Raw genomic sequence first — 57671 nt, 5'->3', positions numbered from 1 at the left:
GGTCGACTGGAACCCGTTCGTCGACGAGGTGCCCTACACGCGACACCTCCGTGCGCTGCTGACCGGGGCGGGTTTCTCCCCGGCGGCGGGTGTCGTTGTCGACACCTCACGCAACGGCTGGGGCGGCCCGGGCCGCCCCACCGGGCCGGCGACCGCCGGCGACGTGAACCGTTACGTCGACGGCAGCCGGATCGACCGGCGGGCCTTCGTCCAAAACTGGTGCAACCAGGCCGGCTCCGGCCTCGGCCCCCGGCCCGCCGCCGAACCGGAGCCGGGCATCGACGCCTACGTGTGGGTCAAGCCGCCCGGCGAGTCCGACGGCGCCACCGGGAGCCCGAACACGGGCCGGCCGTACGAGCCGTTGTGCGACCCGTACTACGTCCTGCCGCGCAGTTCCCCGTACGACACCGGTGCGATGCCGGCAGCCCCGCCACTCGGCGAGTGGTTCCCGGCGCACTTCCGTCAGTTGCTGACCAATGCCTGGCCGCCGGTCTGAGCCGGATCGAGGGCTGGCACCGGATTCACTAGCCTGGCCGGCGTGACGGCATTCGACTGGACCGCGCTGTCGGCGGCGAGGAACGCGAAACTGGACGCGGTCCCGGAGATGATCAACCACGCGTTGCGGTTTCTGGAGGATCTCCTGGAAGACACCAACCACGTGTGCACCTTCACGCTCACCGACGGGCCACTGACGGGCGACGTGACCACTGCCGTGAACGCGCTGCTGCCGACCGACTGCCGGGTCTCCCGGCTGGCGCCGGTCGGCTCCTGGTCCGAGCTGGTCCACGCGGCGCTACCCGGGCTGTTCCTTCCCGGGCATCCGGCCTACGTGTGGGCCGAGAAGATGCCTGCCCGGCAATTGGCCGAGGCGGTCGCCGGATGGGTCGTGGCGCTGCTGCGGCGAATCTGGCCCGGCTCGGTCGAATCCTGGGAACTCACCGTCGACACCAGCCACTGGTACGAAGCCGTCTACGTCGACCTCGTCGTTCGCGTGGACGACCGGGTGTGGCTGCTGCACCTGGGTGCCAGCGACTGACGGCTGGACGACACCACGCCGCTCATGGCGGCCACCATCGTTGCCAGGGCGGACCGTGCGGGCAGGAGAGCGTGCGCGATCACGCGCTCAGCGGGGCATCCTCCGCCGGCGCGTGCAGGGCGAGTTCCCCCCGGGCCGCCGCAACGAACCGTCGCTCCGCCGCCCACAGTTCATCGAAGCGCTCGGGGGACAGGGCATCGACGTCACACGTTGCGCGCGCGGCGGCAAGGAGCCGTGCGTGTCGCACCATCAGACGTGACGCCGCCACAACGTCCGGTCGACCCGCGATCAGCCGTAGTTCTGTCTTGGCTGCCTCCAACTGTTCCTTGTACCGGGTGCCCTGCTCGTCGAAGAACGGCATGGGGTCGTGCGGGCTCCGGGGACGGGGAACGGCGGTGATTCGGGCGGACGGCAGCAGGATGTAAGCCACGTACTCTCGGAACGCAGTCAGGAACGTGGTGTACGCGGCGAGCCGGATGTCCCGCCACTGTCGTTGATTGTCGCGGTGCCACAGCCGGTCCTGGGCCCGTATGGTGAGCCAGCCGCCGAGCATCACGGCGAGCAGGGTCGTCACAGCAGTGGCACCCGCTTGAGCGACGTTCACGGAACCTCCTCATCGACCAGCTTCGGTTTCTCCACTGTCACACGAGATTCCAAACTGGCGAGGGATCACGATCCGTGGGCGGAGTCCAGGCGATCGACGACCCATGGCGCGAACGCCTCCCGGCGAACGTGCGCGAAGCTGGGCCGCAAAAGCGCGTGCCGTTGTGCGGCCGCCTCGTAGCGCACCCGGTCGGCGAGCTTTCGCTGGAAGTCCTGTAGTCGGGGCAGCACCTCCAGGTCGTCGCCCCACAGCAGGTCGGGAGCCGGCAGCAGCATGCTCTGGAACAGTCCGGGGCAATAGGAGTCGAACTCGTCTATGCGGTAGATGTCGGTAGTCCGCAGCTGACCTGCTGCGGCCGGCACGGTCTCCGGCCTCAGTACCCAGCCGCGCCCGGCGAACGTCCGCTGATGATCATGGCGATGGGTGGGCCTGTCGCGATAGTCGCGCACCGAGCGCCGTACGCCGGCCAGGTCTCGCAGGATCCGCGGCGTCGACGAGATGAGCACGTAGTCGAGAACGGGCATCGTCATCAGGTGAAGGCTCAGTGCGTACCGCCCTGCCACTCCGCCGATCTCCAGAACCGGGTCGGCTGCGTGATCGCCCCACAGCTCGACTTTGTGGCTCAGCACTGTGCGGTGGTCGTCGAACCGGTTCGTGAAGACGTCGGCGCGATCGGCTAGACGGTGTACGTCGGTCGGCGAGGCGAACGGAATCCGCTGGAGCCGCGCGGCCACCTCGCTGAGGGCGGTGGCGTCACGCAGGACGATGATGAGGTCCAGATCGGAAGCCGGCACCACTGGCCGACGCCCACGGACGTTGTAGAACCGGCCATAACTGGCGGATCCGACAAGCAGCCCGGTGGTCCCGGTCCCCGCCAGAGCCAAACGGAGCGATCGCGCATCGCGGATCCTCCGACACGTCTCGACCATCGCCTCGTACGGCGTCGGGACCGGACGACCGGCGGGCGCGGCTTCGGTCAGATCTGCGAACCGGTCGTCACGGTAGTACCGCTGCCAGAGCGCGCCGTCGATCTCCTCGTGTCCCTCGTTGTTCGCCAGGACCGCCAGCCCATGAGCGCACATCTGCTCTTCGCGCTCCCGGTAACTCGCCGAGACGTCCTGCATCGCCTGGGCCAGCGCTTCTCGTAGGGGCCGCGGTGGCTGTCGTACCCCCCTGGGCGCGGCGAACTGGACGCACTGCCGATACAGGCCGGTCACCCGCCGCCAGTCGGCCACCAGATCGGCCTGCGGCAGAACGTCGGCGACCCTGTGCAGTGGTCCCATGGAGTCGATCACCATGGGTAGAGCGTCGGCTCCACACCAGCCGCCACCGGATGGCTTCGCTTCGGCGTGACACGAAACCGCTCACCTACGATCGAACGGTGGCCGTCAATACCGGTGTCGTACGCGATGCGCTCCGTGCCGTACGGACGTGGCGACTCGGTCGGGACTACCGTCCGGACAGTCTTCCATTTGCTGATCATGATCCGCTTGCGGTGTGGAAGGCACTTCGCAGCCTGGCTCACGCGGAGTTCGGGTGGGACGACATCGTGGGTATGGCGCTTGTCGTCTACTACGGACTGGACATCGCGCCGCCGAAGTCCGAGGCGGACACCGGCCGCGTCCTCGCCGCCCGAATGGCGGGGACCGGCGTGCTCGGCCGTCCCCTGAGCGTCGCCACCGTCCGTCGCTATCTGCGCACGGCGGAAGAAGCCCTCGCCCGGCGTGCCGGCTGGCGGGCATCCCTCGGCGTAGCCGGAGCGGCCCGGATGCGGACCGCGGTGCAGGGAGTTGAGTTCGGAGCCTTGGTGGCGACGTTGCCACCTCCGCCCTGGGGCGCTCTGGAGCGCCGGCTGGCCCACGGTCTGCTGCACCTGTACCTGCGGGCCGACACCCCGGGCGAGGTTGCCGGAGCCGCTCAGCGTGCCAGGAAATCGCGCGCCCTACGGACCGCCGAGGCCAACCTGGCCGTGGCGCGAGCGGTCCTCACCTACACCGAACCGTCATGGCCACGGACCACCGTAGCGAGCCACGCGCAAACCCGCGACGAGGCCCCGACGACGATGGACTCCGCTCTGCGAGGGCACGGCACCCTCGATGCGTACGAAGGGCTGCTCAACCTGTGTCGTCGGGCGTTGAGCTCGGACGGCTTGATGGCGCCGGTGTGGCTGGAACGGGCTGCGGCCCTGCGTGCCCGCCTGGGGGCGGCCCTCGACTCCGACCAGGGGCGCCGCCTTGTAACGATCGAGAGTTGGTATCGGGGTCAACTCGCGTACGACTATCAGGACATCGGCGCGCTGGGACGGCATCCTCGCCCCGGCTCGGCACGGCTGCGCAGGCTGACGCCACTCGGTCGAGCCGACGGGTTCCGGACCAGCAGCACGCATGCCGCGATGATCTTCGAGACCCGAGTGCTGGCCGCCCACGGATACTTCGCCGAGGCGTTGGCCGCGGTCCAGCAGCGGCGGACCGAATTGGTGCGCGGGGGGATCCGCCGGGAGGGCGATGCGGACACCACATGGCACGCGCGCCTCAAGAGCCGGTTGATGGCCAACCAGGCCGAGTTGGAGATCCTCGTGCTGCAGCTTGAGCGTCCGACCGGCCTGCCACAGACCTCGGACACCAGGGGCCTCTACCGCCACGCGGAAGGGCTGGTGGAGGCGATCATGGAAGACTCCTTGGAGCTCGCCGACGACTTCGGCTACAGCCATTTCGCGGCGGTCGCGGTCCGGTTCTACCTGGCGGTGGCCAGCCGAGCGACGACTCAACGCCGTCGACGCGCGATGCTCGCCAACGCGCACCGCGTCCTCGATCGGGAGCCGCTGTACGCGCCGTGCCCCTGCGGCTGCACGGCCTCGTCCAACGGCGCCGTGCTGCGCGTCTCCGTTGCGGAGCGTGACGATCGAGTGATCAGAGAAGAGCTGCTCGTCGCGGGACGGCGGGCGCGGCAGGTGCACTACTTCGATGGCGAGATCATGGACCTGCTGCTGTTGCATCGGCAGGCCCGGCGCATCGTCGATCTGCCCGACTTGACCCTGGACTCGAAGCTGCTCCGCCCCCGCCCAGGATCGCCGGCGCGTCACCACGCTGCCTGGCTGCACCTCGTGGGGGGCGATGCCCGGTAACCGGTCCGATCAGGCTGCCGGGGAGCACTTTCGACTGTCCGGTACGCGGACGAAAGCGGATCTCGTGAGGTCGGGGCTGGTGGCACGACCTGTGCGGCCCCGGACGTACGCAGGAAGCGGAATAGGCTTCAGCCCATGAGTGGCGTGCTGAGCGGTGCCCGAGTCTCCACGAATCCCCTTCGCCAGCTCACCATCGACCAGCTTCGGCAGCGCACCAGCCTCAAGTGGCGGGAGTACCCCGACGACGTGCTGCCGCTCTGGGTCGCGGAGATGGACGTGCCGCTTGCCGAGCCGGTCGCGCGGGCGATCACCGACGCGGTCGCGCGCGGCGACACCGGCTACCCCGCCGGGACGGCGTACCCGCAGGCGCTGGCGGAGTTCGCCCGGCGGCGGTGGGGTTGGGACGGGCTCGCGGTGGAGCGCACCGCGCTGGTGCCCGACGTGATGCACGGTGTCGTCGAGGCGCTGCGGCTGGTCACCGGGCCGGGGGACGCGGTGGTGGTCAACTGTCCGGTCTACCCGCCGTTCTACGAGTTCGTGGCGCACGCCGACCGCCGGATCGTGGAGGCGCCGCTCGGCGCGGACCTGCGGCTTGACCTCGGCGCGCTGGAGGATGCGTTCCGCCAGGCCCGGGTCGGTGGGCGACCGGCGGCGTACCTGCTGTGCAGCCCGCACAACCCGACCGGCGTCCTGCACACCGCGGACGAGTTGGCCGCCGTCGCCACGCTTGCCGAGCGGCACGGGGTGCGGGTGGTCGCCGACGAGATCCACGCGCCGGTGGTGGGTGGGGGAGCGCGCTTCGTGCCGTACCTCTCGGTGCCCGGCGCGGAGAACGGCCTGTCGCTCATGTCGGCCTCGAAGGGGTGGAACCTGGCCGGCCTGCGGGGTGCGCTGCTCATCGCCGGCCCGGCCGCGGCCGGAGACCTCGCCCACGTTCCGTTCGAGGCCAGCGTCAGCACCAGCCACCTCGGCGTGATCGCGCACACCGCCGCTTTCCGCGACGGCGGCGAGTGGCTCGACGCCCTGTTGACCGGCCTGGACGACAACCGTCGGCTCCTCGCCGCGCTGCTCGGCGAGCACCTGCCGGCCATCCGCTACCAACCCGGGCAGGCCACGTATCTCGCCTGGCTCGACTGCCGCGCCCTCGGCCTCGGCGACGACCCCGCCGCGGTGTTCCTCGACCGTGGCCGGGTGGCGCTCAACTCGGGTTCGGCCTTCGGCACCGGCGGCGACGGGCACGTCCGGCTGAATCTGGCCACCGCACCGGAGCTGATCACCGAGGCGGTACGCCGGATGGCGGCCGCCGTCGCCGGATGAGTCACGTCACCGAGAGCCGGGTGGGCGGGGACAATAGTCAGCGTGCCACCTGCCTTCGTGCTGCACCACCACCGCAAGCCGCGACCGCACTTCGACCTGCGGCTGGAGGAAGCCGGTGTGCTGCGTTCCTGGGCGGTGCCCCGCGGCCTGCCGGACAATCCCCGCGACAACCGGCTCGCGATCGCCGTGCCGGACCACCACCTTGATCACCTCACCTACGAGGACGCGGACAAGTCGATCGCCGACATCGGCACGTGGGAGGAGCACGACCGCGACGAACGCCGCCTGCTGTTCACGTTGCACGGGCGCGCCGGCCGACGACGGTACGCGCTCATCCGCACGGGCGAGGGGTGGCTGCTGCACCTGACCAAGGAGCAGCCCTCGGACGGGTGAAGGGGACAGGTGGCAGCCGCTGGGGCCGGATGTTTCGGCCTCGCGTAAGGGGTATTCAGGCGCACCGGCGCGGCCGTGGGGGGAACAGCGTCACGGAGTAAGGGAGTGCGTGTTATGTCTGATCCGCAGCCCACCATCGTTCTCGTACACGGGGCGTTCGCCGAGTCGGCGAGCTGGAACGGCGTGATCGAGCGGCTGGGCGCCGCGTACGACGTGGTGGCTGCCGCTGTCCCACTGCGGGAGGTCGCCGGCGACGCCGCGTACCTGCGGGACGTGGTACGCGGGATCGGCGGCCCGGTCATCCTCGTCGGACACTCCTACGGTGGCATGGTGATCACGCAGGCCGCTGCCGGCGAACCATTGGTGCGGGCCCTCGTGTACGTCAACGCCTTCTGCCCGGACACCGGCGAGTCGGGGCTGTCGCTGTCCGGGAAGTTCCCCGGCAGCACGCTCGCCGACACGCTTGTGCAGTACCCGCTCTCGACCGGCGGCAACGAGGTGGCGATCGGGCAGGACACCTTCCACAAGCAGTTCGTCGCGGACGTGTCGGCAGACGTCGCCGCGCTCATGGCCCGGACTCAGCGGCCGATCACCGAGAAGGCCCTGGGTGGCGGGCTCACCGGCGACCCGGCCTGGCGATCGTTGCCAAGCTGGTTCGTGTTCGGGGACGCCGACAACAACATCCCGGTCGCCGCGCACCGGTTCATGGCCGAGCGGGCCCAACCGCGGGGCCAGCGTGAGGTCGCCGGCGGTTCGCACGCCATGGTGGTGGCCCGACCCGGCGAGGTCGCCGAGACGATCATCGAGGCGGTCCGGGGCGTGGGCGGCTGACGCCCGATCTCGGTGGGCACGTCGTAGACCGCTTGTGCCGCAGCGGTTGGCCGGGGTGCCGTACGTCCGCTGCACTGCGGCCCCGCGCCACGACGCGGGGCCGCTGTCGTCCGTCCACCAGCGGTTCGCCCCGGCTGGTCTCGACGGTGTACGCCGTGCCCGACAGTCTCGTCCATCCCCAATTATGATCAATTATCGACGAGGCCGGAATCAGCGCGTCGTATTGGCGATGGCATATCCGAGTCGGATCCATGACGCAGGCGTAATCGAGGCCTTACTGGTCAACGACCCTGCGTGCTAGCCTGCCTCAACTCTCGCAGGTGAAGCCCCAATTCGGCACCGATTTTCTCGGGTGATTGTTGGAGGGCACATGGACAGACTGCAGGCTCTTGCGGTTATACGTGAGGTTGCGGTCGAGGTGCTGGTGGTCGAGCCCGAGGCGGTGACCGAGGACGCCGACTTCCGCAAGGATCTCGACGCGGAGAGCCTGGATCTGGTGGAGCTGTTGATGGCGCTCGAGGATCGGCTCGGAATCCGGTTGCCGCAGGACGGGCTGCGCGAGATCAACACCGTTGGGCAGGCGCTCGACATGGTTCTCGACGGTGGGGTCGGCGATGTCACCGAAGGCGGCGTCGTTGCCGAGGGCGCCGGGGTGGTGGGGGAGGCCGAGCGGAAGACGCCCGCCTGATGGAGGGTGACAGTCCCGTCCGGCACCGGGTTGCCGTCACCGGGGTGAGCGCCAGGACGCCAGCCGGTGACACCTCCGAGGCACTGTGGTCGGTGCTGCGGTCCGGGCGTTCGGTCATCGGCCCGATCCGCAGCTTCGACGCCTCCGGGCTCGCGACCCGCATCGCGGGGGAGATTCAGGGCTTCGACCCGACCGCCTACCTCAGTCCGAAAATGGTCCGGCAGACCGATCGCGTCAGCCAACTCGCCTTCGCGGCGGCGCTCGACGCGTTCGCCGACGCCGACGCCAGGCAGTTCGACCCGGACCGGTGCGCGGTCGTGGTCGGCACCGGCATGGGCGGATCGGACAGCTTCTACCGGCAGGTCCGCGCGTTCATCGAGAACGGTCCGGACCGGATCAGTCCGTGGGCGATCCCGATGATCATGCCGAACGCGGCGGCGTCACTCATCGCCCGGCAGTTGCGGTGGCGCGGGCCGAACTTCTGCATCTCGACAGCCTGCACGGCCGGTGCCAACGCGATAGGCGAAGGCGTCCGACTCATCCGTGACGGCAGCGCCGACGTCGTCCTGGCCGGCGGCACGGAGGCGGCGGTCAACCCCATCGTGGTCGCCGGGTTCGCCCGGATGCACGCGCTGAGCACCCGCAATGCCGAGCCCGAGACCGCCTCGCGTCCGTTCGACGGGGCGCGGGACGGCTTCGTGCTCGCCGAGGGCGCGGCCTTCGTGCTCCTGGAGCGCCTCGACCGGGCCCTGGCCCGGGGCGCCCGCATCCACGGCGAGGTGGTCGGCTACGGGTTCAACAGCGACGCGTACCACTCGACCATGCCGCATCCGGAGGGGCGCGGTGCCGTGCACTGCATGCGCCTGGCGCTACGTGACGCCCGCGTCGACCCGGCCGACGTCGGCCACATCAATGCGCACGGCACCTCGACGACGCTCAACGACGCCGCCGAGGCGCAGGCCATCCACGCCGTGTTCGGCGGCGCCGCACCGCCGACCACCTCGACGAAGGGCGCGCTGGGACACCTGATCGGGGCCGCCGGCGCGGTCGAGGTCGTCGCGTCGCTGCTCGCTCTGTGCCATGGCGAGATCCCACCAACGGCCAACCTGCGCACCCGCGGGTCGGACATTCCCATCGACGTCGTCGCCGACGCCCCGCGTACCGGCCGGCCCGGCCCGATCCTGACGAACTCGTTCGGGTTCGGCGGGCACAACGCCGCACTGGTGCTCGCCTCGGTCGACGACTCCGGCGCCACCGTCAGCTCCAACTGAACATCCGCACCGTCCAACTGAGACAAGGTGGTCGAGGGTGAACATCCAGGCCGCCCCGGCGGGGCCCGGCAGCGTCATCGACAGCATCGGCGTCGCACTGCCCGACCGGGTCATGACGACCCGCGAGGTGCTCGACGGCTGTTCCAGCCGGCTGGCACTTCCGTTGGAACAGACCACCGGCATCGTCTCGCGGCGCGTCGCAGGCGACGCCGAGTACGCCCTCGACCTGGCCACCCGCGCCGCCGAGGACTGCGTCTCCCGCTCGTCGATCGGGCTTGCCGAGGTCGACCTGCTCATCAGTGCCAGCATCTCGCGGGTGGACAGCCCGGACCGGTCGACCTACGAGCCGTCGGCGGCCACCCAGCTGCGCCACCGCCTCGGCTGCGAACGAGCGTGGGCGTTCGACGTGACGAACGCGTGCGCCGGCCAGTTCACCGGTATCTACTTCGCCGACGCGCTCATCCGGGCCGGCGAGATCGGTTCGGCGCTGATCGTCAGCGGGGAGTACATCTCCCATCTGATGCGCACCGCCCAGTTGGAGATCACCGACGAGCTCGATGCCCGCATCGCCTGCCTGACGCTCGGTGACGCCGGCGCGGCGGTCCTGCTGACCCGGGCCGACGACCGGCCGGGGGGCTTCGAGCACATCGGCATCCGCACCGTCGGGCGGTACCACAACCTGTGCGTGGCCGGGCCGACCGACCGCCCGCACGGCGGCGTGATCATGAAGACCGACATGATGGGTCTGGCGGCCGCCGGCATCCGGGAGATGGTGGCGCACACCCAGCAGGCCCTCGACGCGATGGGTCTGTCGCCGACGGACTTCGACCGGTTCATCCCGCACCAGACGTCGACGCTGGCGATCCAGGCCGCCGTCCGCCGCACGAACAAGGTCTTCGGCGGCGTGGTCCTGGACGAACGGGACGTCATCAACAACCTGCCGAGGCGCGGCAACACCGCGACCACGACACACCCGGTCGCGCTCCGCGACGCGAGCCTCGACGGGCGGATCCGCACCGGCGACCGGGTGCTGTTCGAGGTCGCCGCGTCCGGGGTCAACGTCGGCACCGCCGCGTACCGGCTGGACGGGCTGCCCGACCGGCTCGCCCGGGGGACCCGGTCACCGCGGACCGCGCCGCCGCGCCCCCGCCCGGCACCCTGGCCGCACCCGGTGCGCGCCGCCGCGATCGGCCTCGCCGACCCCGAACCCGACGCGACGACGCTTGAGCTCATCCGCGCCGCCACCGACGACTGCCTGCGCCGGGCGGGCGTCCGCGCCTCCGACGTCGACCTGCTCATCCACGTCGGGGTGTACCGCACCGGCATGATCGCCGAGCCGGCCATCGCGGCGATCGCCGCTGGCGAGCTGGGCTTCGACGGCAGCACCGCCGCCAGCGGCGACGTACTCGCCTTCGACGTCACCAACGGCGCGCTCGGCACGCTCGACGGCTGCCGCATCGCCGCCGAACTCATCCGGGCCGGCAAGGCCGACACCGCCCTCGTGGTCGCGTCCGAGGTCGAGCAGCGCGAGCCCGGTGCCTCCGGGCCCGCGGTGGCCAGGTGCGGCTCGGCGGTGCTGCTGCGCCTCGAACCCGACAGGGCCAGCGGCTTCCTGGGCTTCCACAGCCGCTCCGTCGCGATGCCCGCCCCGGACCGGGGCGCGTGGGCGATGCAGGACGGCGGGCACAACTTCATCCGCGCCACCGACCGCGCCGAGCCCGCCGCGGCGTACGCCGAGCACGTGCCCGCGGTCGTCGCCGAGCTGCTGGACCGGATGCGGGTGCGGCCGGAGGCGATTCGCGCGGTCGTGCCGCCCTGGCTGCCACCGTCGGTCGAGCGCCGGCTGCGCGACACCTGGCCGGTGCTCGGTCCGCGGCTGGCCACGCCGCCGCCCGCGGCGGACGGCAGCGACCTGTTCACCTCGGCCTTGCCCGTCGGTCTGCGCGCCGTGTCCGTCGGCGGCGGCGTTTCGCCAGGCGAACTCGTGGTGGTCGTCGGCGCGAGCACCGGCATGGAGATCGGCGCCGCGCTGTACCGCATCTGAAGGGAGCGCGCATGTGTGGTGTCGCCGGCATCCTCGATCTCGACGCCGCTGTCGAGCCGCACCGGTTGGCCCGGATGGCGCATGCGCTTGCGCACCGCGGCCCCGACGGCGAGGGCTACTTCGTCGCGCCGGGCATCGGGCTGGCGTACCGGCGGCTCGCGATCGTCGACGTGGCCGGTGGGCAGCAACCGTTGAGCGACGAGCGCGGTGACATCCAGGTCATCTTCAACGGCGAGATCTACAACCACCGAGCACTGCGGGCCCGGCTCGTCGAGCGCGGCCACACCCTCACCAGCGGCAGCGACGGTGCCGTGATCGCCCACCTCTACGAGGAGCACGGCCTCGGTTTCGTCGACCACCTCGACGGGGACTTCGCCATCGCGTTGTGGGACGGTCGCCTCCGTCGGCTCACGCTCGCCCGGGACCCGGTCGGTGTCAAACCGTTGTACTACCACGTCGCCGGGGGCCGGCTTCAGTTCGCCAGCGAGGTGAAGGCCCTGTTCGCGTCCGGGCTGTGCGCGGCCCGCGTCGACCCGCAGGGGCTCCGCGACGTCTTCGGCTACGGCCAGCCGACCGCGCCGGGCACCTTCTGGGCCGGCGTCCACGACCTGCCGGCCGGGCACCTGCTGGTGGCCGACGGGCAGGCGGTGGTCCTGCGCCGGTACTTCACCCCGCTGGGCGGGGACCCGGACGACCTGCTGAGCGGGCGGCCGGCCGTCGAACAGTTCCGCTCGGCGTTTGTCGAGGCGGTCCGCAAACGGCTGCCGGACGAGGTCGGCTTCGGCGCGACACTGAGCGGCGGACTGGACAGCACCGCCGTCGTCGCGACGATCTCGGCGATCCTCGGCACACCGGTACAGACCGCGAGCATCCGGTTGCCCGGATCGGACCTCGACGAGGGCCGCTACTCCCGGCTCGCCGCGAAGGCACTGGGAGTCGACAACGTCGAGATCGAGTTCGACGGCGCCGAGGCGTGCGCGCACCTGGCGAAGACGCTGTGGCACCTGGAGGCGCCGCAGTGGTTCGGCGTCGCCACCCCGTTTCTGAAGGTGACCCGGCTCGCCGCCGAGCGGGGTGCCAAGGTCGCGCTGACCGGTGACGGCGCCGACGAGCTGCTCGGCGGCTACTCCTGGTACGTCCTCCAGCGGCTGGAGCAGCGGCTCGGCCGGCTGACCCGGGCGGGCCTGGACCCGCTGCGCCGGCTGATCCTGGGCCGGGTGCTGGCCCACAACGCGGCCCCTGCCGGCGCGGCCGCCCACATGGCCGCCGTGCCGGGGCGGCTCGCGGACGCCGCCGATCGCTTCGGCGGTGGCGCACCCGCCTGGTTCTACCTGTGGTCCGCGATGGACGCTGTCGCGCCCGCGCTGCTGCGCCCGTCCAGCGGCGCCCTCGCCCCGTCGCCGTTGCCGGCCCCGCCGGCGCACACGGCGCTGCACCGCTCGCTGCACTACGAGTACCAGACCCGGCTGCCCACCTGGGTCCTCATGCTCAGCGACCGGCTGTCCATGGCCAACGGCGTGGAGGTCCGCGTGCCGTTCATGGACCGGGCGCTGCTGGACCTGTCGGCACGGCTGGATCCTCGGATGCTCATGCGCGGGACCAGCGAGAAACACATCCTCAAGGAGGCCCTTCGCGACGTGGTCCCGGCACCGATCCGACGCCGCCGCAAGAAACCGTTCTTCACCCCCATCACGCCGTGGTATCTCACCGGCCCCGGCAGGGAACTCGCCGCCACCTACCTCGGGCCGGCGGCGGTACGCGCCAACGGGCTCTTCGACCCGGCGCAGGTGACCGCGCTGCACCAGACGGCGCTGCGGGGAGCCGGACGCACCTGGGAGGGCACGGTCGCCGAGTGGGCAATCATGGCCGTCCTCACCACCCACCTGTTGCTCGAGGTGTTCCACGACGCGGCGGCCACACCCGCGCCGGCCGTGCTCCCGGCGCCGCTCGCCAGCGCCCTGCAACGCGCCGAGCGGCGATGACGAGCCCCGAGCGGCACCGCTGGCCCGGCATCGAATCGCGCACGATCCTGGTCACCGGGGCGACCGGCTTCATCGGCGCCCGGCTCGTGCGACGGCTGGCCGACCTGGGGTGCGCGGCAGTCGCGATGGTCCGCCCCACGTCCGACCGCACGGTTCTGGCCGGCATCCCCGGGCTGCGCTACGCGGTCGCCGACCTCGACACCGGCGCGGGCGTGCCGGCGGCGGTGGCCGGCGTCGACACCGTCGTGCACCTGGCCGGCCAGGTGAAGGCCCGCCGTCCGGGGGCCTTCCGGCGGGGGAACACCGAGTCCACCGGTCGGCTGGTCGCGGCAGTGGCCGCCGCCGAGCCGAACCCTCGGCTGGTGCTGTGCTCGTCCCTGGCCGCCGCCGGCCCGTCCCGCCCCGGCCGGCCACGGGACGAGTCCACGCCCGTCGCGCCGGTTTCCGAGTACGGCCGCAGCAAGCTCGCCGCCGAGGAGATCGCCCGTGCCGCCGGGGTGCCCACCGTGGTCCTCCGCCCGACAATCGTCTACGGGCCGGGCGACCACGACTTCCTGCCGTCCTTCCTGCCGATGGCCCGGTTGGGCACCCACCTGCGCCCCACCCGCCCGGAACGCGAGTACTCCTTCGTGCACGTGGACGACCTGTGCGCCGCCCTGATCGCGGCCGTCGTCCGGGGCGGGACGCTGCCCCCGAACGGGGGTGCCGAGGGCGTGTACCTCATCAGCGACGGCGCGGTGTACGGCTGGAGCGACTTCTGCCGGGAACTCGCCACCGCGGTCGGCCGCCCACGCCCGCGTTTCATTCCGGTCCCGGGTCCGCTCGTGCACGCGACCGGCTGGCTGTGCGACCTGAGCCCGGTTCGTCGGGGCCCGGCACTGACGATGAACCGGGACCGCGCGCACGAGATCCAGCAGTTGGCGTGGACGTGCGCCACCGATCGGGCCCGGGCGGACCTCGGCTTCACCCCCGCGTACCGCCTGCCGGAGGGCCTGGCCAGCGCGGTGGCCTGGTACCGCGGCCAGGGCCTGCTGCGCTGACGGCCCCGCGCGGCTACGCCTGCGGTTCGACCGCCTCGACGAGGACCTGGAGCACGTGCCGGTACGGCTTCCCGGTGGCCCGGCTCATGCCCATCTCGCAGGTGCGGTTGCAGGAGGCGTACCCGTCGTGGTCGCGTTTGTTGATCTCGGCGGCCTGGGCCGCGGTGGCGCCGGCGGTGACCTCCGGGTGCAGCATCCCCCGGTCGCCGGCGAAGGCGCAGCATCCCCAGCTCTCCGGGACGGTCACCGTGTCGGCCACCGCCCCGGCCACCGTGCGCAGGTCGTCGATGCCGCCGAGGTGCACTGTGGAGCAGGTGGGGTGCAGCGCCAACGAGCCCAGCCGCCGGGGCTCCGGCAGCGCCGGCAGGAGGTGCTCGGCGGTGAACGTGACGCTGTCGACGAAGCGCAGCTCCCGGTAACGCGCCCGGTCCTCCTCGGCGAGCGCGGCGGTCAGCTCGGTCAGCCCGTGCGTGCAGGACGACGCGTCGCACACGACGGGCAGGCGACCCTTGTCGCTGGCCTCCCACAGCGCGGCGAGGGTCCGCTCGGCCATCTCGCGGTGGCCGGCCGGGTAACCCTTCGACTGCCACGGCGTTCCGCAGCACAGGCCCGCCGTGCCGGCCGGTACGACGACCGGCACTCCCGCCAGCTCGCACAGGCGCAGGAACGCCGCAGCCGAGCCGCCGGCCGGGCCGTCCTCCGGGGCGAAGAGGCTGCCGACGCAGGCCGCGAAGAACACCGCCTGTGCGTCCGGCGCGCTACGGGGTCGGGGGCGGGGAGCGCCGGCGTGCGGCATGTCGTCGCTCCACAGTGGCATGAGTTCGGTGGCGCCGAGTCCACGGATCACCCCGGTGGCGGCGCGGGTCAGCGGTGTCGGTACGGCGTGCGCGGCGGTCAGTCCCACCCGGACGCCGGTCACGGCGGCCTGCCAGTGCCGTGCGGCGGTGCGGGCGGTGCGCTGGGCGCGAGGGCTGTGCCGCTCGGCGCGCAGCCGCTTCATGGCCGCGCCGGTGTCGATGCCGACCGGGCAGGCGGTGACGCAGAGGCTGTCCGCGGCGCAACTGTCCACCGCGGCGTACGCGTAGTCGGCGGTCAGCTCCCGGCGGCGCTCCTCGTCGCCGGCGGCGGTGGCGAGGGCGATCTGCCGTTGCAGGACGATCCGCTGCCGGGGGGTGGTGGTGACGTCGGCGGTGGGGCAGACCGGTTCGCAGTAGCCACACTCGACGCAGGCGTCCAGCTCGGGGTCGACAGTCGGGACGGCCTTGAGCTGCCGCAGGTGCACGCTCGGGTCGTCGTTGAGCAGCACACCGGGGTTGAGCAGGCCGCTCGGGTCGCACATCCGCTTGAGGTCGCGCATCACGTCGTACAGCTCGTCGCCGTACTGGCGGCGGACGAAGGGTGCCATGGCCCGGCCGGTGCCGTGCTCGGCCTTGAGGGTGCCCCCCTCGGCGAGCACGAGGTCGACCATGTCGTCGGTGAACCGGGCGTAGCGGTCGATCTCGGCCGCTGTGTCGAAGGACTGGGTCAGCATGAAGTGCAGGTTGCCGTCGCGGGCGTGCCCGAAGATCACCGCGTCCGGGTAGCCGTGCCTGTCGAACAGGCGGATCAGCCCGTCGCACGTGCCGGTCAGGCGCGGCATCGGCACCGCGATGTCCTCCAGCAGGGCCGTGGTGCCGGGAGCGCGGGCGCCGGCGACCGCCGTGTAGAGGCCCTTGCGCAGGTGCCAGAGCCTGGCCCGTTCGCGCGGGTCGTGGGTCAGGCCGGTGCCGGTGACGGCGGGCAGCCGGTCGAGCACGGGCTGGGCGTCGGCAAGCGTCGCGGCCAGCTTCTCCGCGCTGTCCTCGGCGAACTCCACGAGGAGCGCGGCATGCCCGGTGACCGTCAGCCCGCGCAGTGCCGCGCTCGCGTCGGGGTCGCGCTGGCTGACCCGCAGCGCTGCCGCGTCGAGCAGTTCGGCGGTACGCGCACCGGCGGCGAGCAGGGCGGGCAGCGCGTCGGTGGCGGCGCTGAGGCCGGGCAGGACCAGCAGCCCGGTGGCAGCGTGTTTGTGGATCTCGACGGTCCGGAAGACGGCCTCGGCCACGAAGCCGAGGGTGCCCTCGCTGCCGATCATCAGGTGGGCGAGCATCTCGACCGGGCTGTCGTGGTCGAGCAGGGAGTTCAGCCCGTACCCCATGGTGTTCTTCATCGCGAACAGCCGCTCGATCGTGGCGCGTGACCCCGGTGCCGAGCGCACCCGGTCGCGCAGGCGCAGCAGCCCGGCGTACAGCTCGGGCTCGTCGGCCCGCAGCCGGTCGTCGGCGTCGCGCGCGGCGGAGTCGACGACGGTGCCGGACGGGAGGACGAAGCGCAGCGACTCCATGGTGCGGTACGCGTTGTCGGTGGTGCCGCAGGTCATCCCGCTCGAGTTGTTGGCGACCATGCCGCCCACCGTGCAGGCGGCCTCGCTTGCCGGGTCCGGGCCGAGCCGGCGGCCGTAGCGGGCCAGCCGGGCGTTGGCCTGCCGGATCGTCAGGCCCGGCTGGAGCCGGATGCGACGGCCGTCGTCGAGCACCTCGGCGTGCCGCCAGTCGGTCCGGACGTCGACAAGCACGCCCGCGCCGCCGGCCTGCCCGGCGAGGCTGGTGCCGCCACCGCGCAGGGTCAGCGGCACGCCGGCCTCCCGAGCGCCGGCCATCAACGCTCCCACCTCGGCCGCCGATGCGGCGCGCACCACGGCCTGCGGCTCGAACAGGTACGGCGAGGCGTCGTGCGCGGCCGCCAGCCGGCGGGGCAGCTCGGTGCTGGCCCGGTTCGGATCGTCGAGGCGCGAGCGCAGCAGCTCGGCAACCTCGCGGGCGCGGACGCCGGCCGCGGTCGGCGCGGGTACGACTGTGCTCATGGGCGGGTCCTCCCGGATGGGTGGTGTCAGTCGGCGGCGATCAGCAACCGGTCGGGAGCGGTGCCGACCGGCTCCGGCAGCCGCAGCGGCCGGCGACCGGGGGTGATGCTGCCGAGCACGGAGGCGTGCCGCGCGCCGGTGCCCGAGGGCAGGGTGCCGGGCAGCCCGTGCACGGTCAGGTAGCCCAGCAGCGCGAAGGCCAGCGCCTCCTTGGCGTCCGATGCGACACCCAGGTCGTCGCTGGACGACAGGAGCACGCCCGGCAGCTCGTCGGCGATCATGCGCATCAGCGTCGGGTTGTGCGCGCCACCGCCGGAGACGACGAGCTGGGTGACGCCGTGGTCGCGGCAGGCGTCGGCCACCGTGACCGCCGTCAGCCGGGTGAGCGTGGCCAGCACGTCCTGCGGCTCCGGGGTGGGCGCGTCGGCGAGGGCGGCGAGCAGGTACGGCCTGTGGAACAGCTCCTTGCCGGTGCTCTTCGGGCCGGGCAGCCGGTAGTACGGCTCGTCGAGCAGCCGCCGGAGCAGGACGGGGTTCACCTGCCCGGCCGCCGCCCCGCGCCCGTCCCTGTCGTACTCCTCGGTGCCGCCGCTGAAGTGGCGCACGGCGGCGTCGAGGAGCGCGTTGGCCGGCCCGGTGTCGAACGCGAGCGGGTCCGCGTCCGGCGCGACGACAGTGATGTTGGCGATGCCGCCCAGGTTCAGCGCGGCGGGGACGCCCGGCAGGCCACCCAGCAGCAGGGCGTCGAAGAGGGCGACCAGGGGAGCGCCCTGGCCGCCCGCGGCGACGTCGCGGCTGCGCAGGTCGGCCACGACCGGAAGGCCGGTGGCCTCCGCGATCCAGGCCGGCTGACCGAGCTGGAGGGTGCCCCGGACCACCCCACCGTCGACCCAGTGGTGCATGGTCTGCCCGTGCGAGACGACCAGGTCGGCGTCTCCGCCGCACAGCTCGGCGAGCGCCCGTTCGGCGGCCTCGGCGAAGGCCTGGCCGATGCCGGTGTCCAGGACGCAGATCGCCTCGGTGGTGGTCGGCGCGGGCGGCAGGGCGGCGGCGATCCGGGTGCGCAGCTCGTCCGGGTACGGGTGGCTGAGTCGGCCCAGCGGCCGCATCCGCAGGGTGTCGCCGCTGAGGTCGAACTCGGCGGCGGCTGCTTCGATGCCGTCGTAGGAGGTCCCGGACATCAGGCCGATCACGCGCATCACGTTCTCCTTCACGCCCGTGCGGCGGGCTCTGCCGCCGGATCGTCGGCCTCGTCGCTGCGCCGGTGGTCGTAGGGCGCTGCCGGGGCCGCGTGGAAACGGCTCGACACCGCGCCGACCAGCAGGGTGATCAGGACTCCGATCGGCACCAGCCACTGCGCGGCGATGGCGGTGGGGACGGTGTGCCCGGCGGTCGTGACGTCGATCTTGACATACCGGACGATGTAGGTCATCACCGCCACGGTGACGAGGAACGCGATGAACGCGTCGACCTGGTTGGCCCGGCTGACCAGGCGGCCGAGCAGGAAGGCTCCGAGCAGCGCGCCGTAGGTGTAGCCGGCGATGGTCAGACCGGTCAGGTAGACGTTGCCGGTGCTGGAGCTGAACGCGCAGGCGAAGACCGCCATCAACACCGCCCAGACCAGGGTCATCACCCGGGCGAGCCGCAGCATGGCGTCGTCCGACGGGACCTTCCGGAAGAAGCTGTGGATGAAGTCGGCGACTGTGGAGTTCGACATGGAGTTGAGCGCCGACGACAGCGAACCCATCGCGGCACCGAGGATGCCGGCCACCAGCAGGCCCGAGATGCCCACCGGCAGGGCGTGCAGGATGAAGCTCGGGTAGAGGTTGTCGCTGCTGGCCAGGCCGAGTTCCTTGAAGGTCTGACCCTTGTTGTACGACCACAGCAGCGCGCCGACCAGGGAGAACGCCGCGAACTGGATGACCACGAAGATGCCCGAGGAGATCATCGCCTGCTGACCCTCGCGCAGGGTGCGGGTGGACAGGATGCGCTGGACGATCAGTTGGTCCGAGCCGTGGCTGGCCATCGCGAAGATCGCACCGCCGATGATCGCGGTCGGCAGGGCGAACGGGCTGGTGAGCACGTGCGCGAGGGCGAAGTCGGTGTCGAAGAGGTGGAACTTGCCGGCGTCCAGCGCCTGCGAGTAGCCGTCGAAGCCCACGGCGTGGCTGAGCACCGCGATGGCCAGGATCGCCCCGCCCAGGTAGAGCCCCATCTGGATGGCGTCGGTCCAGATGACCGCCTTGATGCCCCCGAGGTAGGTGTAAACCACGGTGATGAGGGTCAGGACCACGATGATGGCCTGATACCCGACATTCAGCCCGAACTCATCGAGGAGCAGCTTGATGGGGATGGCCGAGGCGAACAGCCGTACGCCCTCGGCGAGCAGGCGGGTGAAGACGAACGTGACAGACGCCAGACCCTGGAGTTTCAGGCCGAACCGCTCACCGAGGTACTGGTAGGCGCTGACGAAGCCACCGCGCTTGTAGAGCGGGATGAGCACCGCGGCCACGACGACGCGACCGATCACGTAGCCCAGGGCCAGCTCGACGTTGCCGAACCCCTGACCGCTGTAGGCGCCACCGGGAACGCTGATCACGGTCAGGACGCTGGTTTCGGTGGCGACCACGGAGAACGAGACGGTCCACCACGGCAGCCGCCCCTCGCCCACGAAGTAGTCCTTGGCGGACTTCTGTTTGCCGGACAGTCGCAGTCCGACGTAGGCGATCACCACGAGGTACAGCACGATCACGACAAGGTCGAGTTGACGCACGGCTCGCTCCCTACCAGGGGTTGTCAATAAGTGACGCTTGTCTACCGTAGCGCGAAACTTTTTGCCAGTGTCGCTCCGGGCTGGCTACGCTGTGCTCCCAGCCTGCTGATATGGGAGAGGCGAGGGCCCAGCGAAAGGTGTCCGGATTCCGGCGCCCGACGCGCCGTCAGAGTCGACACCCGGGCCCACATCCCACCCTGCCCAGGCTGGCACGGTCGGAACGACGCGTCGCGGAGCCGCGCTCGACGAGCCGCCGCCCGTCGCCCGACCGGCGACTGAACACCAGCGAGAGGAACGAGTAACCCCGTGGACCTCAGCACCCTCGGCACCGAGACCCGCAACGACAAGACAAGCGACCTCGACCTGATGTCCCCCACCGAGCTGCTCCTCGCGATGAACGACGAGGACCAGACGGTGGCCCAGGCGGTTCGCCGGGCCGTGCCCGACATCGCGGCCGCCGTCGACGTCGTCGTGGCATCGCTGCGCCAGGGCGGGCGGCTGATCTATCTCGGTGCCGGTACCAGCGGCCGGATCGGCATGCTCGACGCCGTCGAGTGCCCACCCACCTTCGGTACGTCGCCCGACCGGGTCATCGGCCTGCTCGCCGGAGGGGCGCGAGCCTTCGGTGTCGCCGTCGAGGGCGCGGAGGACGACCCGAACCGTGCCGTCGCCGACCTCGACGCGATCGGCCTGACCGCCCGCGACACGGTGGTCGGGCTCGCCGCCAGCGGTCGCACCCCGTACGTGGTGGGCGGGCTGGATCACGCCCGCACACGGGGAGCGGCGACCGTTTCCGTGGCCTGCAACTCCGACGCGGTGATCAGCCGGCACGCCGACGTCGCCATCGAGGTGCCCACCGGTCCCGAGGTGCTCACCGGCTCCACCCGACTCAAGGCCGGCACCGCCGAGAAGCTGGTCTGCAATATGCTCTCGACCGCCACGATGGCCCGGCTCGGCAAGGTCTACGGCAATCTGATGGTGGACATGAACGCCACGAACGAGAAGCTCGTCGACCGGGCGCGTCGGATCGTCGCCGAGGCCGCCGACACCGATCTCGACACCGCCGCGCGGGCGCTCGCGGCGGCGAACGGGCACGCCAAGACAGCCATCGTGCTGCTGCTCGCGAACTGCACCGCCGAGGAGGCCGCAGCGCGGCTGCGCGCCGCCGACGACGACGTCCGGGCCGCGGTCGCGGCCTGACCGAGGGCGGATCTGGTCCCGTCGAGCCGTCTGGGACACGTCCGGGGGCACGCATTTCTGTCGGGCAGCTCGCCTAGGGTTCGCCGCATGTACTTCGTGTGCCGCTGGCGAGAGGAATCGCCGTTCAGCAAGCGGGTGGTCACCCTGCCCGACACGACGGTGCTCGACTGGTTTCGCCGGGGCTGGGGCCGTGACGACCCGCAGGGCTGGATCGAGAGCGAGCTGGGCGATGACGTGTACGGCCTGGACTCGATCTTCGAGGAGGCCGGGAAGCGGCACCTGCCGCCTCCGGAGACCCTCGACCACCTACGCGAGCTGCTGACCGAGCACCTCTATGTGGAGGGCGACGACGACGGCACGTTCATCCGGCTCGGCGAGCACGCCCTGCGCGTGCGTACCGACGACGACGAGGTGGATCTGGCCTACTACTTCGTCGAGGAGGACGCCGCCGTCGCGTCGCCTGACCGGCTCGCCTTCCTGCTGCACGACACCTGGCCGCTGCCCGCCGACGCCGCCGCGTCCGGCGCGGTCTTCGAGCACGGGGTGCCGGTCCGTACCGTACGGATCGCCCCACCCGGTCCGGAGGGCGTCTTCTCGGTCCGTCTGGGTTGGGGCTCGCACGACGCCGACCGCAACCTGGACCTGGCTGGCGCCCTCGCCTTCCCCGGCCTCACCCTGCCGGACCTCGCCGCTCATCTGCGTACCGTCGACGCGCCCGGCACCCGTCGATGGCCGCACGACGCCCAGCTGTTGCGGGCCCTGGTCGCGCCCGACGAGACGGACGTCGGCGCGGCGCTGGAGCGCTACGCCCGGCTGTCCGGGTACGACCCGTCGCCCGCCAGCCTCGATCTGGCATCGGCACACCACGCGATCCACCCGGAGATGGTGCGGCTGCTGACTCCGCAGCCGTCCGTCGGGTCGCTGACCCGCTCGGATCCGCACATCGCGCAGGTCGCCCGACACATCGACGACTTCTTCGGGTTCGACCAGTGGTTCCTCTTCGACACCAGGTGGGCGGCGGCACACCCGGCCCTGGCCCGTTCGCTGCTGCGCTACGCGGCGCACTGGGACCCGTACGACGAGTAGCTCCACGCCGTCGTCGGTGACGCCCTGGGCGATCGGCCTGGGTGCCCGCGCTCGGGAGGGCAGGTCCACGAAGCGCCCCGTCCGACCGGACGGGGCGCTTCGTCGTGTCAGTCGAGCCGTGGGTAGGAAACCATTCGGTCCCCGTCGGCGTCGACGCCGGTCGCGGTGGCCAGCTCGATCCGGGGGGACCGGTCCGGCGGGAGGTGGGCATGGTCGGCGATGACGACGACGTCCACCTCACCGTCGATCATGGCCTGCTCGACGGTCTCCCACGATGCCCGCATGATTCCTGCGAATCGGTACGAGTGTCGGCGAAGGTGAGCAAGACACGTCGCGACGACGGGCTCCGACGGCTCGATGTCGGCGGGTATCCAGATGACGGCTATCTCCATGGTCCTCTCCTGATCAACGTCGTGGACGCGAGTGGGTGATCAGGAGTTGCTGTGGCGGCGGGGGACCCCGCTCCACCGGTCGGCTGGTAGCGCGCCTGTCGACGACGGTCACGGGGAGCCTTGGGCCCAGCGGCGCGCTGGGTGGCTGAGCTTCAGCTGTCGACGAGGGTGGATCGGTACCGCCGGTGCCGGCACCGGCCGGTGCCGACGCGAGTGCCAGCACGAGCGCCGGTGGCACCGACGGGGGACGGGCGGGTGGCCGGGGCGGCTCGTCGGTGACCGCGGTCGTCGCCACCCGGGCCCGATCCGGTGTCCGGCTGCCGGAGCTGCCGTGCACGACGTGGGACACCGTCGCCGGCACGGGCGTCGATGGCGCCGGGGACGACCGCGAGGCGGCGCGTGCCGCTGGGGAGGCCGAATTCGACGGTGTGCGCGTGGCCTTGGACGAGGACGACGGCGACGTACGGGCCGGCCGCGTCGGCACCACTGTGGAGGGATCGGCCGACAGCGTCGGCAGAGGGACGGCCGACGGCAGGGGCAGGGGAACGGTCGACGGCAGGGGCAGGGGGATCGCCGACGGAAGGGGCAGGGGGATCGCGGTCGGCAACGGCAGGGGAACGGACAGCCGCACCTCGACGAGGTCGGGAACCCGCACCTCTATGGTGTGTGGCGAGGTGCCGACCTCCGCCGGCTGGAGACTCGTCGGCAACGGTAGCGGCGTGTCGGCGTGGGCGGGGTTGGTGCCCAGGGCCGCGCCGAGCGCAGCGGCCCCGAACGCCGCCGCTGGAAGGCTGTGCCTCAACCGCATCAGACGGAGGCCACCGACAGCTGTGCCGCAAGCCCCGCCCGCTCCGATTCACCGGTGCGCTGCCGCTGGCCGAGCGGTTGCCCCTCGCGTCCTGCCGTTCCCTCCATGCGCGGGTTCTTGCCCCGGGGATCTACGGGCTACACCTTCTGTCGATGCCTGCGCGGCTGATCCGAGCGGGAGGCGGTGCGGCAACGAGCGTCCGCAGTAGACGGGAACGGCCGCTCGGCCGGACCGTCCGGCGGTTCACACCCGGGCCTCGACCGGTTTCGGAGCGACGTCGAGCGGCAGGTCGCGCATCCCTCGGATCGGGGTCGACAGGTAGATGATCGGGGAGAGCACGGTGAGCGCACCGAAGATCAGCAGGGTGGTGCGGGCGCCGAGCGGCCCGGCCAGGACGCCGGCGAGCAGGCTGCCGAGCGGGATGGCACCCCAGGAGACGAACTTGACCGTGGCGATCACCCGCGACAGCAGCTCCGGCGGGCTGGCGAGCATCCGGTACGTGCGGGTGGTCACGCTGAGCACCACAGTGGACCCGGCGAGGACGAGGTTCCCGACGGCGAAGGCGACGTAGCCAGCGGTGCCGGTGCCCAGCGGGATGATGAGCGCGCCGACCACGCCGACGAAGGCCGAGATGATCAGACCGCGTGCGGTGCCGAACCGGTTGGTGAAGCGGGTTGTCAGCGCGGCGCCGATGAGCGTGCCGAGGCCGTCGGTGGCGAGCAGCAGTCCGACCAGGAGCGGCGAGGCGTGCAACTCGCGCACCAGGTAGAGCGGGAAGAGAGCCAGCATGGCGCCGCTGACGAAGTTCGTCGCGGTGGCGTCCCACATGGCCGGCCCGATGATCGGGTGGCGTAGCACGTAGTGCCAGCCCTCGCGGATCATCGTGACCATCGGTGGCCGCTGGTCCGGTCGCTGCACCCGTCGGGCCGGGAGGGTGCGCAGCAGCACGGCGGAGACCAGGTAGCTGACGGCGTCCACGAGCAGCGTTGGCACCGCACCCACCAGTTGCACAGCGAGCCCGCCCAGAGACGGCCCGCCCAACTGGGTGGCGGCATGGGTGCCGGAGTTGAGACTGTTGCGCGCCTGCAACTGCGCGGCCGGCACGATCTCCGGCAGGAAGGTCTGGTTCGCCACGTCGAACAGCACGTTGGCGAAGCTCACGACCAGGGCGACCGCGACCAGTTGGGCCACCGTCAGGGTGTCGTGCCACCAGGCCAGGGGGACCGACGCGATGGCGAGGGCCCGGATCAGATCCAGGGCGACCTGCATGCCGCGCAGCGGCACGCGCTGCACGATCACCCCCGCCGGCAGGCTGATCAGGAGGTACGCGAGGTAGCCGGCCGCGGTGATCAGACCCATGTCGAACGCCGACGCGTCCAGCACGACAAGCGCGGTAAGCGGCAGTGCGACCCCGCCGACCGCCGAGCCGACGTGGCTGGTCGTGCTGGCTGTCCACCAACGCCAGAAAGCAGTCAGTTTCATAATGGAACTGACTATAGCGGTGGCGGTGTGGACCGTCGACGGGCGGTGGTGTCACGGGAGCATGAGCTTGGCTCGGACGGTGGCGGCGTCCGGGTGGTGCAGGGCCGTGAAGATGTCGAGTGCCCGCTGCCAGTCGGCCCGCGCGGCGGTGGTGTCGCCGAGCGCGGCGCGGGTGTCGCCCAGCCGGCTGAGGGTGTCCGCCTCACCCCACCGGTCACCGAGGTCCCGAGTGAGCTCAAGCGTGCGCTCGTAGCACTCCACGGCCTGGTCGTACTGGTCGAGGTGGTGGTGGGCGAAGCCCAGGCTGTCCCAGGTGGCGGCCTCGCCCGCGCGGTCGCCGAGCTGCTGGAGGAGTTCGAGCGCCTCCTCGCAGTACGCCAGGGCCGAGCGGTGCTCGCCGAGCTGGGCGTGGCACCACCCGACCGCGTTGAGCGCGTCGGCCTGGGCCCGGCCGTGGCCGGCGGCCCGGGCCAGGGCGAGGGTCCGGGTCGAGTGCTCAAGGGCCTTGCGCGGCTCGCCCTGCCGGTCCCACAGCGAGGCGAGGTTCTGGTGCGTACGCGCCTCACCCTCGGTGTTCCCGCCGAGGACGTACAGCGCCAGAGCGCGTTCGAGGTGGCTGTGCGCGTCGTCGTAGTGGCCGACCACGGTGTGGGCGCCGGCGAGAAATCGGTGTGCGACCGCCTGTGCGACCGGGTCGCCGAGACGTTCGGCGGCGAGCAGGGCCGCCCGGCAGGTCTCGACGCGGTCGTGCCAGTGCCCCTGCCGGTCCAGGAAGGTGTCGAGGGCCCGCCCCAGCCGCCACACGTGCACGTCGAAGTCGGCGGCGGCGGCCTGGCGCAGCGCGGCGAGCAGCACCGGGTGTTCGGCCGTCAGCCAGGCCATCGCCTCCGCGTGGGTGGTGGGCCGATCGGGGAGCACGCCGGCCACCGGCGCGGTCCGGAGGTGGTCCACCGGGTCGCTGTGCGGGCGCAGCAGTTCGTCGGCGGCGTGGGCGGTGTGGGTGTAGTGGTCGAGCAGCCGCGTCGTGGCGGCCCTGCGGTCCGGCTCGGGATCGGTGTCGTCGCTGAGTTCGGTGGCGTACGCCCGCAACAGGTCGTGCGCGGTGAACCGGCCGGGCCGGTACTCGGTGAGCAGGTTGGCGCGGGTCAGTTCGGTGAGCAACCGGCGGGCCGCGTCCGCCGGGATCCCGGCCAGGCTGGCCGCCGCGGGCACCGTGATGTCGGGGCCGGGGTGCAGGCCCAGCAGCCGGAACAGCCCGGCCGCCGGCCCGGTGAGCGAGGTGTACGACCAGGAGAACACCGCCCGCACCTCGCCGACCGCGTCACCCGCGTCGAGTACGCCGAACCGCTGACCGGCCGTCCCCACCTCGCTCGCCAGGGTGGCCAGCGGGAAGCCGGACTGCTGGGCCCTGGCCGCGGCGATGCTCAGCGCCAGCGGTAGGCGTGCGCAGGCGGCGATGATCGCCTCGGCGGCCTCCGGTTCGGCGGCCACCCGGTCCACGCCGAGCCGGTTGGTGAGCAGCTCGTTGGCCGCGTCGCGGGTGAGCAGGCCGAGCGGGAGCGGGTGCGCGCCGTCGAGGCTGACGAGCGAGGTGAGCTGGTTGCGGCTCGTCACGAGTACCAGCGTGGCGGGTGTGCCGGGCAGCAACGGACGGACCTGTTCCGCGTCCCGGGCGTTGTCGAGCACGATGAGGATCCGCTTGCCGGCCAGCACGCTGCGATACAGGGCGGCCTGGGCGTCGAGTTCGGCGGGCACCCGCGCGGCCGGTACCCCGAGCGCGTCGAGGAAGCCGCGCAGCGCCGTCGCCGCGTTCAGCGCCTGCCCGCCCGGGTCGAAGCCGCGCAGGTTGACGTAGAGCTGACCGTCGTCGAACCGTTCGGCGACGCGGTGGGCCCAGTGCACGGCCAGGGCGGTCTTGCCCACCCCGGCCGTGCCCGAGATCGCGGCGACCACGACGGCGGTGGGCGCGGCGACGAGCTTGTCGAGCCTGGCCAGTTCGTCGTCGCGGCCGGCGAGGCTGGCCACGTCGGCGGGCAACTGCCGGGGTACGAGCTGGTCCGGTGCGCGCGGCGCGCGGCGGCGGCTCTCCTCGATCCGGTCCCGGGCGGTGGCGAGCGCGCCCTGCTCGGGCGGCGTGGCGCCGAGCAGCCGCACCAACGCGTCGAGCCGGTCGGTGGGCGGCAGCGTCTTTCCGGTGAGGTATTCCGCGATCGCCGTGTGCGACCAGCCGGTGCGGGCGGCCAACTCCCGGTACGTCAGCTCACCGTCGCCCACCTGGCGTGCGTGCCTGCGCCGCAACGCCCGCAACAGTCCGGCCAGGTCGTCGAGCGTTTGCGCCCCGGTGGCATCCAGCGCCCGGCCCTCCACATTCGACAAATGACGTACGTCAATGTACGGCGGTGTACGGGATTCCGGCCAGAGATCAGTCGGATCGGCGATCCTGGCTCGCGTGCAGAGCGCACCGATCGCACCTCGTGGAGGTTCCGTGTCCGTACATCTCAAGCCTCTGGTCCTGGTTCTGGCCGTGCTCGCGGCAACCCTCACCGTCCCGGCGGCGGCCGCGTCGGCGGCGCCCGACGCGGCGGTCTGCAAGACGAAGGCGGCCTGCGCCGACGGTGGCCTGCGCGTGGTCCCGTCGGGCGGTTCGACCCGCACCACAGGTGACATCACGACAAACGCGATCCCGGTGCCCACCCCGCCCGCGTTCCCGCCGGGCACCCCCTGCTACCGCGAGGAGGTCTCCGAGGAGGTCTACGAGACCGCCACCTACACCACCATCTACGAGTTGTACTTCCAGGCGAGCGTCTGCCTGTTCGCCAACGAGATCGTGCTGTACGGCCTGGACACGTCCCTCTCCTTTCCCAACGACGTGCAGGACCCTCGACTGACGTCGATGCGGTTCGTCGTGCGGGACCAGATCGTCAACTACAGCCCGACCGAGAAGGACGGCTACTCCGAGCTGTGGGTGACGTTCTGCACCGACCCGGCGCAGCCGAGCACCTGCCAGCGCTACCTGCACCGGCTGGGCCTCATCTTCAACCCCGCCTGGGTCTACCCGTTCTCGGTGTTCGAGCGCCTGGCCTGACCGGGCGGCCGCCCTCCGTGCGTGACTGATCAGGGCGTCTTCAGCCCCCACGACGTGGAGCGCCCTGATCACCCGTGCCGGCACCGGTTGCCAGCGGATCTCGGCGGCGTTACGTTGAGATCTCATCGACGTACGTCTACGCCGCAAGGTACGGGGGCCGCATGTCCACGTCTGTCACTCGTCGCGCTGTCCTGGTCGGTGGGGCCGGTGCCGCCGTCGGCCTGGCCCTGCCCGGTCGCGCCGCCCAGGCCGGTGGGCACCACCCCACAAGCGTGAGCTTCACCCTCGACGCGACCACCCTCGACGGCGGTGAGCAGGTCACCTCGGTCACCCTCGACACCGGCCGGCTCGGGCCGATCGACCCGGCCGGGCTGACCCCCGGCACGTTCAGCGTGCACGCCAAGGCCACCAGCCCGATCCCGATCGCCCCGGGCGATCAGATCTTCAGCGAGTACGACCTGGACCGTACGGTGACCGCGGCCCGCCTCGACCGGCACGGCAACATCGTGCTGGAGCTGAGCCACGCCGAAGGTCAACCCGGCGGTGGCACCCTCGGCTACATCCTGAGCAAGGGCCGCAACGTCCGGTTGGACCTCGTCTACACCATCACGCAGAACACCCCGATCGCCCGGCGCCACGGCTCGCCGGTCACCATCACCCGCTTCGTGCAGGGACGGCTGTCGAACCCCGAGGTGGACGCCTTCACCTACCACGTCTCGGGCTCCGGTATGAAGTACCGGCTGTATTCCCCCGACCACTCGCCCCGGCACGGTCGGCGGCCGCTGATCGTCTGGCTGCACGGCGCCGGTGAGGGCGCCTCGTTGCCCGACGACTACTACGACAACGAGACCACGCTGCGCGCCAACCGGGGGGCGCTCGGCTTCGCCACTCCGCAGGCGCAGCGGATCTTCTCCGGCGCCTACGTCGTGGCTCCGCAGAGCACCTCCTACTGGATGGAGGACGGCCCCCGGTTCGCCCCGCTGATCCGCGAGATCGTCCGGGACCTCGTGCGCCGCAAGCGGGTCGACCCCGACCGGATCTACGTGGTCGGTTGCAGCAACGGCGGCTACATGTCCCTGGAGATGACGGTGGCCTATCCCGACCTGTTCGCCGCGTCGGTGCCGATCTGCGGTGTCGTCGAGCCGCTCGACGGGGCGGGCCCGCCGCTGATCACCGACGCCGAGCTGGCGAAGATCACAACCCCGACCTGGCTTGTCACCTCGCGCGACGACGACACCGTGCCACCCGAGACCAACACGATCCACGCCCACGACCTCATCCCGGGATCGCTGGTCAGCCTGTACGACCACGTCGTCTGGAACGGCTACCAGTTCCCCGGGCACTGGTCCTGGATCTACGTGGCCCGCAACGATCCGAGCATCGACGGCACCCACATCTGGCAGTGGATGGCCCGCCGTCGTCGGTGAGCGCGGCGGGTGCGGCCGCCCGGGACCGGGCGGCCGCACCCCGCTCGGCTCAACACCAGGTGAGTGTCGAGTTGATCCGCGTGACGTTGCTTATCGTGTTGTTCGCTCCCGCCCGTCACCGTCCCGGAAACCCCGGCGATGACGACGTTGCAGCGGTTCTCCACCAGGATCGCGTTGTTGCCGGTGTGGGCGGCTATTCCAGGTGGAAGGTGGCCGAGGCGCGCTCGGCGCTCGTGCTGACCGCCTCCACGTAGAGCAGCCCGTCGCGGTGGCGTACATACCGGCCCGCGTAGTTCTGGGACTCCAGGGAGATCCCGGCGCTGTCGGCGAGGCCGGCCTGGCGACGGAAGCTGGCGTCGCCGCCGAAGAGGGCCGACCCGTCGTTCTTCTCCACGTACAGGGCGAAGCCCCGGTGGCGCAGGTAGTACCCGGGGAAGTTCGTCGACTCCAGCGACACCGACCCGCCGCCGGCGAGGCCGGTGACGATCCGGAACTGCGAGTCGGCCAGGTTCGTCACGTTCGGCTCGATCCGGGCCCGGTAGTCGTAGTGCCGGAGGTAGCTGGTGGACAGGTCGTGGGAGCGCAGCCGGACCGGGGTGGCCCCGTCGGGCACCGGGATGCCGAAGTTCGGGGTGCCGTCGGCGTTCCAGTACACCTTCTGCAGCCGGGTGCGCCGGTTCGGATCGTTGAGCGGATCGCCGCTGATGTCGCGGTAGTTGCGGTCGTGGTAGACCAGGATGTCGCTCTGCCCGTCCTCGGAGACGGTGAACGAGTTGTGGCCGGGGCCGTACTGGCCGGTGGTCGCGTTGCTGACGAACACCGGGTTGGGGCTCTTGCTCCAGGAGGCCGCGTCGAGCAGGTTCGCGGTGGAGGAGGCGCTCAACATCCCGAGGCAGTAGTTGGCGTCGGTGGCGCTTGCCGAGTAGGTCAGGAAGATGCGGCCGTTGCGCTGGATCACCGCCGGGCCCTCGGCGACCCGGTAGCCGCGGGTCTCCCAGTCGTACGTCGGCACGACGAGCCGGGTCACGGTGCCCGTGATCTGCCACGGGTTGGCGCCCATCCGGGCGAGGTAGACGTTCGAGTTGTTGGAGATCCCCGGTTCCTGTTGGGCCCAGGTCAGATAGCGCACCCCGTTGGCGACGAAGGTGGAGGCGTCCAGGCTGAAGGTGTCCCAGGGAGTCGTGATCCGTCCGCGTTCGGTCCACGAGCCGGTGAGCGGGTTCGCGCTGGCGTTCTCCAGCGCGTACATCCGGATGCGCCACACGTCGTCGGTCCGGCCCGCGGCGAAGTAGACGTACCACCTGTTGTTGATGAAGTGGATCTCCGGTGCCCAGATGTGGGCGCCCATCTCCCCGCTGGTGTGGCGGCTCCAGATCGTCGACTCCGCCGCCGTCGCCAGCCCTTGCAGGGTGGTCGCCCGTCGCAGCACGATCCGGTCGTACTGCGGCACGGTGGCGGTCAGGTAGTAGTAGCCGTCGGTGTGCCGGAAGATGTGCGGGTCGGCCCGCTGGTTCACCAGCGGGTTGGTGTAGGTGACGGCCGGTGCGGCCTGCGCCGGCCCCGCCGCCGGCAGCCCGGCGGAGACGGCGAGCACCACAAGCGCGGCGGCCACGACCGACCGCAGTCGTCGGCGGCCACGGCCGTCGGCCCGCCCCGGGCCGACGGCTCGTCGAGTGGCTGGATCGGTGCGGGGGAGTGGCAGCGGCATCTGTCCTCCGTGCGGTTCGTGAGCGACCCGTTCGTCGGTGCGGCGGTGCCGGCCGACGCGTCGTGGCCGATCCGGTTGGTCGCCGGGCGGTGACAGCGGACCGCTCGGGGGTCGCGCCCGGTGGCGACGCCACCGCGGGCGCCCGACCTGCGGGGGACGGGAAACATGACGGCGGTGTTGCGCCCGGGTAACGGCATAATGTTGGCGCTAACATTGATGTCTGTCAAGAAATCCTGGCCGGTGACCTGCTCGGCGTCCGACCGCGGGTTGACCGGGCGGCCACGCTCAGGGAGTGACCAGGCCGGTCCGGTACGCCACGACGACGGCCTGGACCCGGTCGCGGAGGCCCAACTTGGCCAGGATCCGGGCGACATGCGTCTTCACCGTCGCCTCCGACAGGTGCAGGCGGCCGGCGAGTTCGGCGTTGCTCAGACCGTGGGCCAGCAGGCCCAGCACCTCCAACTCACGCGGGGTCAGCGCGGCCAGGTCCCGATGGATGGCCGGCGGGTCGGCGTCGCGCTTGGCGAACCGCTGCACCAGCCGCCTGGTGATCGCCGGCGCCAGCAGCGCGTCACCGGAACGGACCAGCCGGACCGCGCCCACCAGATGCTCCGGGGTGACGTCCTTGAGCAGGAAGCCGCTCGCTCCCGCGGTCAGTGCCGCGTACACGTACTGGTCCAGGTCGAAGGTCGTGAGCATGATGATGCGTGGCGCCTCGCCAGCGCCGGCGAGGATCTGGCGGGCGGCCGCGAGACCGTCCATGTCCGGCATCCGGATGTCCATCAGGACCACGTCGGGCCGGTGCCGGTGGACCGCCTCGACGGCCTCGACCCCGGTCGTCGCCTCGGCGACCACGTCGATCCCGTCGGCGGTCAGGATCATCCGGAACCCGGCCCGGACCAACGCCTGGTCGTCGGCGACCACCACCCGCACCGCTGCGGTCATGCCGTGCCCCCCAGAGGTGTGCCCGTCCGGTCGTCTCCCGCGACGTCGTCGAGGGCATTCTCCACCGGGATGAGGGCCTGGACCCGGTATCCACCGGTGAGTCGTGGACCCGCCCGCACCGTGCCACCGTAGACCGCCAGTCGCTCGCGTAGACCGATCAGCCCGCGCCCGGTGCCGGTGGCGGCGCTCGCGCCGGCTCGGCCGCCGGTGTCGGTCACCTCGACCCGCAGATGGGTCCCGGCGTAGTCGACGAGCACGCGCACGGATGCGCCGGCAGCGTGTTTGACGGCGTTCGTCAACGCCTCCTGCACCAGCCGGTACACGGTCAGCTCGATGCCGGACGGCAACGGCCCCCGCTGCCCGCGCACGACCAGCTCGACCTCGACCCCCGAGTCGCGCACCCGCCGCACCAGCGCGTCCAGCCCATCGAGGCCGGGCTGCGGAGCCAGCTCGGCCGCGCCCTCCTGCCCCAGAACGTCGCCGTCCATCGTGAGCAGCCCCATCACGTGCCGCAGCTCGGTCATCGCCGCCCGGCCGCCGGCCTCGACCGCGAGCAGCGCCGCCCGGGCGTCCTCGGGCCGGGAGTCCATCACCTTGCGCGCCGCGCCCGCCTGAATCACCATCACGCTGACGTTGTGGGTCACCACGTCGTGCAACTCCCTGGCGATCCGGGCCCGTTCGAACTCCGTGGCCCGGCGCAGCGCCTCGACCTGCTCGTGCTCCATGGCCGACATTCGCGCCCGGCCCTCGTCGGCGTGCTGCTTCCACCGGCGCAGCCCCTCGGCCGCCACCGCGATCGGCAACAGGATCAAAAACGGCACGGCGCTGTCGGACACCGAACTGGCGTCGGACTGCAACCCCGCGTGCAGCACCGCGGCCGCCGGCAGGCTGGCCAACGCCAGGATCTTGTACGGGCTGAAGACAGCGGCGCTGTAGCCGGCCACCACGCAGGCGAAGAAGGACAGCCGCAGCGCGGCCGGATTGTCGTCGACAAGCCCGGCGCTCGCCAGCACCACCCAGAGCGTCCCCAACGGGTAGCGGCGGCGAAACAGCAACGGCAGTACGACGAGCATGAGCAGCACCGCCGTCCAGCCGGTGCCGCCGTCGTCCTCGACCGGCAGGAAGGGCGGCCACACCGGGTCGGGTGGCACCGGCGGACCCTGCCAGAGCTCACCCCGCTCGAAGACGATGCGGCGCGCCGCCGGCCGGTCATCGACACCCTTGTCCGCCTGGATCGCGAGAAGACCGAGCCCGAGCGCCAAGAGCGCATCGAACAGCTGCCCCCGGCGCGACAACGGCGGCAACTGGCCGACCGGACGAGCCAGGGACCGGAGGTGAGACCACAGCCGGATCAACACCGCACGCCCCGTCATCGGTTCATTCTCGTGCCGGACCGCGCCGGTGCCTATCCGCCGGGAGAGCGGTGTCGCTACATCGCACGCCTACCTCGCAGGGATGACACCGCCACCGCTCATCCCGACGCGGTACCGAAGATGCCTCCCGTTGCCGATGTGTCCGACTCGTCCCCGCCCCTAGCGTCACCCTCGCCAGCTCACCATTACCTGAGGAGACGGGGACATGACCACACCGCTTATCGAGTTGCACGAGGTGACACGCCGGTACGACGAAGGGCCACCGGCGCTGCGTGAGGTGTCGTTGAGCGTCGCGCCCGGCGAGGCGGTGGCGATCCTCGGCCCGTCCGGCAGCGGCAAGTCGACGATGCTGAACCTGGTGGCCGGGCTGGACCGGCCGAGCACCGGCACGGTCACCGTCGACGGGGTGCGGGTCGACCAGCTCGGCGAGGCGGCCTCCGCCCGGTACCGGAGGGCCCGGATCGGTCTGGTGTTCCAGTTCTTCAACCTGCTCGACGACCTGACCGTCGCCGACAACGTCATGCTGCCGGCACAACTGGCCGGGATGGGCCGCGGCACCGCCCAGCGGCGGGCGGCCGAGCTGCTCGGCCGGCTCGGCGTCGACCGACACGCCGGCGCGTACCCCGGGAGGCTCTCCGGCGGTGAACGGCAGCGGGTCGCCGTCGCCCGCGCGCTGATGAACCGGCCACCGCTGCTGCTGGCCGACGAGCCGACCGGGGCGCTGGACACCGCCTCCGGCGAGGAGGTCATGCGCCTGCTCACCGAACTGCACGCCGACGGCCAGACCATCGTCGTGGTCACCCACGACCTGGTCCTCGCCGAGAGGTGCGCGACCCGGACCGTCCAACTCCTCGACGGGCAGGTCGCCGCCGACTCCGCGTTGGAGCGGACCCGATGAGCGCGCTGGCTCGGGTGGTCCGCGCCGGGGTCGGACGGCGACGCGTACAGACGATCGTGATCGGCCTGGTCGTGATGATCGCGGTGACGTCGGCCGTCCTCGGCGGTTCGCTGATGGTGGCCTCCCGGGGACCCTTCGACCGGGCCTTCAGCCAGCAGCAGGGCGCGCACCTCACCGCCCAGTTCGACGCGGGTGCGGTCACCGAGGCGCAGGTGGCCGCCTCCGCGAGCGCCGCCGGGGTCGCCGGGTCGGCGGGACCCTTCCCGAACGCCGAGCTGAACCTGAACAACCCGATGGGTAACCCGGTGCCGCCGCTGACCGTGGTCGGGCGCGCCGATCCGGGCGGCGCGGTCGACCGGGTCGACATCGTCGACGGCCGGTGGGCGACCGGGCCGGGGGAGATCGTGCTGGCCACGGGGGAGCACCTGCGGTTACCACCGCAGGTGCTGGGCCAGCGGTGGACGGTGTCCGACGCGCCGGGCAGCCCATCGGTGACAGTCGTCGGGTTCGCCCGTTCGGCCAGTCAGACCGCCGACGCGTGGACCACCCCGGCGCAGCTCGCGGCCTGGACCGGCCCTGACGGCCCGCGCGCCTACCAGATGCTCTACCGCTTCACCGAGGCCGGCACTGCCGCACAGGTCCAGGCCGGCCGGACGGCGGTGCAGGCGTCCGTCCCCGCCGCCGCGCTCGACAGCGCCGTGTCGTGGCTCGACGTTCGCCGGGAGGCGACCGGGGAGACCGTCCTGCTGGTGCCGTTCCTGATCGCCTTCGGCATGCTGGGTGTGGTCATGGCGGTGCTGATCATCGGCAACGTGATCGCCGGCGCGGTCTCCACAGCCACCCGCCGGATCGGCATCCTCAAGGCGCTCGGCTTCACGCCGGCCCAGGTGGTCCGGGCGTACGTGGGGCAGGCGCTCATCCCGGCCGCTGTCGGTGCGGCGCTCGGTGTGGTCGCCGGCAACCTCCTGACCGTGCCGATCCTCGCCCAGACCGATCAGCTCTACGGTACGGACGACAACGGGGTCGCGCTCTGGGTCGACGCGGTCGTGGCCGGCGGCGCGCTCACCCTCGTGGCGGTGACCGCCCTGGCCGCCGCGGCCCGGGCCGGCCGGTTGCGCAGCGTCGACGCGCTCGCCGTCGGGCGTACCCCCCGGCCCGGCCGCGGTCGGTGGGCGGCCCGCCTGACCAGCCGGCTGCCGATCTCCCGGCCGGTGACGCTCGGCCTGGCCCACCCCTTCGCCCGACCGGTACGCGCGGTGAGCGTCGTCGCCGCCATCGCGTTCGGCGCGGCTGCTGTCACCTTCGCGGTCGGTCTCGGTACGTCGCTGAACCGGATCCAGGAGGTCGAGGACATCGCCGACGTCCAGGTCGGGCAGCCGCACCGGGTGCCGCGGGGCGGGCCGCCGCCGGGCCCGGGGCAGCCTCCGGGCCCGGGGCAGCCGCGGGGTCCGGTGCAGCCGCAGCCGTTCGACGACCCGGCAGCGATCGAGCGGGTGATCGCCGACCAGGCGGGCACCGACGGGTACCTGGGCATGGCCCGCAGCGAGATCACCGCCGCGGGGATCACCGGTGAGCTGGACGCGGTCGCCGTCACCGGGCCGGACGGGGCGCGCTACTACCGGATGGTGTCAGGGACCTGGCTGACCGGCCCGGCGCAGATCGTCGTCTCGACGCCGTTCCTGACCGCTGCCGGAAAAGAGGTCGGTGACCGCATCGTGCTAACCGACAAGGGCGTCGACCTGCCCGTCACGATCGTCGGTGAGGCGTTCAACCTCGACGACGACGGCATGCAGGTCGTCACCGACGTCGCCACCCTGCGGGTGGCCGAGCCGGAGCTGGCACCGTCGATGTACTACGTCACTCTGGGGTCCGGCACCGACGCCAGGGCGTACGCGAAAGCGTTGACGGCGGCTCTGGACCCGCTCGGCGCGGTGGCCGACGGCCTCAGCCACGAGCCCGACGAGATGATCATCATCATCAACGCGCTGACCGGACTGCTCAGCCTCCTGCTGATGGTCGTCGCCGGCCTCGGCGTGCTGAACACGGTCGTCCTGGAGACCCGGGAACGCGTCCACGACCTGGGCGTGCACAAGGCGCTCGGGATGACACCCCGGCAGACCACGGCGATGGTCATCGCCTCGGTCGTGGTCACCGGCCTGGTCGGCGGCGCGGTCGGTGCGGGGGTCGGCGTGCTGCTGCAACGCACTGTCATCACCGAGATGGCGAGCAGCGTGGGCTTCCGCCTGCCCGGCTCGGTCCTCGACGTGTACGGCTCACTCGACCTGCTGCTCTTCGGTCTCGGTGGCCTGGTCATCGCCGTGGTCGGTGCCCTGCTGCCGGCCGGCTGGGCGGCGAAGACCCGGGTCGCGGTGGCACTGCGCACCGAGTGACGGCCACGGAGCCGCCGCTCACGGGTGCAGCCCCGGGAGCGGCGGTCACCCGCCTGCGCCGGGGCGGCGTGCTCCGGACCGGCCGGCCGACGAAAGCCTGAGCCAAATCCCGCTTAAGTGCGCCGCAGGATCATCGTCCCGACCCGTTCCTTCCCCGGATTGGACAGACGATGAATGTGCTTGATGTGCGACGGATCGCCACGGCGGCCGCCGTGTTGGTCGGCGCTGCCGGTGTCGCGGTGCTCGGCACGACCGGCGCGGCCTCGGCGGACGCCACCACCCGCTCCTGCGTGGTGCGCGACCCGATCTCCGAGACCGCGCACTTCACCTTCTACGACACCGGCACACCGGGTGAGGGCCCGGGGGACCGGGTCACCTTCCACAACGAGATCTTCAATGCGGCCGGAGTGCAGATCGGCACCGCCGACGGCGGCGCGCTGATCTACACCGGGTCGGACGGCGCCCTGTACGAGCGGATCGTCGCGGTGGACACGTACAGCGACGGTCGGGTGTCGTGGACCGCTCAGGTGTTGATCTCCTCGGCCAACAGCGGCGAGGATCAGACGGCGACCGCGGTGGGGCTCACCGGGCGGTACGCCGGCAAGACCGGCGCCCGCCACTTCCAGGTCGTCGGCGCCACCGAGGCGGGCGAGCCCATCTTCGCCTCAAGCCTCAGCGTCTGCGGCTGACCACCGAACACCGAGATCTCCCGGAGCGGATCCGCTCCGGGAGATCGTCGTGTGCACGCCCCCGGTGCGGTGACCGGCCACGCCCTCGGAACCGGCGGCCGGGCAGCGCCGAACAGGAACGGGGCCACCCGGACCCAGGCCGACGAACCCGTTGCGGAACAGCGGCGTCGGTCACCCGGTCGGCCAGACCAGACCGGGTGACCCCTCCGGCACGCGTCAGATCAGACCGGCGAGCCGACCGCCGCGCCGAACCAGCGGCCCAGCGCCGCGTCGAGCCCGCCGTCGACCGGCCCGGCGTACGCCACGTGCCCGTCCGGCCGCAGCAGGACCGCGTCGGCGTCCAGATCCGGGTGGCGCTCGACGGTCACCACCCGCACCCGGTCGGAACGAGCCGGGACGTCACCGGTCACCCCGTCGCTCAGCAGGAGCACCCCGCGCCCGTCGTGCAACAACCCCGCCAACGGCCGGAGCCCCTCCGCGGTGTGGACGTCCACCGGCGGCACGTGCGTACCGGTGAGCGGATGTTCGTTGCCGAGCGGGTACCTGACCTCGGTAGGCATGCGGAGCAGCCGTCGGCTCACCTCCGGGATCTCGATGAGATCGCGGAACACGTCCCGCAGCGCGCTCAGCCGGGTCAGTGGATGCAGCAGCGTCAGGGTGGCCTCGGCGTGCCGGACCATCCGCGCGCCGACCGGGCGTCGCTCGGCCTCGTACGTGTCAAGCAGTTCCTCGGACGCCCACCCGTTGACCACCGCCGCGAGCTTCCACCCCAGGTTCATCACGTCCTGGATGGCGGTGTTCAAACCCTGCGTACCGGAGATGAAGAGCTGGTGGGCGGCATCGCCGGCCAGCAGCACCCGGCCGGAGCGGTACCGGTCGGCCAGCCGGGTGGCGTGCCCGAACCGGGAGATGTAGTGCGTCTCGTCGATCTTCGGCACCCGGCCGGTGAGCCGGCCCAGACTCGCGGCCAGCTCGGCCGCCGTCGGTGCCGTGGCGTCCCGCACCGGCTCACGGTCGAACTCGATGGACATCAGCCGGATCTTCCCCGGCTCGATGGGCAGCGCACCGAACAGGCCGCCCGGCCGCGGCCCGGCGTCGAACAGCTCGTGCAGGTCGTCGGTGAGCGTGACGTCGCCGAGGATGCCGTAGTACGCCGGCAGGCTCCCGGCCAGGGTGATGCCGGCCAGAGTTCGCACCACGCTGTCCGGCCCGTCACAGCCCACCAGGTACGCGGCGCGCACCCGCCGCTCGTCCCCGGCGGAGCGCACGGTCACTGTCACGCCGTCCTCGTCCTGCGCGAAGCCGGTCACCTCGGCGCCACGACGAATCGTCGCGCCGAGTCGCTCGGCCCGCGCCGCGAGCACCGCCTCCAGGCGGACCTGCGGGAAGCCGTACGTCAGGTCCCGCTCGTTGCCGGCGTCCAGATCGAGCCAGAGCAGCGAGAACGGCGTACGCGGCCACGGGAACAGGTGGTCGCGGATCGGCGCGGCCAGCCCGCGCAGGTCGAGCGTCTCAAGGCAGCGGGCGTGCACAGCCATGCCGTCGCAGCGTTCCGGCGGCGCGCTCCGGCGTTCGATCACCTCGACGTCCACCCCGGCCAGCGCGAGCTCGCCGGCCAGCAACAGGCCGGCGGGTCCACCACCGACGATGACGACTGATCTGTTCATGGCACTCCTTTTGTCGGAAGGGCTAGAGCGGGGGGTTGCCGTGCCGGCCGGGGCGGGCCGCCGGAGCACGCGGATCCGTCCGGGCCGCGGCGACCGGAAGGACGGTCGGCGTGGTCATGCCGCCTCCTGGACGACCAACTCGGCGGCGGCGAGCTGCGCGTCGAGATAGCGGACCAGCGAGGCCACGGTGGGGTGCTCGTAGATGGCGACCGGCGGGAGGGCCAGCCCGGTCTCCGCGCAGAGCAGGTTGCGCAACTCCAACGCGGTGAACGAGGAGAAGCCCAGGGCCATGAACTCCGCGTCGTCGTCGACCTCGTCGGTGGTGGTGTGGCCGAGCACGCCAGCGGCGTGCCGGCGGACCAGGTCGAAGAGGTACGGCTCCCGGTCGCCGGCCGGGACCGACGTCAGGCGATGCCCATTCGACCCGGTCTCCTCCGGGTCGTCGGGCACCGCGACCGGGAGCTCGTCGAGCCAACCCGCCGGGGGGACGCCGGGCGCGTCGAGCCAGTAGCGGCGGCGTCGGAAGGCGTACGTCGGCAGCGGTATCGGCATCTCGACCGAGCCGGGCAGGAACGCCGCCCAGTCCACCGGGGCGCCGTGCACGTGCGCGTGGGCCACCGCGAGGCCGAAGGTGAGCGGCTCGGGCCGCCGGCCGCGCAGGACCGGCGCCAGGACCGGGGTGCTGCCCGGCAGGCAGTCGGGCACCAGTTGCGTAAGCGTCGGCTCCGGGCCCAGCTCCAGGTAGATGTTCGCGCCCTGGCCGTGCAGGCAGGTGACGGCGTCGGCGAAGCGCACGGTCTGCCGGATCTGCCGTACCCAGTAGCCCGCGGTCGCCAGCTCCTCGCGAGCCACCTGCCCGGTGACCGTGGACACGACGGTGATCTGCGGCGGCGCGTAGCTCAGCTCGCGGGCCACCGCCTCGAACTCGGCCAGCACGGCATCCATGTGCGGCGAGTGGAAGGCGTGGCTCACCCGCAGCTTGTGGGTCTTGCGGCCGCGGCCACGCCACCCCTCGGCGATCCGCAGCACGTCCGCCTCGTCTCCGGCGAGCACCGCCGAGGTGGGCGAGTTCAGCACGGCCACGGCGACCGTCTCCGGAGTGTCGATCGAGGCGAGCAGCTCCTCCTCGCTTGCCTGCACGGCGACCATGGCGCCGCCCTCACGGGCGGACTCCATCAGTCGGCCGCGCGCAGCGACGAGCCGGCACGCGTCGGCGAGGGTGAAGACTCCGGCGGCGTGCGCGGCCGCGATTTCGCCGATCGAATGGCCGGCGACCAGGTCCGGGCGCAGACCGAGGTGGTCGAGCAGCCGGAACAGCGCCGTCTCCAGGGCGAACAGCGCGGCCTGGGTGTACTGGGTGCGGTCCAGCAGGGCGCTGTCGGAGTCGGCGAACATCACCTCGCGCAACGGCCGCGGCAGGTGCGGGTCGAGGTGCGTGCAGACCTCGTCCAGGGCGGCGGCGAACACCGGGAACTCGGCCGCGAGTTGCCGTCCCATGCCGGGGCGCTGGCTGCCCTGCCCGGTGAACAGGAAAGCGGTACGTGGCGGGGTGCCGGCGAAGCCGCTCACCACGTTCGTGGCCCGCTCACCGGCGGCCAGTGCGGCCAGACCGCCAAGCAGGTCGGCGCGGCTGGCGGCGACGACCGCGGCGCGGTGGTCGAATCGGGTGCGGGTGGTGGCAAGTGCCCGCCCGGCGGCGGCGAGGCTGAGTTCCGGCCGCTCGCTGAGGTGGGCGTGCAGCCGAGCGGCCTGGTCACGCAGCGCCGCCGCGGTACGGGCCGAGACCGTCCAGGGCACGACGGCCGGTTCGGGGGCGTCGACAGTCGGTTCGGCGCCGCCCGCGTCGGGGGCCTGTTCGATGATGAGGTGGGCGTTGGTGCCGCTGATGCCGAACGAGGACACCGCGGCGCGGCGCGGGGCATCGCCGCCCGGCCACGGCGCCGGCTCGTCGAGCAGCGCCACCGTGCCGGCGCTCCAGTCCACGTGGGTGCTCGGTGCGTCGGCGTGCAGTGTGCGCGGCAGCAGCTCGTGCTGCAGCGCGAGCACCACCTTGATCACGCCGGCCACGCCGGCGGCGGCCTGGGTGTGCCCGATGTTCGACTTGATCGAGCCGAGCCGCAGCGGCCGCTCCGTGGACCGCTCCGCGCCGTAGGTGGCGATCAGCGCCTGCGCCTCGATCGGGTCGCCCAGGGTGGTGCCGGTGCCGTGTGCCTCGACGGCGTCGACGTCGGCGGCGGTCAGCCCGGCGTCGGCCAGGGCCTGGCGGATCACCCGCTGTTGGGACGGTCCGTTCGGCGCGGTCAGCCCGTTGCTGGCACCGTCCTGGTTGACCGCGCTGCCGCGGATGACCGCGAGCACCGGATGCCCGTTGCGGCGGGCATCCGACAGCTTTTCGAGCAGGAGCAGGCCGGCACCCTCACTGAACCCGGCGCCGTCGGCCGCGTCCGAGAAGGACTTGCAGCGGCCGTCCGGCGCCAGGCCACGCTGACGGCTGAACTCCACGAACAGACCCGGGGTGGCCATCACGGTGACCCCGCCGGCCAGTGCGAGGGTGCACTCCCCGCGGCGAAGCGCCTGGGCCGCCAGGTGCAGCGCCACCAGGGACGACGAGCACGCCGTGTCGACGGTGACCGCCTGCCCCTCGAGCCCGAGGGTGTACGCCACCCGGCCGGTGGCGACGCTGCCCGCGCTGCCGTTGCGCAGGAACGCCTCGTACTCCTTGGGTGCCTCGGGCAGCCGCGCGCCGTAGTCGCCGTACATCACTCCGGCGAACACTCCGGTGCGGCTACCGCGCACCGACACCGGGTCGATGCCGGCCCGCTCCAGTGCCTCCCAGGCGAGTTCGAGCAGGATCCGCTGCTGCGGGTCGGTGGCCGTCGCCTCCCGTGGGCTCATGCCGAAGAACGCCGGATCGAACTCGGCCGCGTCGTGCAGGAAGCCCCCGCGCCGGGTGTACGAGTGGCCGCTGCGGTCCGGGTCCGGGTCGTAGAGGTCGTCCACCCGCCAGCCGCGGTCGGTCGGGAACTCGCCGGTAGCGTCGCCGCCGGCGACGAGCAGGTCCCACAGCCGCTCCGGGCTGTCCACGCTGCCCGGATAGCGGCAGCTCATCGAAACGATGGCGATCGGCTCCGGCAGCGCCGCCTCGAGCTCCGCCAGGCGCTGGCGGGTCTTGCGTAGCTCCGCGGTGGTCCACCGGAGATATTCCATCGTCTTGTCGTCAGCCGTCATCGGTATCCCTCTCCGTCCGGGTCGCGGGCTCAGCCGAGCGAGCGGCCCAGCTCCTTGTCGATGAAGTCGAAGATCTCGGTGGCGTCGGCCGACCGCAGGTGCTCGGCCACCACGTCCTCGGCGGCGTCCACCGCCGGCCCGCCCGCCTCCTGCCAGTCGGCCAGCACCGCCTGCAACTTCCGGGTGATGACCAGCCGGGTCTCGAGGTCCGCACCGGCCGGAACGGTGCCGAGCGTGGTACGCAGCCGGTCGAGCTCGGCGAGCACCGGTGAGGACGCGTCGGGCGCGTCCGGCACGAGCGCCTCGCGGACGTGCTCGGCGAGCGCGGCCGGGGTGGGGTAGTCGAAGACCAGGGTCGGCGCCAGTCGCATGCCGGTGGCCGCGGTGAGCCGGTTTCGCAGCTCGACCGCGGTGAGCGAGTCGAACCCCAGGTCCTTGAACGCCTGCGCGGGGTCGACGCGGTAGTCGGGGCCGTGACCGAGCACTGCCGCGACCGTTGAGGTGATGAGCTGCAGCAGCACCGTCCGCTGCTCGGCCTCGGGCCGCCCGGACAGGTCGGCGAGCAGCGAACCGCCGGCCGGTTCGGCGTCCCGGCGTCGCGGCGTCCGGACCAGGCCGCGCAGCAGCGCCGGCAGCAGTCCGGACTCGGCGTGGCCGCGCAGCGCGACCGCGTCGATCAGGGCGGGCGCCACGACCGGCAGGTCGAGGGCCCGGGCCGCGTCGAACAGCTCCATGCCCTGCTCGGCCGGGATGGCGATCAGGCCGCTGCGGGCCATCCGGGTCACCCGGCCGGTGCCCAACTGGGCGGCCATGCCGCTGTCCTGCTCCCACAGGCCCCAGGCCATCGCGGTGGCCGGCAATCCGTGCAGCCGGCGGTGCTCGGCGAGCGCGTCCAGGAACGCGTTTGCCGCCGCATAGTTGGCCTGGCCGGCGTTACCGAGCGTGCCGGCGAACGAGGAGAACAGCACGAAGGCCCGCAGCGGCCGGTCGGCGGTGAGCTGGTGCAGATGCCAGGCCGCGTCCACCTTGGGCCGCAGCACCCGGGCCAACCGCTGCGGGGTGAGGGTGCCGAGGGTGGCGTCGTCGAGCACCCCGGCGGTGTGCAGGACCGCGGTGATCGGGTGCTCTTCAGGCACCGTGTCCAGCGCCGCGGCGAGAGCCTGCCGGTCCGCGGTGTCGCAGGCGACCACGTCGGCCGTCGCGCCGGCAGCCTCGAGTTCGGCCACCAGCTCGGCGGCGCCCGGGGCGTCCGGACCGGACCGGCTCAACAGCAACAGCCGGCGTACGCCCTGCCGGCGCACCAGGTGCCGGGCCAGCAGGCTGCCGATCCACCCGGTGCCACCGGTGATCAGCACGGTGCCGTCCGAACCCAGCTCCGGCGCCGAGTCGGCGGCCGGCGGTAGGGTCGCCAGCCGGGCCGCGTACAACACCTGGTCGCGGACGGCGAGCTGCGGCTCGTCGCCGCCGAGAGCGACGGTCAGGGCCCGGCTGAGGCCACCCGGTCCGCTCACGTCGACAAGGCCGATCCGGCCCGGGTGCTCGGTCTGAATGGCCCGGACCAGGCCCCAGACCGGGGCGTTCAGCAGGTCGGTGACGCCCGAGCCGGCGGGCACGGAGACCGCGCCACTCGTCACCACCAGCACGCGCGCGCCGGCGTACCGGTCATCGGCGAGCCACTCCTGCAGGACGGCAAGCGTCTCCGCCAACCGGTGGCCGACCTCGGCGGGCAGGTCGGCCGGCCCGGCCGCCGGCGGACACGGCAGCACCAGCACGTCGGGCGTCGGAGCCCCGGCGGTGACCGCCTCGGCCAACTCGGCCGGGGAGCCGTGCACGGTGACCGGCCCGTGCCGGCCCAACTCGTCGGCGAGGCCGAGCACGTCCGGGCCGAGCACCGCGTACCCGGCCATCGGGGTGTCAGTGACATCCGTGGCGTCGGGATAGACCGGCGCCCACTCCACAGCGTGCAGCGCGCGCCGCAGGTGACCGGCGCGCAGCCCGGCGAGCATCTCCGGCCCGACCGGCCGGACCGCGAGCGCCTCGACCACGGCCACCGGCCGGCCCGCTTCGTCCGCGGCGGTCAGCGTCACCGTGTCCGGGCCGGCCGCGGTGAGCCGCACCCGCAGCGTGGTGGCGGCTGTCCTGATCAGTCGTACGCCGCTCCACGCGAACGGCAGCCGCGCGCCGCCCTGCGCCGCGTCGCCGGTGCTCAGGTCGCCGGCCGCGTGCAGGGCCGCGTCCAGCAACGCCGGGTGCAGGCCGAAACGGGACGCGTCCGCCTGCGCCTCCTCCGGCAGCGACACCTCGGCGAAGACCTCGTCGCCGCGGCGCCACACCCCACGCAGCCCGCGGAACGTCGGCCCGTAGTCCAGGCCCGCCGCCTCGAAGGCGTCGTACCGGCCGGGCACGTCGACCGGCTGGGCGTCCGGTGGCGGCCAACTTCCGGCCGGCGTCGGCAACGACTCGGTCGGCTCGTCGACCAGCACACCGATGGCGTGCCGCGTCCACTCACCGTCCGGGTCGGCCTCCGGCCGGGACCAGACCGTCAGCGGAGCCGGACCGCCGGCGGCGGCGTCCACCACCACCTGCACCTGGGCGGCACCGGCATCCGGCAGCACCAGCGGCGCGTGCAGGGTCAGCTCGCTCACCGCCGGGCGACCGACCCGCGCGCCCACCCACAGCGCCAGGTCGACAAGGGCGGTGCCGGGCAGCACTGTGGTGCCGGCCACCACGTGATCGGCCAGCCAGGGATGATCGGCCAGGGCGAGCCGTCCGGTGAAGACGCTGCCCCGCTCGCCGGCCAGCCGCACCTCCGCGCCCAGGAACGGGTGCTCGGTCGCGGTGAGCCCGGCCGCCGAGACGTCGCCGACCTCGGCGGCGCCGGTGAGCCAGTAGCGCTGCCGCTGGAACGGATAGGTGGGCAGGCCGGTCGGGTCAACCGGACCGGGCAGCACCGTGGCCCAGTCGATCCGCAACCCCTGCGCGTGCGCGGTGGCGGCGGCCAGCAACACCTGATCCCAGCCGCCGCGGTCGCGGCGCAGCGTACCCAGCACCGCGCTGGGCGCCCCGCCGGCGTCGAGGGCCTCGACGGTGTCCTGGACGGCCCCGGTGAGTACCGGGTGGGCGCTGCACTCGATGAAGGTGCGGTAGCCGTCGGCGTGCAGCGCGGCCACCGCGTCGGCGAAGCGCACCGGCTGCCGCAGGTTGCGGTACCAGTAGTCGGCGTTCATCTCGGCGGTGTCGAGCGGTGCGCCAGTGACTGTCGAGTAGCAGGGCACCTCGGCCGGGCGGGGGTCCAGCCCGTCCAGCGTCGTGAGGATCTCGGCGCGCAGTTCCTCGACGTGCGCCGAGTGTGAGGCGTAGTCCACCTGCACCCGACGGGCCCGGATGCCCTCCTGCTCGCAGGCGGCCATCAGCTCGTCGAGGGCAGCCGGGTCGCCCGCCACCACAGTGGCGTTCGGTCCGTTCACCGCCGCCAGCGAGATCCGGCCCGGCCAGCGGGCCAGCAGCTCATCGACCTCGGCGGCCGGCCGCGGCACCGAGACCATGCCGCCGCGCCCGGCCAGCGCCACGATCGCCCGGCTGCGCAGCGCAACGATCCGGCAGGCCTCGTCCAGGGTCAGCACGCCGGCCACGTACGCCGCGGCGATCTCACCCTGGGAGTGGCCGACCACCGCGTCCGGACGCACGCCCAGCGAACGCCAGAGCGCGGCGAGCGAGACCATCATCGCGAACAGCACCGGCTGGACCACGTCGACCCGGTCCAGGGTGGGCGCGTCGGGCTCGCCGCGCAGTACGTCACGCAGCGACCAGTCGACGTGCCGGCTGAGCGCGGCGTCGCAGTCGGCGATCGCCGCCGCGAACACCGGGGCGGTGTCCAGCAGGCCCGCGGCCATGGCGGCCCACTGGCTGCCCTGGCCGGGAAAGACCAGCACGACCTTGCCGCGCTCGGTGGCTGTGCCCTGCACCGTCGTGGCGGCCGGCTCGCCGCGGGCCACCGCGGCCAGTCCGGCGAGCAGGTCGGCCCGGTCGGCGCCGACCACTGCGGCGCGCAGCGGCAGGGCGGCCCGGCCCCGGGCGAGGACGGTGGCGATGGCTGCGGCCGGAAGATCAGGCCGTCCCTCCGCGTACGCCCGGAGGAGGCCGGCCTGCGTGCGCAGACCGCCCTCGGTGCGCCCGGAGAGCAACCACGCCGTCGCCGGTGCGGGGTCCGGGTCCGGCGTCTCGCTGGGTGCGGGTGCCTCCTCGAGGACGAGGTGGGCGTTGGTGCCGCTGATGCCGAACGAGGACACCGCCGCCCGGCGCGGATGCTCACCGGCCGCCCAGGGCTGTGCCTGCGTGAGCAGCCGCACCGTGCCGTCGGACCAGTCCACGTGCGGCGACGGCTCGGCGGCGTGCAGGGTCGGCGGCAGTTGCCCGTGCCGCATCGCCATGGCCAGCTTGATCACGCCGGCCACACCGGCCGCGGCGAGAGTGTGTCCGATGTTCGACTTGATCGAGCCGAGCCACAGCGGCCGCTCCACGGACCTCTCCGCGCCGTACGTGGCGAGCAGCGCCTGCGCCTCGATCGGGTCGCCGAGCGCGGTGCCGGTGCCGTGCGCCTCGACGGCGTCGACGTCGGCGGCACTCAGCCCGGCGTCGGCCAGGGCCTGCCGGATCACCCGCTGTTGCGACGGGCCGTTCGGTGCGGTCAAACCGTTGCTGGCGCCGTCCGAGTTGATCGCCGACCCGCGCAGCACCGCGAGCACCGGGTGGCCGTTGCGGCGGGCGTCGGACAACCGCTCCAACAGGATCAGTCCGGCACCCTCGCCCCAGCCCGTGCCGTCCGCGTCGGCCGCGAACGCCTTGCACCGACCGTCCGGGGACAACGCCCGCTGGCGGCTGAACTCCACGAAGGACCGTGGCGAGGCGAGCACCGTGGCTCCGCCGGCCAGCGCCAGGTCACACTCGCCGCGGCGGAGCGCCGCGCCGGCCAGGTGGATCGCGACGAGCGACGACGAGCACGCCGTGTCGATGGTCATGGCCGGCCCCTCGAAGCCGAACTGATAGGCGACCCGACCGGACGCCACGCTCGTGGTGGTGCCGGTGGAGAGGTAGCCCTCCAGGTCCTCCGGAACACGGCCGAGGTGGCTGCCGTAGTCCGACGCGATCACGCCGGCGTAGACGCCGGTGGCGCTGCCACGCAGGGTGCCCGGGTCGATGCCGGCCCGTTCGAGGACCTCCCAGGTCAGCTCCAGCAGCAGCCGCTGCTGCGGGTCGGTGGCCAGCGCCTCGCGCGGGTTGATGCCGAAGAACCCGGCGTCGAACGCGTCCGCGTCCTCGATGAAGCCGCCGGCGCGGGTGTAGCTGGTCCCGGCGTGCTCCGGGTCCGGGTCGTAGAGCCGCTCGGTGTCCCAGCCACGATTGTCCGGGAACGGGCCGATGGCGTCGGCGCCGGTGGACACCAGTCGCCACAGATCCTCGGGCGAGCGAACCCCACCCGGGTACCGGCAGCCGGCCGCCACGATGGCGATCGGCTCGTCGGCGACCGCGGACCCGCGTACCCGCCCGGTGGACGCGGCGGCCTGCGCGGCCGCCGGCTCGAGGGCGGTCGCCAGATACCCAGCCAACGCCGCCGCGGTCGGGTAGTCGAAGACGAGCGTGGCGGGCAGCCTGAGCCCCGTCGCCGCGTCGAGCCGGTTGCGCAGTTCGACGCCGGTGAGCGAGTCGAAGCCGAGGTCGGTGAACGCCGCCGCCGGGTCGATCCGGTCGCCACCGGCATGGCCGAGGACCGCGGCGACCTGCTCGCGGACCACCGTGATCAGCAGCTCGGTTCGTTCCGCCGAGGTCCGCCCGGCGAGCCGGGCGGCCAGCGCCGAGCCTCCCGCCGCGGCGGCGCCGGACCGGGCGCGCCGGGTCGACGGCCGGACCAGGCCGCGCAGGATCGCCGGCACCTCGCCGGACGCGGCCCGCTCGCGCAGGGCCGCCGCGTCGAGCCGGGCCAGCACGGGCGCGGCCCGGCCGCCGGCCAGGGCCCGATCGAACATGGCCAGCCCCTGCGCGGCGGTCATCGGCCGAAGCCCACCGCGGGCGATCCGAGCACGGTCGGCCTCGCCAAGCCGGTCGGTCAACCCGCTGGGGTCCTCCCACAACCCCCACACCATGGCCACCGCCGGCAGCCCGAGCCGCCGCCGCTGACCAGCCAACCCTTCGAGGTACGCGTTGGCGGCCGCGTAGCCGGCCTGCCCCGGATTGCCGAGCGTGCCGGACACCGAGGAGAAGAGCACGAACGCCGCGAGGTCCGTTCCGGCGGTGAGTTCGTGCAGGTGACGTGCGCCGTCCGCCTTGGGTGCCAGCACCCCGGCCAGCCGGTCCGGGGTGAGCGCCTCCACCAGGCCGTCGTCGGTGCGGCCGGCGGCGTGGACGACAGCGGTCAGCGGCCGGTCGGCCGGCACCGAGGCGAGCAGCCGCGCGACGGCGTCCCGGTCGGACACGTCGCACGCGGCCACCACCGCCTCGGCGCCGGCCGCGGCCAGTTCGCCGACCAGTTCGGCGGCACCCGGTGTCTGCTCGCCGCGCCGGCCGGCCAGCAGCAGGCGACGTACGCCGTGCCGCTCGACCAGGTGCCGGGCCAGCAGCGCGCCGAGGGCACCGGTCCCGCCGGTGATCAGGACGGTCCCGGCCGGGTCCAACGGCCGGGGCACTGTCACCACCACCTTGCCGATCTGCCGTGCCTGGCTCAGGTACCGCAGCGCCTCGGCGGCCTGCCGGATGTCCCACACGGTGGTGGGCAGCGGTCGGAGCACACCCCGCGTGAACAGCGCCATCAGCTCGCCGAGCATCTCGCGGATCCGGTCCGGGCCGGCCTCCATGAGGTCGAACGCGCGGTACGCGACGCCCGGGTGGTCAGCGGCCACGCGCTGCGGGTCGCGGATGTCGGTCTTACCCATCTCCAGGAAACGTCCGCCGCGAGGCAGCAGGGCCAGCGACGCGTCGACGAACTCCTGGGCCAGCGAGTCGAGCACCACGTCGACGCCCTCGCCGTCGGTGGCGGCCAGGAAGGCGGTGGCGAAGTCCAGGGTCCGGGACGAGGCGACGTGTTCGTCGTCCAGCCCGACCGCCGTCCACTTGGCCGGGCTCGCGGTGCCGAACACCTCGGCCCCCAGGTGTCGGGCGAGCTGCACGGCGGCCATGCCGACGCCACCGGCCGCCGAGTGCACGAGCAGCCTTTCCCCGGCGCGCAGGTGGCCGAGGTCGGTGAGCGCGTAGTAGGCGGTGAGGAACACGATCGGCACTCCCGCCGCGGTGGCGTACGACCACTCGTCCGGGATGCGGGTGACCAGGCGGGCGTCGGTGACCGCGACCTCGGCGAGCGCGCCCGCGAACAGTCCGGCGACCCGGTCACCGGGTGCCAGCGCCGACACGCCCGCGCCGACCGCCTCGACGACCCCGCTCGCCTCACTGCCCAGGTCGGCGTCGCCCGGGTACATACCGAGCCCGATCAGCACGTCGCGGAAGTTCAGGCCGGCGGCGCGAACCCGGATGCTCACCTCGCCCGGCCCCGGCGGGCCGGCGACCCGGTCGACGACCATCAGCTCGTCGAGGCTGCCCCGCCCGGACACGTCCAGCCGCCACGGACGGTCGGCGGTGGGCAGCTCGGGCGCGGCGGCGGCCCGTTCGAGCCGGGGCGCCAACACCCGGCCCTCGCGCACCGCCAACTGCGGTTCGCCGGTGGCGAGTGCGGCCGGGACGGCGGCCTCCGAGGCCGGCGAACGGTCCACGTCGATCAGCACCACCCGGCCCGGGTGCTCACTCTGCACCGTCCGGACCAGACCCCAGACGGCAGCCCCGTTCGGGTCGTCGCCACCCGCCGCGGGCGCCGCGGGCATGGCCAGCTCGGTACGCACGACGAGCCGCCCGTCGCCGGCCAGTCCGGCGCGGATCGCGGCAAGCACGGTGCGCAGCGCGTCCCGGTCCCCGTACGGCACGGTGATCGTCTGGTCGTCCGGCGTCGCCTCCGGCTCCGGTGCGGCCACGGCCGTCCAGGCCACCGCGTACTCCTCGCTGGCGGCCCGCAACTGGTCCGCCGAGACGGCGCGGAGTTCGAGGCGTTCCACGGTGACCACCGGCGCGCCGTCCTCGTCGACAGCGATCAGCCCGACCGCGTCGCCGTCGCGGCGGAGCCGGACCCGCAGCGCGGTGGCGGCGGAGGCGTGCAGGGTCACCCCGGACCAGGCGAACGGCAACCGGGCGGGCTCGTCCTCGCCGGCCGCGGCGATCAGCGCGTGCAGGCAGGCGTCGAGCAGCGCCGGGTGGATGCCGAACCGTCCGGCGTCGGCGTGCTCGGCCTCCGGCAGGTGCACCTCGGCGAGCAGGTCCGGGCCGTCGCTCCAGGCCGCGCGCAACCCGCGGAAGGTCGGACCGTACCGGTAGCCGAGGCGGGCCAGCCGGTCGTAGGCATCGTCGACGGCCAGCGGCTCCGCGTTGTCGGTCGTCCACCGGGGGACCTCGTCCGGATCCCCGGCCCGGGACAACCGGCCGGTGGCGTGGCAGGTCCAGGCGCCGTCCTCGGCGGCGGGACGGGAGTGCACCGACACGACCCCGTGACCCTCGTCGTCCGGTGCGCCGACGGCGACCTGCACGGCAACGGCGTCGCGTTCGGGGAGCGTCAGTGGCGCGTGCAGCGTGAGGTCGTCGACCCGGCCGTAGCCGGCCTGGCGGGCGGCCAGCAGCGCCAGCTCGACGAATGCGGTGCCGGGCAGCAGCACCGCGTCAAGCACGACGTGGTCGGCCAGCCACGGGTGGGTACGCCGGGACAACGATCCGCTGAGCAGGTGCCCACCCGCGTCGGCGAGCTGGACCATGGCACCGAGGATCGGGTGACCGGCCGACCGCAGCCCCGCCGCGGCCATGTCGCCCGCCCGCTCGGGCCGCAGCCAGTACGACCCGTGCTGGAACGGGTACGTGGGCAGCCCGACCCGCCGTCCACCGCATCCGGCCAGCACCGCTGACCAGTCGACAGGTACCCCCGCCTCGAAGGCCCGGCCGAGGCCGGTGAGCAGCCCGCGCGGCTCCGGCCGGCCACGCCGCTGCGTGGCGGTGATCGACGCGCTGCCGGCCGGCAGGCACTCGGCCGCCATCGGGGCGAGGACGGCGTCCGGGCCGACCTCCACGTAGTGGGCGATGCCCCGCGCGTCGGCGGTGGCGATCCCGTCGGCGAACCGGACCGCCTCGCGCACATGCCTGACCCAGTAGTCGGCGGTGACCAGGTCGTCACCGGCGGCCAGCGTGCCGGACAGGTTGGCGATCACCGGGATCGTCGGTGGCTGGTAGTTGAGCGACTCGGCCACCCGGCGGAACTCCGCAAGCATGGGCTCCATCAGTCGCGAGTGGAACGCGTGACTGACCCGGAGCAGCCGGGTCTTGCGGCCCTGCGCGGCCCAGTGGGCGGCCACCTCGGTCACGGCCCTGGCCGCGCCGGAGACCACGACGGCCCGGGGCGCGTTCACGGCCGCGATGTCGACCCGGTCGTCGCCGCGCACCTCCGCCTCGGTCACCTGTAGCGCCGCCATCGCGCCACCGGTCGGCAGCGCCTCCATCAGCTTGCCGCGGGCCGCGACAAGCGCCGCCGCGTCGTCCAGGGACAGCACCCCGGCCACCTGCGCCGCGGCGATCTCGCCGATCGAGTGGCCGATCAGCAGGTCCGGCCGCACGCCCCAGGACAGCAGGAGCCGGTGCAGCGCCACCTCGACCGCGAACAGCGCCGGCTGCGTCCAGCCGGTGCGGTCCAGCAGGTCCGGCTCGTCGAGCACCTCGCGCAGCGGCCGGGTCAGGTGTGGCGCGAAGGCCGCGCACACCTCGTCGAGCGCCGCGCGGAACACCGGGTACGCCTCGGCCAACTCCAACCCCATGCCGGCGCGCTGGCTGCCCTGCCCGGAGAACAGGAACGCCACCGGCCCGGTCACCGCCGGCGTCGACGTGCCGTCGGCCACCGCGCCGAGGGCCTCGGCCAGCTCCTCGGTGGTCTCGCCGACCACCACGCCCCGGTGCGGCAGCACCGCCCGGGACGTGGCAAGTGACCAGGCCACGTCGGCCGGCGCGGCGCTCACCGTCGCGAGTCGGCGGGCCTGGTCGCGGAGGGCGGACGCACCGTGACCGGAGAATGCCCAGGCCACCGGCCCGCCCGGGTACGTGGTCGGTTCGGCGTCGACCGCCGGGGCCTCCTCGACGATGACGTGCGCGTTGGTGCCGCTGATTCCGAAGGACGACACACCGGCGCGCCGTGGCTGGTCGCCGGGGAGCCAGTCGGCTGGTTCGGTGAGCAGCTCGACCGAGCGGTCCGACCAGTCCACGTGGGAGGTGGGCAGGTCGGCGTGCAGGGTGCGCGGCAGCGAGTGGTTCCGCAGCGCCAGCACCATCTTCATGATCCCGGCGACGCCGGCGGCCGCCTGGGTGTGGCCGATGTTCGACTTGATCGAGCCGAGGCGCAGTGGCTCCCGCCGGTTGCGCCCGTACGCGGCGAGCACCGCCGCCGCTTCGATCGGATCGCCCAGTGCCGTACCGGTCCCGTGCGCCTCGACGGCAGCGACGTCCACCGGCGCCAGGTTCGCGTCGGCCAGTGCCTGCCCGATCACCCGTTCCTGGGCTGGCCCGCTCGGCGCGGTCAAGCCGTTGCTGGCGCCGTCCTGGTTGACCGCGGAACCGCGGATCACCGCGAGGACCGGATGGCCGAGTCGCACCGCGTCGGAGAGCCGTTCGAGGACGAGCACTCCGCAGCCCTCGGCGAAGCCGGTGCCGTCGGCGCCGTCGGCGAACGACTTGCACCGGCCGTCGGGCGCCAGCCCGCGCTGCCGGCTGAACTCGATGAACAGGGCCGGGTTGCCCATCACCGTGGCACCGCCGGCCAGCGCCAGGCCGCACTCGCGACGCCGCAGAGCCTGACTTGCCAGGTGTACGGCGACCAACGACGACGAGCAGGCGGTGTCGATGGTGACGGCCGGCCCCTCCAGCCCGAACGTGTACGCCAACCGGCCGGACGCCACGCTTGTGGTGTTGCCGGTGAGCAGGTACCCCTCCAGGTCGGCGGGGACCGACTCGGGCGGCGGCGCGTACCCGGTGGCGATGACGCCGAGGAAGACACCGGTGTCGCTGCCGCGCAGCCCGGTCGGGTCGAAGCCGGCTGATTCGAGGGCTTCCCAGCCGGTCTCGAGCAGGATCCGCTGCTGTGGGTCGATCGCGGTGGCCTCGCGCGGGTTGATGCCGAACAGGTCGGGGTCGAACCGGTCGGCGTCGTGCAGGAAGCCGCCTCGGGTCACGTAGGTGGTGCCCAGGTGGTCCGGGTCCGGGTCGAAGAGCGCGTCCTCGTCCCAGCCGGGCCGGTCCGGGAAGCCGGTGATCGCGTCGCGCCCGTCGTCGAGCAGTCGCCACAACTCCTCGGGAGTGTTCACCCCGCCCGGGAAGCGGCATCCCATCCCGATCACCGCGATCGGCTCGTGGTCGCGCGCGCTGAGTTCACGCAGCCGCCCGTTCGCCTTCCGCAGATCCGTGGTCGCCCGCTTCAGATAGTCGCGGAGCTTGTCTTCCTGATCGGTGGCCATGGACGTTCCCAACCCTTCAGACCGTGCCGAGTTCGTTGTCGAGTACGTCGAACAGTTCGTCGTCGCTTACCGGCTCCGGACCGCCGGTCTCCGTGTCGCCCGGCTCGTCACCGGCGTTGCCCCACTTCCACAGCAGGGCGCGCAGCCGCGGCCCGACCTTGGTGCGGGCCTGGTCGTCCCAGTTCAGGCCGGTCAGCGCGGCGTCGATCTCGTCCAGTCCGGACAGCACCAGCGAGGCCGGGTCGGGCAGGTCGGGCAGCAGCACGCCGCGCAGCCGGTCCGCCAGCTCGACGGCGGTGGGGTGGTCGAAGACGAGCGTGGCCGGCAGGGTGAGCCCGGTGGCCGCGGCCAGCCGGTTGCGCAGCTCGACCGCGGTGAGGGAGTCGAAGCCCAGATCGCGGAACGCCCGGTCGGGTGCCACCCGATCGGGTTCGGCGTGGCCGAGGACGGTGGCCACGTGCATCCGCACCAGGTCGAGCAGGAACGTGCGCTGGCCGTTCGGGTCGAGCCCGCCCAACCGGGACCGCAGCGTCGAGGCTCCTCCGGCCGTCGTCTCGCCGGCGGCCCGGCGGGGAGCGGCGCCGGTGAGTGCCCGCAGCAACGGCGGCACCGGACGGTCACCGTCGGGCTCCGTCGACGACGGCAGGATCAGGTGGATCGGCACCACCGCCGGGCGGCCCAACGCCACCGCCGCGTCGAAGAGGGCCAGGCCCTCGTCGGCGGTCAGCGGCCGTGTCCCACCGCGGCGCAGCCGCTCCCGGTCGGCGTCGTCCAGGTGTCCGGTCATGCCACTCGCCTCGGCCCACAGCCCCCAGCCCAGGCTGGTGGCCGGGAGCCCGTGGCGGCGGCGCATCCGGGCCAGGCCGTCCAGGTACGCGTTGGCCGCCGCGTAGTTGCCCTGGCCCGGGGTCCCGAACGTGCCGGCCGCCGAGGAGGCGAGCACGAACCAGGCCAGGTCCTGGCCGGCGGTGAGCTCGTGCAGGTGCCAGGAGGCGTCTGCCTTGGGCCGCAGCACGGCGGCCAGCTTCTCGTCGGTAAGCGCGGGCACCATGGCGTCGTCGAGCACGCCGGCGTTGTGCACCACCGCGGTCAGCGGGTGGGCGGCCGGCACGGCGGCCAGCACCGCCGCCAGCGCCTCCCGGTCGGCGGTGTCACAGGCCGCGAAGGTGGCTTCGGCGCCCAGTTCGGCGAGGTCGGCGCGCAGTTCTTCGGTGCCCTGCGCCTCGGCCCCCCGCCTGCTGACCAGCAGCAGGTGGCGGACACCGTGCTCGGCCGCGAGATGGCGGGCCAGCCGACCGCCAAGCATGCCGTTGGCGCCGGTCACCAGGACCGTGCCCGCCGGGTCGAGTGGCGTCGGCACGGTGAGCACCACCTTGCCGACGTGCCGTGCCTGGCTGAGGTAGCGGATCGCCTCCGGGGCGCGTCGCACGTCGAACGCGGTCACCGGCAGCGGCCGCAGTTCGCCCGCGTCGCACCGTTCGCGCAACTCGACGAGCATCTCCTGGATCCGGTCGGGCCCGGCGTCGAGCAGGTCGAAGACCTGGTAGCCGACGCCCGGCCGTTGCGCGGCGACCTCACCCGGGTCCCGGATGTCGGTCTTTCCCATCTCCAGGAAGCGGCCGCCGGGGCCGAGCAGGTCGAGAGAGGCGTCGACGTACTCGCGGGCCAGCGAGTTGAGCACCACGTCGATCCGCGCGTCGTCCAGCCGGCCGGCCAGTTCGCTCGCGAAACCCAGGTCACGTGACGAGGCGATGTGCGCGTCGTCGAAGCCCTGGGCGCGCAGCACCGGCCACTTCGGTGGGCTGGCCGTGGCGTACACCTCGGCGCCCATGCTCCGGGCCAACTGCACCGCGGCCATGCCGACGCCACCGGTTGCGGCGTGCACCAGGATCCGTTCGCCGGCCTTCAGGCCGGCCAGGTCGACCAGGCCGTAGAACGCGGTCATGAAGACCACCGGCAGGCCGGCCGCCTCGGCGAACGACCATCCGGCGGGTGCCCGGGTCAGCAGCCGGGCGTCGGTCACCGACACCGGCCCCACACCGCCGGAGAGCAGGCCCATCACCCGGTCGCCGGGCGCCACCGTGGTGACGTCCGGAGCGACCTCCAGGACCACACCGGCGGCTTCGCCGCCGGCCGGTCGCGCATCGTCCGGCACCATGCCGAGCGCGAGCAGGACGTCCCGGAAATTGAGCCCGGCCGCCCGGACGGCGATCCGCACCTGGCCGGCGGTGAGCGGAACGTCGGCGTTGTCATTCGGCTCCAGGGCCAGGTCGTCGACGCCGCCTCGGCCGGTGAGCCGCAGCGCCCAGGATCCAGGCCCGGACGGAAGCTCAAGCGGCCCGGCGCCGGTGACGCGGACGATCCGGGCGGCCGTCGCGACCCCGTCGCGGACGGCGAGCTGCGGTTCCGCGCCGCCGGCGAGTTGCGGCACCTGGGCGTACGAGGCCGGCAGCGCGTCGGTGTCGACCAGGACGAACCGGTCCGGGTTCTCGGACTGCGCCGAGCGCACCAGACCCCACACCGCGCTGTGCGCCAGGTCGGTGGGGGACTCGGCGGGTCCGGCAGCGACCGCCCCGCGGGTCAGCACCACCAGCCGGCCGGTGCCACGCAGCGTCTCCTGGAGCACCGACAGCACCTCGGCGAGCACGTCGAGCACCGCCTGCGGCCCGTTGTCGGGTGCCGCCGGGCACTGGTAGAACCTGACGTCGGCGTCGTCCGGTCCGACGAGTTCCACTGCGGTGTCGGCGAGCGCGGCGGACAGGCCGACGTCCGTACCGAGCAGCGCCCACCGCCCGGTCGGGGCCTCCTGCGGCGCGGCGGGCACCCAGTCGAGTTCGTACAGCGATTCCGGCACCCGGTGGGCGCTCAGGTCGTGGATCGCCGCCACTCGCGCGGCCAGTGACTCCACTGTCAGCACCGGCTGGCCGGCCGGGTCTGTCGCGTGGATCGCCACGGTCTCGCCGGTCCGCCGCAGGTGCACGCGGAGCACGGTGGCCCCGGTGGCGTGCAGGGTGACGCCGCCGAACGCGAATGGCAGGCGAACCTCGTCGCTGGCGGCGGCCAGCGGGTGCAGCGCGGCGTCGAGCAGCGCCGGGTGCAGCATGAACCGGGCCGCGTCGGCGTGCTGCTCGGCGGGGAGGGCGACCTCGGCGTACAGGTCCTCCCCCTGCTGCCAGGCGGCGCGCAGGCCGCGGAAGGCGGGCCCGTAGTTCAGGCCGAGTCCGTCCAGCAGGTCGTAGTCCACGTCGAGCGGCTCGGCTCCGGCCGGTGGCCAGGCCGCGGTGGGTGGGGCGGGCTCGGGCTGGTCGGCGGTCAGGGTGGCGGTGGCGTGGGTGGTCCACGGCGCGGCCGGATCGTTGGCTGGCTGGCTGTACACCGTGAGGGTGCGCCGGTCCGGGCCGTCACTGTCGAGCACGGCGTGCAGCCGAACCGGCTCGGCCAGGAGCAGCGGGGCCTGCAGGGTCAGTTCGGACAACTGCGGGAACCCGGCGGCCAGCCCGGCGTGGAGGGCTATGTCGAGGTATGCGGTGGCGGGCAGCAGCGCGGTGCCGCGCAGGGCGTGGTCGCGGATCCAGGGCTGTGTCTGAGCGCTGATTGTCGAGGCGTAGAGGGTCGCCTCCTGGTGTGGCAGCCGCGTCGTGGTGGCGAGGAGTGGGTGGGTGGTGGGGTTGAGGCCGAGGGTGTGGGGGTTGGTGTGGGTGTGTGGTGGTGCGGTGAGCCAGTGGCGGGTGCGGGT

33 protein-coding genes (1 of these 33 running past the window's edge) are annotated in these 57671 nt (G+C 72.8%); 18 read left to right on the top strand and 15 right to left on the bottom strand.

Features of this window, described 5'->3' with window-relative positions:
* Nucleotides 1-496 carry the 3' portion of a glycoside hydrolase family 6 protein gene (locus AB0F61_RS21335; protein ID WP_357812241.1) on the top strand. It extends 848 nt beyond the left edge of the window, so the window shows 496 of its 1344 coding nt (coding positions 849-1344); its start codon lies beyond the left edge, outside the window; its stop codon occupies nt 494-496.
* A 42-nt stretch (nt 497-538) separates the two neighbouring features.
* Nucleotides 539-1036: a hypothetical protein gene (locus AB0F61_RS21330; protein ID WP_357812239.1), complete on the top strand. Its 498-nt coding sequence runs from the start codon at nt 539-541 to the stop codon at nt 1034-1036.
* Between the two features lie 79 nt (nt 1037-1115).
* On the opposite strand, the gene AB0F61_RS21325 is transcribed toward AB0F61_RS21330, so the two are convergent.
* Both AB0F61_RS21325 and AB0F61_RS21320 read right to left on the bottom strand, forming a co-directional pair.
* Nucleotides 1116-1640, bottom strand: a complete 525-nt coding sequence (locus AB0F61_RS21325; protein WP_357812237.1) for a hypothetical protein — start codon at nt 1638-1640, stop codon at nt 1116-1118.
* A 65-nt stretch (nt 1641-1705) separates the two neighbouring features.
* Nucleotides 1706-2938 (bottom strand): hypothetical protein, encoded by a 1233-nt coding sequence (locus AB0F61_RS21320; RefSeq protein ID WP_357812235.1) that lies wholly within the window; start codon nt 2936-2938, stop codon nt 1706-1708.
* 197 nt (nt 2939-3135) lie between these two features.
* Here AB0F61_RS21320 and AB0F61_RS21315 point away from each other — a divergent pair, with 197 nt between their 5' ends.
* The 9 genes from AB0F61_RS21315 (at nt 3136) to AB0F61_RS21275 (ending at nt 14330) form a co-directional block, all read left to right on the top strand.
* Complete coding sequence (locus AB0F61_RS21315; RefSeq protein WP_357812233.1) at nt 3136-4764, top strand: hypothetical protein; 1629 nt, start codon at nt 3136-3138, stop codon at nt 4762-4764.
* A 135-nt stretch (nt 4765-4899) separates the two neighbouring features.
* Nucleotides 4900-6081: a MalY/PatB family protein gene (locus tag AB0F61_RS21310; protein ID WP_357812231.1), complete on the top strand. Its 1182-nt coding sequence runs from the start codon at nt 4900-4902 to the stop codon at nt 6079-6081.
* Between the two features lie 42 nt (nt 6082-6123).
* A complete protein-coding gene (locus AB0F61_RS21305) occupies nt 6124-6474 on the top strand; it encodes a DNA polymerase ligase N-terminal domain-containing protein (protein WP_357812229.1) in 351 nt (116 codons plus the stop codon).
* 114 nt (nt 6475-6588) lie between these two features.
* Nucleotides 6589-7305, top strand: coding sequence for an alpha/beta hydrolase (locus tag AB0F61_RS21300; protein ID WP_357812227.1), 717 nt, complete (start codon nt 6589-6591; stop codon nt 7303-7305).
* Between the two features lie 370 nt (nt 7306-7675).
* A complete protein-coding gene (locus AB0F61_RS21295; RefSeq protein ID WP_357812225.1) occupies nt 7676-7993 on the top strand; it encodes an acyl carrier protein in 318 nt (105 codons plus the stop codon).
* Complete coding sequence (locus AB0F61_RS21290; RefSeq protein WP_357812223.1) at nt 7993-9264, top strand: beta-ketoacyl-[acyl-carrier-protein] synthase family protein; 1272 nt, start codon at nt 7993-7995, stop codon at nt 9262-9264. The genes AB0F61_RS21295 and AB0F61_RS21290 overlap by 1 nt, the downstream gene beginning before the upstream one ends.
* Nucleotides 9265-9301: 37 nt before the next feature.
* Nucleotides 9302-11308 carry a 3-oxoacyl-[acyl-carrier-protein] synthase III C-terminal domain-containing protein gene (locus tag AB0F61_RS21285; protein ID WP_357812221.1) on the top strand — a complete coding sequence of 669 codons (2007 nt, stop codon included), beginning with the start codon at nt 9302-9304 and terminating at the stop codon, nt 11306-11308.
* Nucleotides 11309-11319: 11 nt separating this feature from the next.
* Nucleotides 11320-13290: an asparagine synthase (glutamine-hydrolyzing) gene (gene asnB, locus AB0F61_RS21280; RefSeq protein ID WP_357812219.1), complete on the top strand. Its 1971-nt coding sequence runs from the start codon at nt 11320-11322 to the stop codon at nt 13288-13290.
* Nucleotides 13287-14330 (top strand): NAD(P)-dependent oxidoreductase, encoded by a 1044-nt coding sequence (locus AB0F61_RS21275; protein ID WP_357812217.1) that lies wholly within the window; start codon nt 13287-13289, stop codon nt 14328-14330. The genes asnB and AB0F61_RS21275 overlap by 4 nt, the downstream gene beginning before the upstream one ends.
* A gap of 13 nt (nt 14331-14343) precedes the next feature.
* Here the strand turns inward: AB0F61_RS21275 and AB0F61_RS21270 are convergent, their stop codons facing one another.
* Genes AB0F61_RS21270 through AB0F61_RS21260 form a run of 3 tightly spaced genes read right to left on the bottom strand, consistent with a single transcriptional unit; the run spans nt 14344 to nt 19984 of the window.
* Nucleotides 14344-17211: an FAD-binding and (Fe-S)-binding domain-containing protein gene (locus AB0F61_RS21270; RefSeq protein ID WP_357812215.1), complete on the bottom strand. Its 2868-nt coding sequence runs from the start codon at nt 17209-17211 to the stop codon at nt 14344-14346.
* Nucleotides 17212-17237: 26 nt separating this feature from the next.
* Nucleotides 17238-18410, bottom strand: a complete 1173-nt coding sequence (locus tag AB0F61_RS21265; RefSeq protein WP_357812213.1) for an anhydro-N-acetylmuramic acid kinase — start codon at nt 18408-18410, stop codon at nt 17238-17240.
* Nucleotides 18411-18421: 11 nt separating this feature from the next.
* Nucleotides 18422-19984 (bottom strand): sodium:solute symporter, encoded by a 1563-nt coding sequence (locus tag AB0F61_RS21260; protein WP_357812211.1) that lies wholly within the window; start codon nt 19982-19984, stop codon nt 18422-18424.
* 306 nt (nt 19985-20290) lie between these two features.
* On the opposite strand from AB0F61_RS21260, the gene murQ reads away from it, so the two are divergent.
* Together murQ and AB0F61_RS21250 are read left to right on the top strand one after the other, a co-directional pair.
* Nucleotides 20291-21184, top strand: coding sequence for an N-acetylmuramic acid 6-phosphate etherase (gene murQ, locus AB0F61_RS21255; protein ID WP_357812209.1), 894 nt, complete (start codon nt 20291-20293; stop codon nt 21182-21184).
* Between the two features lie 87 nt (nt 21185-21271).
* Nucleotides 21272-22270: a hypothetical protein gene (locus AB0F61_RS21250; RefSeq protein ID WP_357812207.1), complete on the top strand. Its 999-nt coding sequence runs from the start codon at nt 21272-21274 to the stop codon at nt 22268-22270.
* Nucleotides 22271-22377: 107 nt separating this feature from the next.
* Here AB0F61_RS21250 and AB0F61_RS21245 read toward each other — a convergent pair whose 3' ends face one another.
* The 3 genes from AB0F61_RS21245 to AB0F61_RS21235 form a co-directional block, all read right to left on the bottom strand.
* Nucleotides 22378-22554: a hypothetical protein gene (locus tag AB0F61_RS21245; protein ID WP_357812205.1), complete on the bottom strand. Its 177-nt coding sequence runs from the start codon at nt 22552-22554 to the stop codon at nt 22378-22380.
* Between the two features lie 1159 nt (nt 22555-23713).
* Nucleotides 23714-24952 carry an MFS transporter gene (locus AB0F61_RS21240; RefSeq protein ID WP_357812203.1) on the bottom strand — a complete coding sequence of 413 codons (1239 nt, stop codon included), beginning with the start codon at nt 24950-24952 and terminating at the stop codon, nt 23714-23716.
* A gap of 51 nt (nt 24953-25003) precedes the next feature.
* A complete protein-coding gene (locus tag AB0F61_RS21235; RefSeq protein WP_357812336.1) occupies nt 25004-27319 on the bottom strand; it encodes a tetratricopeptide repeat protein in 2316 nt (771 codons plus the stop codon).
* 118 nt (nt 27320-27437) lie between these two features.
* On the opposite strand from AB0F61_RS21235, the gene AB0F61_RS21230 reads away from it, so the two are divergent.
* The gene (locus AB0F61_RS21230; RefSeq protein ID WP_357812201.1) at nt 27438-28037 is read left to right on the top strand and encodes a hypothetical protein; all 600 of its coding nucleotides are present in this window, start codon (nt 27438-27440) and stop codon (nt 28035-28037) included.
* Between the two features lie 161 nt (nt 28038-28198).
* On the top strand, nt 28199-29464 hold the full coding sequence (locus AB0F61_RS21225; protein ID WP_357812199.1) for a PHB depolymerase family esterase: 1266 nt from the start codon (nt 28199-28201) through the stop codon (nt 29462-29464).
* Between the two features lie 193 nt (nt 29465-29657).
* Here AB0F61_RS21225 and AB0F61_RS21220 read toward each other — a convergent pair whose 3' ends face one another.
* The 3 genes from AB0F61_RS21220 to AB0F61_RS21210 all read right to left on the bottom strand — a co-directional run bounded on the left by AB0F61_RS21220 (nt 29658) and on the right by AB0F61_RS21210 (nt 33490).
* Nucleotides 29658-31172 (bottom strand): family 43 glycosylhydrolase, encoded by a 1515-nt coding sequence (locus tag AB0F61_RS21220; RefSeq protein WP_357812197.1) that lies wholly within the window; start codon nt 31170-31172, stop codon nt 29658-29660.
* Between the two features lie 285 nt (nt 31173-31457).
* Complete coding sequence (locus tag AB0F61_RS21215; RefSeq protein ID WP_357812195.1) at nt 31458-32117, bottom strand: response regulator transcription factor; 660 nt, start codon at nt 32115-32117, stop codon at nt 31458-31460.
* Nucleotides 32114-33490, bottom strand: a complete 1377-nt coding sequence (locus AB0F61_RS21210) for a histidine kinase (protein WP_357812193.1) — start codon at nt 33488-33490, stop codon at nt 32114-32116. The genes AB0F61_RS21215 and AB0F61_RS21210 overlap by 4 nt, the downstream gene beginning before the upstream one ends.
* A gap of 205 nt (nt 33491-33695) precedes the next feature.
* Between AB0F61_RS21210 and AB0F61_RS21205 the strand changes: the two genes are divergently transcribed.
* The 3 genes from AB0F61_RS21205 (at nt 33696) to AB0F61_RS21195 (ending at nt 37467) form a co-directional block, all read left to right on the top strand.
* A complete protein-coding gene (locus tag AB0F61_RS21205) occupies nt 33696-34388 on the top strand; it encodes an ABC transporter ATP-binding protein (RefSeq protein ID WP_357812191.1) in 693 nt (230 codons plus the stop codon).
* Nucleotides 34385-36778 carry an FtsX-like permease family protein gene (locus tag AB0F61_RS21200; protein ID WP_357812189.1) on the top strand — a complete coding sequence of 798 codons (2394 nt, stop codon included), beginning with the start codon at nt 34385-34387 and terminating at the stop codon, nt 36776-36778. Before AB0F61_RS21205 ends, AB0F61_RS21200 begins: the two co-directional genes overlap by 4 nt.
* Before the next feature lie 170 nt (nt 36779-36948).
* A complete protein-coding gene (locus AB0F61_RS21195) occupies nt 36949-37467 on the top strand; it encodes a hypothetical protein (RefSeq protein ID WP_357812187.1) in 519 nt (172 codons plus the stop codon).
* A 221-nt stretch (nt 37468-37688) separates the two neighbouring features.
* On the opposite strand, the gene AB0F61_RS21190 is transcribed toward AB0F61_RS21195, so the two are convergent.
* The 4 genes from AB0F61_RS21190 to AB0F61_RS21175 form a co-directional block, all read right to left on the bottom strand.
* On the bottom strand, nt 37689-39134 hold the full coding sequence (locus tag AB0F61_RS21190) for an FAD-dependent monooxygenase (protein WP_357812185.1): 1446 nt from the start codon (nt 39132-39134) through the stop codon (nt 37689-37691).
* Nucleotides 39135-39248: 114 nt separating this feature from the next.
* The gene (locus AB0F61_RS21185; protein WP_357812183.1) at nt 39249-42362 is read right to left on the bottom strand and encodes a beta-ketoacyl synthase N-terminal-like domain-containing protein; all 3114 of its coding nucleotides are present in this window, start codon (nt 42360-42362) and stop codon (nt 39249-39251) included.
* Nucleotides 42363-42391: 29 nt separating this feature from the next.
* A complete protein-coding gene (locus AB0F61_RS21180; RefSeq protein WP_357812181.1) occupies nt 42392-53935 on the bottom strand; it encodes an SDR family NAD(P)-dependent oxidoreductase in 11544 nt (3847 codons plus the stop codon).
* Between the two features lie 16 nt (nt 53936-53951).
* A partial coding sequence (locus AB0F61_RS21175; protein ID WP_357812179.1) for an SDR family NAD(P)-dependent oxidoreductase occupies nt 53952-57671 on the bottom strand: 3720 nt, incomplete at its 5' end.

The organism is Micromonospora sp. NPDC023888 (assembly GCF_040639415.1).
Classification (GTDB): Bacteria; Actinomycetota; Actinomycetes; order Mycobacteriales; family Micromonosporaceae; genus Micromonospora.
This window is presented reverse-complemented; position numbering and strand designations above follow the sequence as displayed.

Bases quoted from the DNA above. Each gene is read 5' to 3' on its own strand.
- AB0F61_RS21195 (WP_357812187.1), top strand. From the start codon at position 36,949: ATGAATGTGCTTGATGTGCGACGGATCGCCACGGCGGCCGCCGTGTTG.
- AB0F61_RS21225 (WP_357812199.1), top strand. From the start codon at position 28,199: ATGTCCACGTCTGTCACTCGTCGCGCTGTCCTGGTCGGTGGGGCCGGT.
- AB0F61_RS21275 (WP_357812217.1), top strand. From the start codon at position 13,287: ATGACGAGCCCCGAGCGGCACCGCTGGCCCGGCATCGAATCGCGCACG.
- AB0F61_RS21185 (WP_357812183.1), bottom strand. From the start codon at position 42,362: ATGACGGCTGACGACAAGACGATGGAATATCTCCGGTGGACCACCGCG.
- AB0F61_RS21270 (WP_357812215.1), bottom strand. From the start codon at position 17,211: ATGAGCACAGTCGTACCCGCGCCGACCGCGGCCGGCGTCCGCGCCCGC.
- AB0F61_RS21205 (WP_357812191.1), top strand. From the start codon at position 33,696: ATGACCACACCGCTTATCGAGTTGCACGAGGTGACACGCCGGTACGAC.
- AB0F61_RS21210 (WP_357812193.1), bottom strand. From the start codon at position 33,490: ATGACGGGGCGTGCGGTGTTGATCCGGCTGTGGTCTCACCTCCGGTCC.
- AB0F61_RS21300 (WP_357812227.1), top strand. From the start codon at position 6,589: ATGTCTGATCCGCAGCCCACCATCGTTCTCGTACACGGGGCGTTCGCC.
- AB0F61_RS21265 (WP_357812213.1), bottom strand. From the start codon at position 18,410: ATGCGCGTGATCGGCCTGATGTCCGGGACCTCCTACGACGGCATCGAA.
- AB0F61_RS21240 (WP_357812203.1), bottom strand. From the start codon at position 24,952: ATGAAACTGACTGCTTTCTGGCGTTGGTGGACAGCCAGCACGACCAGC.
- asnB (WP_357812219.1), top strand. From the start codon at position 11,320: ATGTGTGGTGTCGCCGGCATCCTCGATCTCGACGCCGCTGTCGAGCCG.
- AB0F61_RS21295 (WP_357812225.1), top strand. From the start codon at position 7,676: ATGGACAGACTGCAGGCTCTTGCGGTTATACGTGAGGTTGCGGTCGAG.
- AB0F61_RS21290 (WP_357812223.1), top strand. From the start codon at position 7,993: ATGGAGGGTGACAGTCCCGTCCGGCACCGGGTTGCCGTCACCGGGGTG.
- AB0F61_RS21320 (WP_357812235.1), bottom strand. From the start codon at position 2,938: ATGGTGATCGACTCCATGGGACCACTGCACAGGGTCGCCGACGTTCTG.
- AB0F61_RS21250 (WP_357812207.1), top strand. From the start codon at position 21,272: ATGTACTTCGTGTGCCGCTGGCGAGAGGAATCGCCGTTCAGCAAGCGG.
- AB0F61_RS21310 (WP_357812231.1), top strand. From the start codon at position 4,900: ATGAGTGGCGTGCTGAGCGGTGCCCGAGTCTCCACGAATCCCCTTCGC.
- AB0F61_RS21220 (WP_357812197.1), bottom strand. From the start codon at position 31,172: ATGCCGCTGCCACTCCCCCGCACCGATCCAGCCACTCGACGAGCCGTC.
- AB0F61_RS21190 (WP_357812185.1), bottom strand. From the start codon at position 39,134: ATGAACAGATCAGTCGTCATCGTCGGTGGTGGACCCGCCGGCCTGTTG.
- AB0F61_RS21215 (WP_357812195.1), bottom strand. From the start codon at position 32,117: ATGACCGCAGCGGTGCGGGTGGTGGTCGCCGACGACCAGGCGTTGGTC.
- AB0F61_RS21200 (WP_357812189.1), top strand. From the start codon at position 34,385: ATGAGCGCGCTGGCTCGGGTGGTCCGCGCCGGGGTCGGACGGCGACGC.
- AB0F61_RS21180 (WP_357812181.1), bottom strand. From the start codon at position 53,935: ATGGCCACCGATCAGGAAGACAAGCTCCGCGACTATCTGAAGCGGGCG.
- AB0F61_RS21245 (WP_357812205.1), bottom strand. From the start codon at position 22,554: ATGCGGGCATCGTGGGAGACCGTCGAGCAGGCCATGATCGACGGTGAG.